Genomic DNA, 57,671 nt, shown 5'->3' with positions numbered 1-57,671 from the left:
CAATTCGGGATTTTACTTTGTAATAACAGAAAGGAGAAAATATGAAAATAAAGTTATTTACACATAATGATTTAGATGGAGTTGGTTGTGGAATTTTATGTGAAGTAGCATATAAAGATAATATCAATATTGAATATTGCAATTATAGTGGTGCTGAGAATATTAATGTAAAAGTAAAAAACTTTATATTGTCTAATGAATATGAAGAATATGATATGATTTTTATTACTGACATTTCAGTTAACGAAGAGGTTGCTGAACTAATTAATGACAATATTGAGGCCAAACACATTCAGTTATTAGATCATCATAATACTGCAAAATGGTTAAATGATAAATATGAGTGGTCTAAGGTATTAGAATGTGTGGAGGATGGTATTAAACACTGCGGTACTATGATGTTTTATTATGAATTATTATGAATTATTATGAATTATTAGATAGAGGGATTAATTTTATTGATAATGTTTTTAATTTTGCTGAAATGGTTAGGAGATATGATACTTGGGAATGGAAAACAATATTTAAGGATAATAATTCTAAACAATTAAACGATTTATTAAGGATATATGGCAGAGATAAATTTATAGAAAAAATGGTGGTTAAACTAAATAATAACAAATACATATTTGATGAAAATGATAAGTTAGTATTAGAGTTAGAACAAGAAAAAATAAATCGATATATTGAGGATAAAAATACTAAAATCATACCAAAAGTTATTAAAGGGTTTAATATAGGAATAGTATTTGCAGAACAATATATCTCAGAATTGGGTAATAGATTAGCTGAATTAAACCCTCATTTAGATTTTATAGCTATGATAGATATGTCTACTGTAAATTATAGAGGGATAAAAGAAAATATTGATTTAGGACAATTTGCTAAATTATATGGTGGAGGTGGACACCCTAAAGCAAGCGGAAGTCAAATAAGTGATGAAATCAGGAATAAAATTATTGATTTAATATTTAATTAATAATAAAAAATGCAAATCTAAATCATACCATATAAGTATAGAATAAACCTTATATTTAAGGGAAATCTATTATGAGAAAGGAGTGCATATATTATTATGAATAAAGGAAATAAACGAGCAGTATATTTTGAGGGTAAAGAAATATCAAGAGAAGAGATTCAAGAGATAAAAAACAACCAAATTGAAAATATAGAAGAAAAAGAAGAAACTATAATGTCACCTACTATGATGAGAACAAATTCTAATGGAGATATCGAAGAAGTGAAAATAGAACCAGCTATGTATGAAATAGAAAATAAAAAATGAATATATGAAAGAGAAATGAAAAGTGATCTTTTTTATGAAAAATATAAGAATAATAAAGTGAATAAAATTCCTTCTCCTAAAATATATTAAATTATTAGGAGGAGGATAATATGAAAATAAGCTTCTTTTATAAACGTAAAGATGGATATATTATTAGTAATGAAACTAATTGTACTGAAGAAGCAGATAAAAATACAAAAACTATAAAAAAAATTGCAGAACATATAGAGAAACAATGTGAAGAATATAGAGATGAAATAGATTTTAGTGAAGATAATGAAGAATTGAAAAAACTTTTAAAGGCGTTTAAAGAAGAACTTAAAAATAGAGAGAAAATATGATTAACTAAAATTAAATTTGATATCAAAAAAGAGCCCAAAGAGTAGGCTCTTTTTTAGTTAGGTAATTCATTTAAACTCTTAATTTCATATCCTTGGTTCTTCCATTCTGTAATTACGCTATCTAATATTTCAGCATTAGTTTTTGAAACAGCATGCAGCAGGATAACAGCGCCATTATGAGTTCTGTCCATTATACGTTTTTTAGCAAATGTTGGGGAAGGTTGCTTATTACGCTGCCAGTCATTATAGGCAAAACTCCAAAATATAGTTTTATAACCATAGTTTTTTGTATAATGTAATGATAATTCGCTATATTTGCCCATAGGAGGTCTGAAATATTTAGGCATTTTTTTTTCGGTAACTTCTTCAAAAGCTTCTTCTACATCGATTAGCTCTTTATTAAATTTCTCTTGGTCTTTTATAGAAGCCATAGAGGGATGTCTTGCACTATGGTTACATACTAGATGACCTTCATCTACCATTCTTTTAATCAAATCAGGGTTTGATGTAATATATGGTTTGACAACGAAAAAGGCTGCATTAACATTATGTTTTTTTAGCACATCTAAAATATGTGCTGTATGCCCATTTTCATATCCTTCATCAAAAGTTAAATATAAAATTTTTTTAGAAGTATCTCCTAAATAATAGCAGTCATATTTGGAAACGAGATCTACAGTTTCTTTAGGAGACTCAGGTGGCATTCCATTACTACGATGTTTAAAATACCAATTATATTCCTTTGTATCAAAACCATTGTAGGCTTCATTAGTAAAAACATTTCTCAAATATTCTTTTAAAGGATTTCTTGAGTATTCTTTAAAAGTAGTATTGGATTGGGGCGTTTTGCTTGAAGCTATATTACACTTAGTTAAGTAATTATTATTTGCATTTTTACTTAGGCTATTACTTGATAGACAATTAACTGTAAGTAATGATAATAAAACAGTACTTATAAGCTTGATATTCACATAATCACCTCTATTTTTAATTTTTGTATTAATTTATTTAAAAATATTAAATAGATTAATACAGTAGAAACTTATTAAATACTATAAATAGTATGCTCAATGTATGGGTGATAAATGTAAATATAAATTAAGAACGTATAAAACATTGTACTTTGGGAAAATTTATTATGTTTTTTATTTATATGCAACATATAAGCCTTGAAATTTTGCTGCTAAGGTTTGCTCGTCATAACAAGATATATTAAGTTTTAATTTTGATTTTTTATGTTTACTATATGTTCTTGAAAAGTTTTTTATATTTTCTTGATCTTTATCTGACAAAACACATTCTGCAACAAAATCATTACTAATTGGAGCTAAATAATTTATACTACTTTTCTGAAGTACTATATGAGTATTTACATCAATTTCTTTAATGTGTATATATGTCATAGCCCAGCCACAAATAGTCAATAAACAATTTATACTTCCACCAAATGCTGTAGACATATGGTTTATATTTGGTTCTAACTTTGCTGATATTCTTACCTTAGATGGTGTAAATTCTAAAACATTAAAATCCATTGCTTTTGTAAGCGGTATTTGATTATGTAAAAACTGTTGAAATTCATATTCAGTCATTTTTTAACCTCCATTTATTTATGGATGTGTTTAGTATCCTAATAAATTTATTTTTCTTCGTTTTTAAATAGCCTTATTATATTATCTTTGTGTCTAATTATCATTAAGATAGCTGCTATTGTAGAAGCAACAATAATAGGTAAAGAAAATTTCATAACTACGCAGGCTATAGGTATAACTACACCCAAAGCAATAGATCTAATAGATACTATGTCTGTAAATAAACGTAAAACAAAATGAATTATTACTGCTAACAAGGTCGGAACTGGAGCAAGTATTAGAAATGTTCCTACTGTTGTGTTAACTCCTTTTCCACCTTTAAATCCAAGAAAAATAGTATAGTTATGTCCTAGTATTGCAGACATTGCAATAAGAGAAAGATAAACATCAGTTGAAACAGGTAAATTAACGGTACTTGCTATATTTATACCTATTGTTATAGGAATAATACCTTTTAAAATATCTATTATTTGTGTAATAGTTGATATTTTATTTCCTGCTATTCTCCTAACATTTGTAGACCCAATGTTACCACTGCCTTTAGTTCTAATGTCAATTCCACATAATCTCTTAACAATAAAATACCCGCTTGGAATTGAGCCACATAAATAAGAAAATAAAATAGTTAGTGCTAGAATTAAATAGTCCATAGTTAAACCTCCAATTTATCAATATGTAATAGAGTATATTATCTATATGAATTTTTTGCAACATTTTCACTAAACCATGTTAATTTACTTTAGATAATATTAAAGAAATTTAAAATAATAGATGTATTAAAGGGTGAAGTTTCCAATTTTATAACTATAGCATACTATGTACAAGATGTATTCTTGTATAAAATGGAGGGATAGTTTTGAAAAAGCTAAAACCAGAAAAATTATCTGTTGAATATCGCCAAGTGGTTACTCCAACACAACCTGTTATACCTAGACGTTATACCTTAACCCATTCCGATATTACAGGAGAACTTTTCCTAACTATAGGATCACAATATGCTTTTGACAAAATTGGTCCAACACGAGATGAAGTATTAGCAGAATGGAAATTAATCAATAATGAGTATATTCTTTATGTGTATGTATATGTGAATGGACAATTTGGAATGATTAATGCCTGTATACGTAATAAATTTTTTATTAAGGAATTACCATTAGCATTAGAAGCTATTTTTTATGGTGATAGGGCTTTTTTAAAAGTACATCCAGAATTATATAATTCACCAATCTGGATATATTTTGATTCAGTATATCCCCAATTTAATCGTATTGAATATTGGGGAGTTCCGTTTGATTATAAGTAACTATTAAAAAAGTGCTAAAATAGCACTTTTTTAATAGTTATGATTATTTTATTGGATATTGTCTTATTTAACATTAAACAATCTCAATCTATAAGCATTAATAGCTGTTTCTCCGAGTTTATCTATTAATTGATAGTTAGCATAAGCTCCAACTACTGCTCCAATACCTGGGATAAACTGCAACATTTTTGCTAAGTCAATATAATCCCTATACTCTTGTTGGAAAGTTCTCCAGTCAAAAGAATCCACATTTAGAGGTAACTGTTTAATATAGTTATCCCAATCTAAAACTTGCTTGTAAACTTCTACTCTGTTTTCTTGGCTTGAAAAAGCTAATTGAAAAACATACAAGATATATAGTCTTTCTTTATAGTTTCTTACATCAAAACCATATAAACTAGCTGTATCAAAGAGAAATTTTATTTTTAGGCTTAAAAGAATAGGAAAATCTGCTAACCCAACTAAAAGACCTCCAGCTCCAGTGCCAGCACCGCTAACAGCTGCAGCTTTCTTATAAAAATCTATCTTTTCTTTTACTAACCTTTCACGTTCCTCTAGGCATGTATTAGCTAGTGGTTTTCTTGTAATAAACTTAGAACCACTCAATACCCCCTTAACCATATTTTTAATTGCTTCCGTAATTACCTTTTGAGCTTTTTCAGGAATTAAGGTATTTACTTTATTTTGTAAGCCTTTGCTTATACGACTTGCAAAAGAAGGTTTCTTGCTCATTTTTCGTTGCCATACTCGCAGCTCTTGTACGGCTTTTTTTTCATAGTTATTCATTTTTACTCCTCACAAAATATTAAATTTATTATTCAAAATTAAATTTTAGTTAGCAATATAAAAGTATTACTTATAATATTTTATTATAAGTAATACTTGCACAATTATACCATAAAATGCCTAAAAAATATAAATAGTAATCATAAATACCTTGAACTATTATCATAAAATTAAATAAGATAATAGTATAGGAATTGCAAGGAGAGATAATTTTTAAATTAATTGGTCTAATTATTAAGATAGTAGGTACATTTGTTGGGGGAGTGATTGGTTTAGCTTTAATGATTTTAGGAGTAATTATAACTTTAACTATACTAGGATCACCAATAGGTATTCCAATAGCTATATTTGGATTTTTAATTATGATAAAAGCAATATTTTAAAGATAATCTATAAATAAATCAACCCTGGTATTATACCAGGGTTTTATAATAAATTTAAATATTAAATAGGTTTACATATAATTTCATTAATTTTTGTATCTAGTATATTATTAGCATGATTAGGTGTAATTATAACTGCAGTATCTGCACCTTGTGATGAGCCACCTATTGCTATAATTGGTTCACCATAAGGAATTAAACCTGCGTCCAAAGCCATAACTGAAATTTCTACGCAAACTTTAGTTCCTTGACCAAACATTTTTAAAGTATAAGCCATTATTTCTATAGGAGATATTCCACCAAATTTTTTACTAAACCCTCTTTCTGCACCACTTAAAACATGAGTGGTAGTTAAAACTTTCATACCTGAATCTGTAAGTTCTTTATGTACTGCTTTAGACATTTTATTTTTCCCAGGTTCCTTAGAGCCTGTTGCAAGAGTTACACATATAACATTCTTATCTCTAATATCTTTTAAAAACTTTGCAGTGGAACCACTACCAGAAGCTACCACAATATTTCTTATATTTCTTTCTTCAGCAACTTTAACTGCTAGTTCTAGAGTTCTTTCGGTATTAATTTTTCCTGATTCTTTAAAGTACATTAATTCACACTCCCCCATAATTTCACTATTATCAAATCAATTATAACACAAACAATTGAAAAAAGAGGTAGGAGGTAGAAGAAATGAATCAAAGCTATATTATATTGCTTATTATTTTATTTTTGAGTTTGTTCATAAAAAACGATTCACTGACAATTGCAAGTTCAATACTTATGGTGTACCAGTTGGTCCTTTAGTCTCATCTGGTATAACATTAGTTATATATAATTTATTTAAATTTCTAAAAGAATTATTTTTATGATATTAATTAAAGAACTTAAGAATAAATTTTAAAGAGGATATGTCCTAACATATCCTCAAGTAACATGAATTATAGATTTTTTTCGTATGATTCTACCATTCTTTTAACCATTTCGCCACCGACAGAACCATTTTGTTTAGAAGTAAGTTCACCGTTGTATTCACTTAAAGGTACGTTTAATTCTTTAGCTACTTCTGCTTTGAATTTATTTAAACCAGGTTTTGCGTTAGGTACTAATTTTTGATAACTCATATATATTACCTCCTTAATTAGGTTACATTCTTAGGATATACAATTTTAATAGGAATATGTTGGTGAAAGGATGGGAAAAGAGGAATCGTTTATTATATAAAAGTAAAAAATAAAAGTACAGTAGGAGTTTGGTATTAGAATAACAAGAATAGTAAAAAAGGTAGATTACGTAAGAAAAGTAGTACTAGTAAAATAAATTTAAGAAAAAATATCAACAAAGAATTTATAGAAATAGATCTATACAGCATTTAGGGGAGAGTGGCTATTGATTATTTTAAAGATAATGCAGAAAATAATTTACATATTAAATATTATGTAAATTAAAACCAAAATGTAAACTAAATTACACACTTTAAATATTATAAATACATATGAATTTTATTTAAAATATTACTAATTCTTTATTTTAAACAAATTTTTATAAATTAGCAACTCTTTTTATATAAATTTATATGTATTAATTGTAATGTTTTAACTAAAAATAAGCACAAATAAGTAATTAAATAAAACTTTTTTTATAAGGAAAAAATTAATTTTAGAAAGGAGCATTGTAAGTGGATAAAGAAACAAAAGAATTATTATTAGAAATTGAATCTGAAATAAAAAATATTGATAATAGATTAAAGCAAATAGAAATGAAAGCATCTAATGGTAATTATGTTTATTCAGAGCAAAATGAAAAATATAAAGGTAATGAATAATAAAATATTAGAGCCTAAGGGCTCTTTTTTCATGAAAACCAAATTAGAATTACAGAGAATATGAAAAAAATGAAAAAAATATGAATGAAACTTGCGAAATTCAATCCATATTTTGTAAAGTATATAAAAATTCCCGAGGGGTTATAAAATCGTGTGCAGGATTTAAATGATGTATATTTCAATTTGGTATCTTTTTTAATATCTTTGTGGTGTAACTGGATAGTATGGTTCTTAAATAAGAGATGAAAAATATGAATCATATTAATAAAATATAGAAAAATAAGTAGAAAATAATATAAAAAATGATAAAATTATAATAGAGGAAAATACATTAAGAAGGTGATAAATTGAAAAACAAATGCTTAATAAGCTTACTTTCTCTAACTTTAGCTTTTTCATTAATGGGTTGTAGTAGTGAAGTGCAGCAACCAGAAAACTCCAAAAAAAACACGATAACTCAATCTAAACCCGAAAATGAATCTACAATGAGTAAAAGTAAAGCCGTTATTAATGAGAAAGTTGTACAAGCTTCGAAAAATCCTGAAACAAAACAAATAATTACTGATGAAAAATCTGAACCCAAAAAGGAAGTAAAAAAAGAATCAGAAATTATTGAAGATGAAAAGAAAGAAATTGATGATATGAATAAATTTAATTTAAAAGATAGAGAATGGTTTTTTATGCCTAATAAAAAAGGGCTACAACCAGAAGAGCCACAGGAAGTATTAGATATAATAAAGGATAGGGATGCTTATTATGTTGGCAAAGCAGATGAAAAAGTATTATACCTAACTTTTGATGAAGGATATGAAAATGGATATAGTTCTAAAATATTAGATGTTTTAAAAAAGAATAATGTAAAGGCTGCTTTCTTTGTAACTGAACCATATATTAAAGAAAATAAAGATTTAGTCAAGAGAATGGTTGAGGAAGGACATATTGTTTGCAATCATTCAAAAAACCATACTTCTATGGCTAAATTAGCTAAATCTAATAAGTCAAAATTTGATAATGAAATATTATCTACTGAAAAAACTTTTGAAGAAGTCACAGGAAGCAAAATGGCTAAATTCTTTAGACCTCCTATGGGGGCATATAATGAACTTTCTTTGCACTATACACAGCAGCTGGGATATAAAACGATTTTCTGGAGTTCTGCTTATAGAGATTATGAACCAGAAGATCAACCTTCTCAAGAGTATGCTAAAAATTTAATACTACAAAGAACACATAATGGTTCTATTATACTGCTGCATGCAATATCAAAAACAAATACTGAAATTCTAGATTATTTAATACATGAGTGGAAGGATAGAGGATATAATTTTAGAATGCTAACAGAATTAGATTAATTTAGATAAAAATCTGCATTATGCAGATTTTTATTTTTAAAATAATAAAAGAGTTATAATTTATGTAAAAGTTAAATAATGTATAATTGTAATTGAACAATACAAATAGGGGGAGATTATATGAGAGGTAAATGGAAGTTATTAAGCGTATTTATTCTATTTTTTATAATAACTTTTAGTAAGGTGGTATATGCTGTAGGTGATGGAGAAGATCAAATAAAATCAATTCCTAAAAAAGTTAATGTGAATCCATACAAGGAATGGACAGTAACATGTAACGAGAAGCTTGACCGTAAAAGTGTCTATAATAACGTTAATGTATATGATGAATATTATGATAAAGTGGATACTTCAATAACAATTAGTAAAGATGGTACATCTTTTACAGTTCATCCACCTAAAGAAGGATATGAATACGATAGAGGTTACTATTTAGAAATAACAGCTTGTGTTGGAGGAATTAAATCAGCTTCGGGCAAATATTTAGATCAGGACACAGTTATGTATTTTAAAATTAAGGATAATCCAATTAAAAAATATAATCATGAATTGAATGAGAGAGGTAATACTTGTGGAAACATAAATAATGGAGGAGAATTTGTACAAAAAGGAGATTGGATTTATTATTGTGATTATGTAAATGGTTTATATAAAATGAAATCTAATGGAACAGAAAAATTTATGATAACTAACGATGTAGTAGATAATATAAATGTAATGGGGAATTGGATCTATTACAGAGATAATGGGCTATATAAAATAAAAACTGATGGAACAAATAAAACAGAATTAGATGATAATAATGTAGCAATCATAAATGTAGTAGGAGAGTGGATTTATTATATTAATATGAGTGATAGAGGTAAAATCTATAAAATGAAGATAGATGGAACTTCTAAAACTTCTCTAAGTCAATATGAATATGAGGCTTATAATCTTATTGTAGATGAAGGCTGGATGTATTTTAGTAATACTTTAAATGGATATAGTATATATAAGATGAAAACTGATGGAACTCAATTAGTTAAATTAAATAGTGATGAATCATATGACGTAAATGTAATAGATGATTGGATTTACTATTGCAATTTTTCGGATAATAAAAAGCTTTATAAAATGAGAGTAGATGGAACTGGAAAGATTGAACTAAGTGATAGTCAAGTGTGTAATGTTAATGTTTTGGGAAACAATGTTTATTTTATCAATGCTACAGGTATCAGAAAGGGAGGGGACTTATATAGAATTAGTATTGATGGAGAACAAGAAACTCAGTTAGATGATGCTATGATATATTCAGTTAATGTATTGAATGGCTGGATTTATTGCAGAGCTTATGACGGTAAGGACTTTAAAATAAAAATTGATGGAACACAAAGGCAAGTAATAAAATAACATCATATATTTATATATACTAAGTAAAGCTACTAAAAAAACTAAAGATAAAATCTTAAAAAGATTTTTATCTTTAGTTTTTTTATATATCATTAATTATATTAATTAGTTCTTTTTTGGTCTTACGAGTGTATATTCTAGTTGTATTTATATTGTGATGTCCTGCGATATCTGCTATGGTACTAATATCAATCCCTTTATCTGCTAAGTTTTTGCAATACAAATGTCTAAAATTGTGAGCATGTGCTTTGCTCTTTTTTATCTTTGCTTGACCTGCATAATATTTTATTGTATTATGTACGGTTTGTCTATTTATAGGACCTCGTATACCTGTAAATAATGTAGTACCTTTTTTAATTCTTACTTGTATATAACTATTCCAAATTTCTCTTAGCCTGTCTGGTATAAATACTTCTCTATGTTTTGAACCTTTTCCAATTATACCAATAGAATCTTTATTTATATCATGAATTGTAAGTTGCAACATTTCTGATACTCTCATTCCTGTATAATATAAGGTGTATATTATAGCGCTTGCTCTTATATCATCTTTTTTATATGCAGCTTTTATCATTCTTTCAACATCATGATTGCTTAACATATCGTCCAGGAAATTTTGAGCTTGGACTTTTTCTTGTTTTACATCAACGGCTATATTATTAAATTTAAAGAATTGATTAAGGGATACTAATTTTCTGTTTACAGTTTTAATATTTAAATTTTTATCATAAATCAAATGATTCTTGAAATTTTCTACATCTGTATTATGTAATCTATTTAATTCTTTTTTGTTTTGCTTTAAGTATTGAATGAATTGCTTAATATCTCTTAAATAACTATCAATGGTCTTATCGCTTTTATTATTTCTAGCAAGAAAAATGCTGAATTTAACTAAATATTCCCCCAAGTTTTGCAAACCTCCAGTGATTTTATATTATTTGTATTAAAATAGCTTCTAACCCTTGATATTACTATATCATACCGCTATATATTTTACAATACATAATATACATTATGTATTGTAAAAGCGTTGTAAAGTTTAAAGTGTATTTTATATAATGATACACATTATATAAAATACATAATTGATTATATAAAAATGTGAATTTTAAAATATTCATAATCACACAAAACTACATTTGTTACATTTTAAAAATTATTTTTTTATATAAATTTAAATGTGATATTAATTAACTTTAACAATACATTTATATATTTTAGCTTACTATTGTTTATTTTAAACTAAGAAAATAGGGGTGAAATATATATGTATGAAACAAATAGATGAAGACAATAAAAACACATGGTAGAATATGAAAACACATAATATTAAACTTGCAATATTCATTCCATATTATGTAAAACATATAAAAATTCCCGAGGGGTTATAATTTTACATGAAAGTTTAAGGTAGATTAAATTCAAATAAATAAGTAAATACAGTATTATGTTTTTCATATTTAACGAGAAGAATAAATTGAATATATTATATTAATACTACATATGTAGGGAGGTATTATTATGATTAAAGAAAGAGCAGAAGAAATAATTGATTCATTAGGCGTAATAAATGTAACATATAAAAACAATCCTATATGGATTAAATATATCGAAAGGGAGAATGAAACCGCTCATATAAAGAATTTGAAAACAAACGAGAGTATGGAAGTAGCTATTTCTGATTTAAACGAGGATTGATTTTTCATTTTGTAGTAGCATATAATAAATTCACATAATATTAGTTTAAGTCTCAAGCACAATGCCTGAGACTTAAACTAAGGTGACAAATATGGGACTGGATATTTAAATTATTGACATGTATTAGAATTTTATACATATAGATATCTAATTATTTTTTATTTATCATATTACTTTCAACAGAAGCAATCATTCTTTTTACCATCTCTCCTCCAACATTTCCACCTCTAGCCATTTTACTAGCTATTTTTGTTGGTACGTCTCCCATATACTCATGTTCTTCCGTTTGTTCTTCTAATCCCATATCTTTAGCAACTTCTATTTTGAATTTATTTAATTCTTCTTTTGATTTTGGTACAGCAGGTCTCTTTGACAAATGAATTCTCTCCTTTATTCATATTAATATACTCTGTAAACAATTTAAGAATGTAAAATAACTATATTAATGTATTATGCAAATAGGCATGTAGTTTAAAAACTACATGCCTATTTTGTTATTTATACTATATTTAAGTTAAGATTATAAATTTCTTTCGTATGCTTCTACCATTCTTTTAACCATTTCTCCACCAACACTGCCACATTGTTTTGAAGTAAGATCTCCATTGTAATCTGTAAAAGGAACACCAAGTTCATTAGCTACTTCCATTTTGAATTTATTCAAACCACTTCTAGCTTCTGGAACTAAATGTTTCATATATAATTCCTCCTTTATACTTCATATTTTACAGTGTGTTATGGCTTTAATTATTTTGTCACTATTATATTGTGAAAAATCAGCATTAAGTATGCTGATATATTAATGGATACCATGGTATTAAGTTTTAAAATATCCATCAAGGAAATAAAGATGCATAATTTTATTTGTAGTATAAAAGGTTTTGCAATGGAAAACCTAATAAAGAAAGAAGAAAAAATAATTGTGGTAGTTTTATTAGAAAGGGGTATGTAAATGACTGATCATCAACATGCAGGAAATACTAGGACTAGTAGCATAAGTTATAAAAATAGCCCTCATAAGCCTAAAGAACATAAATCTCATAAAAAAGTTTTATCAAAACTTGATAAAACGACAGAATAAGAGTTGAGATACTATTTTTGTAACTAAATAAATTTTTGATACAAAATAAAAGCAGTAGTAAAATAAGAGTTATTAATAATAAAATAATAAAGCATAACACTAATTCGAATGGTAATATGAAAGGAATGTAAAAAAAATATGCCTATTAATAAAAAACTTACTAATAAACAGGTAGCTGCTCAAGGAGTTAAGAGAACTGATAATGGAAGTAATGGTAATTTAAATGAATCTGATAGTAGATTAAAGCATAAAGTAAAAAAATAACTTTATTTAACTTAAGTTTTTTTAATAAAATGTATATAATGGATATGGTAAATAAAATAACTTTCAGCTATTTTAAAAGTAAAATAGTCGAAAGTTATTTTATTTATAGATATTTAATCATATGAGAATAAAATTCCCTTGACTGAATATAAATTTACCGAGGGAGGGAATAATATGAAATTAAGTTTTTTCTATAAGTGTAAAAACGGTAAAGTTATTGGTAAAGATGCTAAATACAACGAGGAATTAGAGGAAAATTTAAAGAATTTACAAAATTTATCTGAGCTTTTAGAGGAAAAAGAGATTGATGATAATGATAAAAATAAACTACTGAATAAAGATTTAGAAGAAATTATTAAGGAATTAAGAAAAAATAAATAGAATAATACTTGTAAAAAAAGAGTAGGAATGTTTAATTTCCCCACTCTTTTTTTACTTTAAAAACTATGAAATTTTATCTTCTAATATTTAAAGTTTCATACCCTTTAATTGTATAATTTTTATCATAAATAGAAAGTAGAACTTCTTTATCAGTTTCATTATTGATATCTATGTTATTGCTAGTAACATCAACTTTTAGTAAACTTCCTCTATACATAACTTTAAATGAATAACCTTCCCATTGATCAGGAATAAGTGGATTTAAAATCAACTTATCATTTTTAACTCTTAGTCCACCAAAACCTTGTACAAATGCCATCCAAGTTCCAGCCATGCTTGTTGTGTGACAGCCATCACAAGTATCATTGTTGTAGTTATCAAGGTCAAGTCTAGCTGTTCTAAGATACATTTCATATGCCTTTTCAACGTTTCCTATTTTGCTCGCTAAGATAGTATGGATACATGGTGATAAAGAAGATTCATGCACTGTTCTTGGTTCATAAAACTCAAAATTTCTTTTTACTGTATCTATATTATATCTGTCTTCTAAGAAGTATAGTCCTTGAAGTACGTCTGCTTGCTTAATAAAGCAAGAACGTAGAATTCTATCCCATGACCATTTTTGATTTAGAGGTAAGTGTTTTGAGTCTAAATCTTTAACTAAAACTTGTTCTTTATCCATATACCCATCTTGTTGTAAGAATACACCTAGATTTTTATCTTCTGGGTAATACATATTTTCAATAATATGTTGCCAATTCTCTAATTCTTCAGGTGATATATTTAATTTGTTTTCTAATTCATTAAATCTTTTAATATCATTTTCTTTAAGATAATTAATAACATCTATAGTATATTCTAAAGTCCATGTAGCTATTGTGTTCGTATACCAGTTATTATTAACGTTATTTTCATATTCATTTGGGCCTGTAACGCCTAACATAACATATTTATTTTTTCCTGTAGAGAAATTAACTCTTTGAGCCCAAAATCTTGAAATTCCTACAAGAACATCAAGGCCGTATTCACCAAGATAGCTTTTATCTCCGGTATAATTAACATAATTATATATTCCATAAGCTATAGCTCCATTTCTGTGAATTTCTTCAAAAGTAATTTCCCATTCATTATGACATTCTTCACCATTCATAGTAACCATAGGATATAGAGCGCTACCATTTGTAAAACCTAATTTCTCAGCGTTTTCTATTGCTTTATCTAATTGTTTATATCTATATAAAAGAAGGTTTTTGGAAACCTTTTCTTCAGCAGTACTTAAATAGAATGGAAGACAATATGCTTCGGTATCCCAGTAAGTACTTCCTCCATATTTTTCACCAGTAAATCCTTTTGGACCTATGTTAAGTCTTTCATCTTGACCAGTATAAGTTTGGTTTAATTGGAATATATTAAATCTAATTGCTTGTTGAGCTTCTACATCTCCTTTAATAATAATATCACTGTGTGTCCATTTTTCATCCCAAGCTTTAACTTGCTCCTCAAATAAAGTTTGGAAACCTGCATTTTGTGCTTGAAGAGATAAATCTTCTGTTACTTCTCTAAGTGTATCTATATCGTAATATCTCGAAGAAGTATTTGCTACATATTTATAGACTACTATTTCATCGTTTTTGCAGCAATCGATTTTTGCTGTATTTGAGATATACTTGTCTTTTTGGAAAGTGTCTATTGATGTATTTAATTTTTCACCATTTTTTGTTATGTCAAATCGCATATAAGAGCAAATATTAAAATCTAGTTTTTTGGTTTTCAACATAACATAACCTTCGTATGGTTTTACGCCTTTTAATACTTCTAGCCAAAATTTTTCATCGTAATTTGAGTCTTTATTAATTATATCACCATCTAAATAAGGTGTGATTTCTATGCAACCATCAAAATTGATAGGGGAGATTGAATATTTAATGGTTCCTATTTCATTACGCGCCATACTTATAAAACGTTTTGAATTTACTCTTATTTCTTTTCCGTTTTTTAATATAGCGTTAAAAGCTCTTTCTAAATATCCTTCTTTCATGTGCAAAATTCTAGTGAAATTTTTTACTTCACACTCACCAAGGTTAAGAGATTCACCATCAATTACTATGTTAATTCCAATCCAATTTGTTGAATTTAAAACTTTTGCAAAATATTCAGGATAGCCATTTTTCCACCAGCCTACTCTTGTTTTATCAGGGAAATATACTCCTGCAATATAACTTCCTTGTAATGAGTTTCCGCTATATTCTTCTTCAAAGTTGGCTCTTTGTCCCATAAATCCGTTTCCTAAACTAAATATACTTTCGGATATTTCATTATTTTCAGGATTAAAACCTTCTTCAATAATATTCCATTCATCTAATTTCAAGTATTGTTTCATTTTTAATTAGTACCTCCTTTTATATATTGTATATTAATTTAATGATAGCTATATGATTTGCACAAACGTTTGCATAAATTCTAAAAAATTAAAGTTAGAACTTATCTAACTACAATATTATCTATGTTCGTGCAAAAATTAATTTTATTATATTATAAGTATATCATAAATTATATAAAACGTTAACACTTGAATTTAAATAATATTAATTTTTATAAGTAGTGACTAATATAAAAACAATAAGGCTTAAAATAATTAAGCCTTATTGTTTTTAGTTTTATTGTTTGCTGGATTAATTTCAGTTACTAATCCTTCAGAAGCCATTTCATAACTAGTGGAATTGGGATTTAAAATATTTGCTCGATTATCATTATTTTTTTTTGTTGCTTTTTTAGGTTGAGTTTTTTTTCCCATATTTATCTCCCTTATATAATGATTATATTTATTCAAATATAATATTCCACTATATATAACTTCTTATTCGCTGAAATATAACAAAAATTTTTAGGAGATATAATACTAACTATTTGATTTAGTATTCCTCTTAGGTGGTTTAGGACCTAAATATTGATAGTAATAGCATTGAATTCTTCCATTATAGAGTTTTCTATTTTTATCAGATTTTTTATTAAAACATTTTTCAAACTCATCATATGAAGTGATTATAAAGTAAGACCAAGTATCTAATTTAGTAAATACTCTTCCCATATCTTTGTAAAGAACTTCCACTTCTTTAATTTCATTTAATCTTTCACCATATGGAGGATTACATACTATAGTTCCATAATGTTTATGTGAATTTAAAGAAGTAACAGGTTGAGTTTGAAAATGAATACAGTCATCAACTCCAGCTTTAATTGCATTTTGTCGTGCAATCGGAACTATTCTACTATCAATATCATATCCAAATATATTAAACTCTTTATCATATATTATTGCTTCATAAGCTTCTTTTCTTACTTTTTTCCATGTAAGGCTAGAAATAATAAACTCCCATTCTTCACAGGCAAATTTTCTATTGAGACCTGGAGCAATATTTCTAGCTATCAAAGCAGCTTCGATAGGAATAGTACCTGAACCGCAAAATGGATCAATAAAATTTCTATCATATCTCCATCCACTTAAAATTACCATAGCTGCTGCTAAAGTTTCTTTTAATGGAGCAGCACTACCCTTTTCTCTGTAACCACGCCTATGTAATGCATCACCACTAGTATCTAAAGAAATAGTGACCGTATCATTTAATATTGATACAAGGATAGGATATACGCTTCCACTTTCACTAAACCATTCAGTGTCATAGGTCTCCTTCAGCTTTTCTACAATGGATTTTTTTACAATAGATTGTATATCAGAAAGACTAAAAAGTTGAGATTTAACTGATTTAGCATTAACTATAAAATTAGCATCCTCTGGTAAATAATCAGCCCATTCAATTTTTTTTGCACCTTGAAATAAATCTTCAAAGCTAGTAGCTTTAAATTCTGCTAATTTAATAAAAACTCTATCAGCACATCTAAGCCAAAGATTGGACTTACATATGCACTCTTCATCTCCCCAATATGAAACTTTACCATTTTCAACTTTCAAATCTTTATATCCTAAGCGCTTTAATTCTTTTGCGACAATTGATTCTAAACCGAATGCCGCTGTGGCAATCAACTCGTATTTAGCCATTTGATTGTTCCGCCTTCCTTTATAGTTTTTTTTACCTATTTAATATATCATTAGATACCATAAAAAACAATAAAAGTACATTTTAAAGTAAATATGTTTTTAATGATTCATAAAATTTTAAATAAATAGTACAATAAATATATAGGGGGGATAATTATGAAAATAAAGGTATTGAAATGGTTCCTATTTGTAATTGGATTTAGTGGAATTGGATTTGCAATGGGGTATTTTTGGTTTAGTAAATTATTAGCAAGTAATTAATATATACTAAATAAAAATGTTAATAAACTAGTATAACTTTATTTTCTATATAAAATAGGAGAAGAATACTATGAAAAATTGTGTTTTATGTGGAAAACTAGGCGAAAAACATCATATAGTATATAAAAGTCAAGGAGGATTGGATATTCCTTTAAATTATATATATTTATGTTTTGAGCATCATAGAGGGATAAATGGTCCTCATAAAAACAGATATGTAGATAAAGAATACAAATTAAATCTTCAAGAAGAATTAATAAGATTACTAAAAAAAGATTATTATGATATAGAAGAATTAAAAAAAATACTAAATATCAATCCATACCAAGCTAAAATAGTACAAATAAATTTAAATAAATATAAATTAGGATATAAAAAAATAGAAGTTATTAAAAGAATTATGGGTGGAAAAATATATGTAAAAAAGTAATTAAATAATATTTATTGTGTAATTTAACTAAAAATATATGTTGAGTTTAAATTTATATAATTGATAAAAATTACAAATGTATATATAATTATTCCATAAATAAAATTATGTAGGTGATATAAATGAAAGAACGACTTCAAAAATATATGGCTTCTTGTGGTGTAGCTTCCAGAAGAAAATGTGAAAGTATTATATTAGAAGGAAAAGTTAAGGTTAATGATACTATAGTTCGTGAGCTTGGAGTAAAGGTTGATCTATTAAAAGATAAGGTATATGTAGATTCTAAATTAATTACTAAGGAAGAAAATAAAGTATATATAGCTTTAAATAAGCCAGAAGGATATGTTTCTACAGTTAAAGATGAAAAAGGTAGAAAAACTATTTTAGATTTAATAAATGTAAAAGAGAGGATATATCCAATAGGCAGGTTAGATTATGATACTTCTGGTATTATAATTCTTACTAATGACGGAGATATATATAATAAAATTATACATCCAAGACATGAAATCGATAAAGTATATATAGCTATTATTAAAGGAATTCCATCTAATGAAAAGATTAAAGAGTTTTGTAATGGTGTAGATATAGGAGGATATATCACAGCTAATGCTGATTTTAAAATAATAAAAAAATTTAAAAATAGCTGTGAAGTAAAGATAATAATTCATGAAGGTAAAAATAGACAAATCAGAAGAATGTGTGATAAAATTGGTCATCCTGTTATAGCATTAAAGCGACATTCTATAGGTAAATTAACTTTGGATAATTTACCTATAGGTCAATGGAGATATTTGAAAGAAGCTGAGGAGAATTATTTAAAAAATTTATAAATGATATTTGTATTTATTTAAGAAATAACTAATTTAAATAGATAGAGTTATAAGTGGAGTATTTTAAAATGAAACTTAACTTGCTAAAAATTTTAATTGGTGTTAAAATGAAATAAAAATTTCATTTTATTGCAAGACAAGAAAGGATTGAATAAACGATGGATGACAATAATCAGGATTTAATGAGAACAATACAAATGAAATTCCCTAGATTAAGTAAAGGTCAAAAATTGATAGCTGAATACATATTAAAGCACTATGATAAAGCTGCTTTTATGACTGCCGCAAAGCTCGGTACAAGCGTAGGCGTTAGTGAATCTACTGTAGTTAGATTTGCAAATGAATTAGGATTTAGTGGATATCCTAAGTTGCAAAAAGCCCTTCATGATTTAATAAAAAATAAATTAACCACTGTACAAAGAATAGAATTATCAAACAATCTTATAAACCAGGAAAATGCTTTGAAAGGCGTACTTAAAGCAGATATGGAAAATATAAGAGCTACTTTGGAAAAAATTAATCATAAAGATTTTGAGGAAATAGTAAATTGTATTTTTGAAGCTAAAAGAATTTATATTATTGGTCTTAGAAGTTCTACTGTTTTAGCAGAATTTTTAGGCTATTATTTAAATGTTATGTTAGATAATGTAAAGATTGTAAAACATGGAATCAGTGATGCTATTGACCAAATGATAAATATAACAGATGAAGATTTAGTAATTGGAATTGGATTTCCTCGTTATTCTGCAAGAACTATAGAAGCATTGTCATATGTTCAAAACAAGGGTACAAAAGTAGTTGCAATAACAGATAGCTTACTATCACCATTAGCTACTAGAGCTGAATATACACTTATTGCTCAAAGCAACATGGCTTCTTTTGTTGATTCATTAGTTGCACCACTTAGTGTAATAAATGCATTAATTGTTGCTGTTGGTTTGCGAGAAAAAGAAAAAATATCTAGTACTTATAAGGAATTAGAAGGTATTTGGGAAGAATATCAAGTATATTCACATAAAAAAGAGGATTTGTAATAAGAAAAAGTAAGAAATTATTACAATAATAATTTCTTACTTTATTTTTTTATTATATATCATTATATGCTTGAATAAAGTAATGTCTTATATTAAATTATAATAGTAAATATACTAAATATTATATAAGATATATTGTTAAAGAAAATGAGGTGAATAGATGAAAAAAGTTGTAGTTATAGGTGGAGGTCCTGCAGGTATGATGGCAGCAATTTTTGCTGCTAAAAAATACGAGGTAACTTTGATAGAAAAAAATAATAAACTAGGGAAAAAATTATTTATTACAGGCAAAGGTAGATGTAATATCACTAATAACAAAGATATAAGCGATTTTTTTGAATACATACCTGTTAATCCTAGTTTTTTATATAGTAGCTTATATTCCTTTACTAATGAAAATGTAATGAGTTTTTTTAAAAAGCTTGGAGTAGAACTAAAAGTTGAACGTGGTGATAGAGTATTTCCAAAATCTGATAAATCCTCTGATATTATAAAAGCTTTTGAAAATGAACTGAATAAAAAAAACATTAATATAATGCTTAATTCTCATGTGAAAAAAATAATAAGCAAGGATAAAAATATTATAAAAGTAGTTTTACAAGATAATACTGAAATTACAGGTGATTACTTTATTGTTACAACCGGAGGTAAGTCTTATCCTCAAACTGGTTCCACTGGAGAAGGATTATTATTTTCTAAGGAATTAGGTCACCATATAGTTACACCTAAACCAGCATTAGTTCCTATTGAGGTAAAGGAAAACTGGATAAAAGACCTTCAAGGACTTTCTTTAAAAAATGTTTCTTTTTTAATAAAGGATGAAAGAGGAAAAATTCTTTATGAAGAATTTGGAGAAATGTTATTTACACACTTTGGTATATCAGGTCCTATAGTATTAAGTGGAAGTAGAATTGTTAATACTAAATCTAACCTTAAGGCGGTTATAAATTTAAAACCAGCATTAACTCATGAAGAACTTGATAAAAGGATACAAAAAGATTTTAATAAGTATTGTAATAAAGATTTTAAAAATTCTCTTAATGATTTATTACCGCAAAAGCTTATAGGTAAAATTGTGGAATTAAGTGGAATAGATGAAAACAAGAAAGTTAACTCTATTACAAAGGAAGAAAGAAAAAAACTTATATATTTATTACAGAACTTTGAATTGGATATTAAAGGATTAAGACCTATTGCTGAAGCTATAGTGACAACTGGAGGAATAAATGTAAAAGAAGTAGATCCTTCTAATATGAAATCTAAAATAATAGATAATTTATATTTTGCCGGTGAAATACTTGATGTAGATGCATATACAGGAGGGTTTAATCTTCAAATAGCATTATCTACTGGTTATTTAGCTGGTATATCTATAGGTGAGCAATAAATATTATATTACAAATAAGAGGAATTTAATATTTTCCCTAGAATATATAATATAAATATTGCTGTGTTAGAAAGGCGGAATTAATTTTGAGAATAACGGTTGCAATTGACGGTCCAGCAGGAGCAGGTAAAAGTACAATAGCTAAAATGGTTGGTGAAAAATTCAATCTTATGTACATAAATACTGGTTCAATGTACCGTGCTGTTACATTAAAAGCTATGGAAAAAGATATTTCTTATACAGATGTAAATAATTTATGTGATTTAATAGATACTATGGAAATGCACTTTGAAAACGATGAATTAATATTAAATGGAAAAAATGTTAATGAAAAATTAACAATGCCTAATATTAGTTCTAATGTTTCTAATTATGCTTCCATAGCAGAAGTTAGAGAAAAGTTAGTTTATCTACAAAGACAAATTTCAAAAAAATATAATGTAATAATGGATGGTAGAGATATTGGAACAGTAGTATTAAAAGATGCTGCTTTTAAATTCTTTTTAACTGCTTCTCCAGAAGAAAGAGCTAGGAGAAGATATAAAGAATTAATAGCCAAAAAAATAGATGTAAATTATGAACATATTTTAGATGAAATTAAAAGAAGAGATTATATTGATTCAAATCGGGAAATTGATCCACTAACTAAAGCTAAAGATGCTATAGAAATTGACTCTACATCTATGACCATTAAAGAAGTTGTAGAAAAAATATGCACACATATAACTTTAAATCTGTGATACATATATAAATATTAAACTATATAATAAATAATGAGTAACTAAAGGTTGTGAATCTATGAAAAATGTAGTATTAGCTGATAAAGCTGGCTTTTGTTTTGGTGTAAAAAGAGCTGTAGATAAAGCATTAAGTTTTAAAGAGAAATATAATAAAAGAATATATACTTTAGGACCTTTAATTCATAATAAGGATGTAGTAGAATATTTAAAATCTAAGGAGATATATCCTATAGAACTTGATAAAGTAAATCAATTAGAAGAAGGAGATGTAGTTATTATTAGATCTCATGGTACTTCTTCTAAAGTAATCCAAATGTTACAAAATAAAAATTTAATAATTGCAGATGCAACATGTCCACATGTATCAAAGATTCATGAAAAAGTCAAAAAATATTACGAACTTGGATATGATATAATCATCGTTGGAGATTTAAATCATCCTGAGGTAATAGGAATTAATGGATGGTGTAGTGATTCAGCTTTAATAACTAAAGATGGCTCAAATATTGAAAATATAAATAATAAAGTATGTGTTGTTTCTCAAACTACAGAAAAGCAAGAAAATTGGCAAAAAGTAATTAATATTATAACTTCTAAGACTAGAGAATTTATAGCTATAAATACTATATGCAATGCTACACAGATACGGCAAAAATCTGCATCTGAACTTTCTAAAAAAGTTGATAGCATGATAGTTTTAGGAGGATATCATAGCTCAAATACAACAAAATTATTTGAAATTTGCAAACAAAATTGTAATAATACTATTCATGTTGAGAATGCAGGACAAATACCTGCTAAAATAATTAAAAATAGTGAAAACATAGGTGTTACAGCTGGTGCTTCGACACCTGATTGGATTATAAAGGAGGCAATTGCAAAGATGAGTGAAAACAAAGAGTATGAATTCAATGAACAACTAGCTTATATGGATCAAAATGACGTACAAATTGCAGTGGGCGATAAAGTAAAAGGGGAAATAATTTCTTTAAATGAAAAAGAAGCTTTTGTTAACATTGGATATAAAAAAGATGGGATTTTACCTCTTAAAGAAGTTTCAAAAGATGAAAACATTGTTCTAACAGATATCTTTAATGTTGGAAATGAAGTAGAAACTAAAATAATTAGTTTAAGAAATGATGATGGATACGTTGTTCTATCCAAAATAGAAATTGAAAGAGAAGAGGCTTATGCTGAACTAAAAGATGCCTTCAACAATAAAACAACATTAAAAATTGTAATTAATGAAACAGTTAAAGGCGGAGTAATTGGAAGATATAAAGGGGTTAGAGTATTTATTCCAGCCTCACATATTGAATTGTTCCATATAAATGATTTAAGTTCCTACATAGGAAAAACTTTAGATATAACTATTATTGAGTACAAAGTTCAAAGAAAAGGTACTAAAATAGTAGCATCAAGAAGACAATTATTAACTAATGAAAAAAAAGAAAGAGAATGTAAGGCTTGGCAATCTCTTGAAAAAGGTCAGACAATTGATGGAGAAGTAAAAAGATTAACTAACTTCGGGGCATTTGTTGACATAAATGGTATTGATGGTTTGTTACATGTTTCAGAAATTTCTTGGGGAAGAATTGCTAAACCTGAAGATGTACTTACAGTAGGAAGTAAAGTTAAAGTTTATATATTAGATTTAGATAAAGAAAATAAAAAATTATCTTTAAGCATGAAGAAATTAATTGCTAACCCTTGGAATAATGCTGAAGAAAAATATCCTATAGGAAATATTGTTCTTGGAAAAGTTGTTCGCTTTGCAGACTTTGGTGCATTTATCGAAATAGAACCTGGAGTAGATGGTTTAGTGCATATTTCAGAGATAAGTCATAAGAGAATAAACAAACCAAGTGATGTATTAAATATAGGAGATGAAGTTAAAGCTAAGATCTTGAATGTAAGTAATGGTGAAAAGAAAATTAGCTTAAGTATAAAAGAAGTGGAATAAAAGAATAATGAGGAATCAAAGGGTAAGGATTTAGTGTAGAATATTTCCTTACCCTTTCAACTTATTAAATTACGTCTTTACCATATATACTGTATTTTTAGTAATATTATTTTATTTTGAATAATATATAATTTAATAGTAGTGATATGGGGGGAAAGTTATGGTAAAGGGGCGTAGAAAAGTTACTTATTCTGAAAATTTTTCAAAAAATGAAAATGCAGTAATTAAAAGAGTATTAGATAGATACAACTTCAATATTATCAGTTGTAAAAAGGCACGAAGTGCATATAAAGTGCAAACCACAGATGGTAATATTTTTTTAAAGAGATTTAAGCATGGGAGAAATAAAGCTGAAAACGGAAGTGTTTTAGTTGAAGAATTAGCTAAAAATGATTTTCATAATACTGCTCAATTTATTAAGACAAAAAATGATAATTTATTTGTAAAGTATAGAAAGTTTTTTTTCTATGCAACAGAATGGATTAATGGTGATGAATGTGAGTTATCTCAAATAGATGAAGCTCACAATTGTGCAAAACTTCTCGCTGAATTTCATTTAGCGGCGTCTAAAATTGATACAAAAAAAATAAGAATTCAAAATAATTTAAAAAACTGGCCGCAAATATATAGAAATAAGCTATATGATTTACCTAAATACGAAAAAATAATTTCAAAAAAGAAGATTAAGAATGATTTTGATTTAACATATATGAATAATATAGAGAATTTTTACAATACAGGATTGATTACTCTTAGGATACTAAACGATTCTGAGTATTACCGATTATCTAAAAAAGCTGAAAAAGAACATACAATTTGTCATAATAGCTTTTATTATCAAAATATAATAAAGAAAGAAAATGAATATTATATAATAGATTTAGATAGTATTATTATTGACTTGCAAGTAAATGATTTGGGTAAATTTATAAGAAGACTTATGAGTAAGCGAGAGTATAAGTGGGATTTTGAAAAAGCTAAAAAGATTATAGAAGGATACAATTCAGTCAATAAATTAACTAAAGGTGAACTTAAAATAATGTTGGCGCTCATAATTTTTCCACATAAATTCTGGAAATTAGGTCGTAAAAGATATATTAAATACAAAAATTGGAGTGAGCAAAAATATTCTCATAAACTTAATAAAGTAATTCATAATGGTGAACTTCAACAGAAATTTTTAGAAGATTATCTTAAATTTTTAGATAGTTATACTTACGAATAAATTTCAAATTAAGACATAGTTAAAAGAAGGTAAAAATATGTACGAACTTGTTACATTAACAAAAAATAATATAAATGACTTTAATAAACTTAATGGTTTAAAAAGCAACTTTAATAAACTTAATAGAGATTTTTTTAAAGTATACCATAATCAAAATGGTTTTCAACAATTTTTACAAAAAAGAAAAGTTAAATTATTAAAGAAGAATTCAGATTATATAGGTTACATTTGGAGTGAAAATATAAGGGATACTATTTATAAAATAGAAGCTATAAATGTTATAAATGATATTCAATCATTAGAAATATATAGACTTTTGATAAACTCTATAAAATTGTATTCTAAAATATATTATGAATGCGAAAAGAATGAATATAATTTCACACTATTAAAAGATTTGGGGTTTAATAAAACTAGTGGAATGATAGAAATGACGCTTAATTTAGATAATTTTATTCTACCTCCGTCACATCAAAATATTACTTTTCAAAAACTGATTAAAGGTAAGGATGAAAAACTTCGCTGCAGCATTCAAAATAGAATTTTCGAACGTGAAGATAGAATTCCACTTGATATAGATGATATATATTATGATGAACTTCAAAGTTACTATTATGACGATGGTGCGATATTTATAAAAAATGGTAACACATATATAGGATATGGACAAATAATTATAAAAGAAAGTGTTCCTTATATAGTTAATTTTGGATTAGTGAAAGAATGGCAAAACAAAGGATATGGTAAACTATTATTGTCTCATTTGTTAAATATCTTACACAATAATAGTTATAAAATAGTTAAGATTAAAGTTGATCCTAACAATTATACTGCAATCAAATTATATAAATATTTTGGTTTTACTAAAGAAAAAGAAATTTATACATGGATTTTATGCAAGTAAACACTAAAAATTAAGGAGTATTGATTAATGCTCCTTAATTTATTTTTTCAACACTTATTCTAAAACATTTTCTTTTGGGATATATCCTGATTTTAAGTTCATTAAATTTTCGTTCTGTACCTTATTAAAATAACATCTGTCAGCTATACAATTAAATTGAATGCTAGTATCTTTTTCTTCTTCTCTTTCCTTTATATCGTACATAGAATCCCTCCTTATGATGAATATTATGTGTAAATTTAAATTAATTATTTATCCATTATATATATTTTACTAAAATACTTATATTTTACTTTAAGCCTCGTAAATGTGAAAAAGAATATAAAAATACTTTTAAAAATGCTATAAATTATATATAATAATTAATAGTTGCATAACTAAAGCCAAATTTAAAAAAAGGAGAAATTATTCATGGAAGTTTTAAATGATAAATATTATATAGATACATGGGGTTGTCAAATGAATGAAGAAGACTCAGAGAAAATATCTGGTCTTTTAAAAGGAATAGGATATACTAAAACAACAGTAAGAGAGGAAGCAGATATAATAATATTTAATACTTGTTGTGTTAGGGAAAATGCCGAGCAAAAAGTATATGGTCATTTAGGATCTTTAAAACGTTTAAAGAAATCAAATCCTAATTTAATTATTATAGTATGTGGATGTATGACACAACAAAAAGGAATGCCTAAAAAAATTATAGATAAGTTTCCATATGTAGATATTATTGTAGGTAGCTTCAACTCCTATAAATTACCTGAATATATAGATAGAGTTAAAAAAGATGGTAAATCAATAATAGAAATTTGGGATAAAGAAGAGGGTATAGTGGAAGGATTACCGATTGACAGAAAAAGTGATATGAAAGCTTTTGTCACAATAATGTACGGCTGTAATAATTTTTGTTCTTATTGTATAGTTCCATATGTAAGAGGAAGAGAAAGAAGCAGAAAACCTGAAGATATAATTAATGAAATTAAGAGTTTAGTTTCTAAAGGTTATAAAGAAATTACTTTACTTGGACAAAATGTTAACTCTTACGGAGTTGGATTAGAAACTAAAGTTACTTTTGGTGATCTTTTAAGAAAAGTAAATACTATAGAAGGTCTTGAAAGAATAAGATTTATGACTTCTCATCCAAAGGATGTTTCAGATGATTTAATAAAAGCTATGGCAGAATGTGAAAAAGTATGTGAACACGGTCATTTTGCACTTCAATCAGGTTCTACTAGGATATTAGACAAAATGAATAGAAAATATACTAGAGAAGACTATATAACTTTAGCTAAAAAACTTAGAAAAGCTATTCCTGATGTAGCAATTTCTACTGATATAATCATAGGATTTCCTGGAGAAACTGAAGAAGACTTTTTAGAAACTTTAAGCATAGTTAAAGAAGTAGAATTTGATTCAGCATTTACTTTTATATATTCAAAAAGAGAAGGAACTCCAGCAGCTAAATTTGAAGAGCAAGTTCCTGATGAAGTTAAACATGATAGATTTAATAGATTAGTAGAAGCTGTTAATGAAATAGTATCTAGAAAAAACAAAGAATATGATGGAAAAGTTGTAGAAGTATTGGTTGAAGGAACTAGCAAAAATGATGAAACTAGACTTACAGGTAGAACAAAAAATAATAGGTTAGTAAATTTTACAGGTAATCCTGATAGTATAGGTAAAATTGTTAATGTTAAAATAACAAAAGCCCAATCATTTTCATTGAATGGGGAAATGATATAAAAAGCTCTTTAAAGAGCTTTTTATATTATATTTAAAATAAGGAGGTATTTTTGTGGGATTAACTCCAATGATGCAGCAGTATTTAGAAGTTAAAGATAGAAATAAGGATTGTATAATATTTTTTAGATTAGGTGACTTCTATGAAATGTTTTTTGAAGATGCAGAAGTTGCAGCTAGAGAATTAGAGCTAGTATTAACAGGTAGGGATTGCGGCCTTGAAAAAAGAGCACCTATGTGCGGAATACCATATCATGCTGCTAATGCATATATAACTAGACTAGTAAATAAAGGTTATAAAATTGCTATTTGTGAGCAGTTAGAAGATCCTTCAAAGTGCAAAGGGTTGGTTAAAAGAGATATTGTGAAAATAATTACTCCAGGTACATATGCCGATTCTAGTTTTTTAGAAGACACTAAAAATAACTATATAATGAGTCTATATATAGAAAACGGTATGGTAGCGATGAGTTTTGCAGATATATCTACTGGAGAATTTCAATGTACATATTGTAAATATAATGTTTCTAATATATTAGATGAAATATCAAAATATATTCCAAAAGAAATTATTATACAAGAAAATGTAGATAATAAACTTTTAGATTCTATAAAAGAAAGATTTGAACTTTCCTTTACTATACGTTTAAAAGAATATTTTAATGATAATGCTTTAGAAAATTTAAAAAAACAATTTAATAATTTTAATGAGAAAAGCTTTAATGATGTTTTAATCAATAGCTGTAATGGACTATTAAATTATATATTAGAAACACAAAAGACAGTTCTTACTCATATAGATACAATTGAAAATTATCATATAGTAGATTATTTAAGTATGGATATAAATTCACGTAAAAACTTGGAACTTACAGAAACTTTAAGAGAGAAAACTAAAAAAGGTTCTCTTCTTTGGGTGGTAGACAAAACAAATACTGCTATGGGAGGAAGACTTCTTAGAAAATGGGTAGAACAGCCTCTTATTCATAAAGAACTTATCGATAAGAGACTAACTGCAGTAGAAGAAATAATGGATAAGGGCTATTTATATGAGGAATTAAAAGAACAATTAAGAGAAGTTTATGATATAGAAAGATTAGTCGGAAAAGTATCATCTAAAAGTGTTAATGCAAAAGAACTTTTATCTTTAAAAAATTCTATCGAGAAGCTTCCAAGAATAAAGGAAATTTTAAAGGAATTTAATAGCGCTCTTTTAGAAGAAATATTTAATAAATTAGATTGTCTTGAAGATGTATATAACCTATTAGATAGTTCAATATCATATAATCCCGCTTTATCCGTTAAAGAAGGTGGAATAATAAAAGATGGATATAATAGGGAAGTAGACGAATTAAGAGAGGCAAAAGCTTATGGAAAAGAATGGATTGCTAATCTTGAAAATAGAGAAAAAGAAGTAACAGGAATAAAATCTTTAAAAGTAAAATATAACAAAGTATTTGGATATTATATAGAAGTAACTAAATCTAATTTGAACCTTGTACCAGAAGGGAGATATATTAGAAAACAAACTCTTGCTAATTGCGAAAGATATATAACTCCAGAACTTAAAGAAGTAGAGGATAAAATTTTAGGTGCACAAGATAAGCTTATAACATTAGAATATGATTTATTTGTACAAATTAGAGATTCTATTGAAAATCATTTAGATAGAATGAAATTTAGTGCAAAACTTATATCAGAAGTTGATTGTTTATGTTCATTGGCTATTGTTGCTCTTGAAAATAACTACTGTAAGCCAGAAATAAAAGAAAATGGTGAACTATATATTGAAGAAGGAAGACACCCTGTTGTTGAAAAAATGATACCTAGAGAAAGTTTTGTTGCTAATGATACTATTATAAATAATATAGATAAACAGTTGATTTTAATTACAGGACCTAATATGGCAGGTAAATCTACTTACATGAGACAGGTCGCTTTAATAAATATACTTGCCCAAATAGGAAGTTTTGTTCCAGCAAAGAACGCTTCTATAGTAATATGTGATAAGATTTTTACAAGAATAGGGGCTTCTGATGACTTAGCTGGTGGAAAGAGTACCTTCATGGTAGAGATGTGGGAAGTGTCCAATATACTCAATAATGCAACCAATAGGAGCCTTATATTATTAGATGAGGTGGGACGTGGTACTAGTACTTATGATGGACTTAGTATTGCTTGGGCAGTTATTGAATACATATGCAATAATGATAAACTTAGATGTAAGACTTTATTTGCTACTCATTATCATGAATTAACATCTTTAGAAGGTAAAATTTGTGGAGTTAAAAATTATTCAATAGCTGTTAAAAAGCTTGAAGAAGATATAGTATTTTTACGTAAAATTGTTGAAGGAGGAGCAGATGAGTCTTATGGTATAGAGGTAGCAAAGCTTGCTGGAATACCAGAAGGGGTAATAAGTAGAGCTAGAGAAATTCTTATAAGTCTTGAAAATGAAAATACAGTTCCTTCTAATATAGTAGAAAGTAATAGTATTATAGAAGATTCAAAAGATAATTGTGATAAAAATGAGGGTTCAATTGTAAAAGAAACAGCAGTATCACAGATTGAAAAAACAGAAGCCGTTGATGATAACATAGCTCCTAATACAGAAATTAAACAAATAGACTTTACTGATATGGAAAAAGAGGCTTTGGTTAAAGAAATAGCTTCTATAGATATTTTAAATATGACACCAATGGACGGCTTTAATAAATTATATGATATAATTAAAAAAGCTAAAGTGTTGTAATTTATAGAAGGTGATTAAGTGAAAAGAATTAATTTATTAAACATTGAAACCTCCAATAAAATTGCTGCTGGAGAAGTAGTAGAAAGACCTTCTTCTGTAGTGAAGGAATTAATTGAAAACAGTATAGATGCAGAATCAAAAAATATAACTATAGAAATTCACGAGGGCGGAAAGAAACAGATAAAAGTTATAGATGATGGTCATGGAATTCATTCTGATGACATAGAAAAGGCATTTTTGCCTCATGGAACTAGTAAAATATTTTCTATAGAGGACATATATAAAATAAGTACTTTTGGATTTAGAGGAGAAGCACTACCAAGTATAGCATCTGTTTCTTCTGTTATATTAAAAAGTAGATGTAAAGATAGAGAGTTTGGTAAAGAGATTTCTATAACTGGTAATGATATAAATTATATAAAAGAAGTTGGATGTAATGTTGGAACATATATAGAAGTAAATGATATATTCTTCAATGTTCCTGCAAGACAAAAATTTTTAAAATCTACCCAAAGAGAATCAGCTTTAATATCTAATATAATAAATAGGTTAGCTTTAGCTAATCATGAAATATCATTTAAATACTATAATAACGATAAAAAATCTTTAATTACCTTTGCCTCTAAGGACGTTAAAAATGTTATTAGAACTATATATGGAAAAACAGTATTTGAAAATATAATTCCTTTTGAGCAACATTCTGATATTGCTTCTGTATATGGATATATAGGAAATGCTGAAATAAGTAGAGGAAGTAGAAATAATCAAAGTATTTTTGTTAATAAAAGACATATTAAAAGTGGGCTTATTACAACAGCAGTAGAAAATGCCTTTAAATCTTTTCTAACTGTAAATAAGTATCCTTTTTTCGTTTTATTTTTGGATATTTATCCTGAATTTATAGATGTTAATGTACATCCAACTAAATCAGAGATTAAATTTCAAGATGAAAGAGTTATTTATAAATTAGTTTTTAATACTGTACATGAAGCTATCGCTAAAAGTGTTAGAAATAATTTTGATATACCTTTAAATGATTTAGAAAAAAAAATTATTAATGAAGAAGAAAAGGACGTAATAGGTAAAAATAACATTACTCCTATACAACTACCTATAGATTTAAAAACAGTGCCTTCTCAAAGTGCTATTATAGTAGAAAAAGAAAATATAGATAATATAAGCTATAACAGTACCGATAATAAACTCATATCCAACAATGAAATTAAAAATGAGCACAGTATTGAATATGATATTAATAAAAATAAAGATGTAGAATTAAAAGAAGAAAGCGCTATAACTACCCCAATAAAAGTTTCAAACAATATTAATCCTAAATTTCCTTCTTTAAAAATAATAGGTCAATTTAATAATACCTACATTTTGGCAGAAGGAACTGGAGAATTTTATATGATAGATCAGCATGCTGCTCATGAAAAAGTATTGTATGAAAAATTCAGAAAACAAATAGAGAGTAATGAAGTGGTTTCTCAAATTCTCATTATACCAATTGTTATAGAATTAAGTCATGAAGATTTCTTATACTATATAGAAAACAAAGGGTTATTTGAGCAAACAGGTTTTATTATAGATATTTTTGGAGATAATACAATAAATATAAAAGAAGCTCCTATGCTTCTTGGAAAAATAGATGTGAAAAATTTCTTCCTTGAGATGTTAGATAATCTAAAGAATATGGGATCAGGCAAGATAGGTGAAGTTAAATCAAAAGCTATAGCTTCCTTAGCTTGCAAAGCTGCCATAAAAGCTAATCATCATTTATCTGATGCAGAAATGATAACATTAATTGAAACTTTAAGATATCTAGAAGAACCTTTTAATTGTCCTCATGGAAGACCTACAATAATAAAAATGACATTAAAAGATATAGAGAAGAAATTCAAAAGAATTCAGTAATATTACAATATGATAAGGAGTACGTTAATGAAAAAGGATTTATTTATTCTAGCAGGGCCTACAGCTGTTGGTAAAACTGCTATATCAATAGATTTGGCTAAAAAATTAAATGGAGAGATAATTTCAGCAGATTCTATGCAGATATATAAATATATGGACATAGGTTCTGCAAAGATTAAAGAAGATGAGAAGGAAGGAATTCTTCATTATGCAATAGACTTTGTTCATCCCTCAGAAGAGTTTAGTGTAGTAGATTTTAAAACAGAAGCTACTAAAGGTATAGAAGAAATAAACAGTAAAAACAAATTGCCAATGGTAGTAGGAGGTACTGGTTTTTATATTAATTCATTAATATTTAACTATGATTTTGCAAATACTCATAAAGATGAACAATATAGAGAATACCTAAGAGAATTAGCTAATGAAAAGGGAAATGAATATGTTCATTCTCTACTTAAAGATATTGATGAAGAATCTTATAATAAATTATATCCAAACGATTTAAAAAGAGTTACTAGAGCACTTGAAGTATATAAACTTACGAGAAAAACAATTAGTCAGTATAATTCAGAACAAGATATATATAATATACCTTATAATGTATATTACTTTGTCCTTACTATGGATAGAGCTAAATTATATGATAGAATCAATATGCGTGTTGATATGATGATTGAAGAAGGATTAATTGATGAAGTTATAAAATTAAAGAATATGGGATTAACTGCAGATATGCAATCAATGAAGGGGATAGGGTATAAAGAAATACTTTATTATTTAGATGGTAAACTTACACTTGATGAAGCAGTTGAAATGATTAAGAAAGGTAGTAGAAACTATGCTAAGCGTCAGCTTACATGGTTTAGAAAAGATAAGAGAGTCATTTGGATTGATAAAGACAATTATAAAGATGATAAGGAAGTAGCTCAAGCTATTTTTGATAAATTTAAAGAGCTTAGGCAATAATTTGTTAGGTATAAAATCTATAAAATTTAAAGGAATTTGTTTCTTTTTATAGAATATATATATAATTGGAGGGAAATGTTATGGCTATGAATAAATCATTAAATAATTTGCAAGATTTATTTTTGAACAATGCTAGAAAAAAAAGTTTACCTGTTACAATATATTTAACAAATGGATTTCATCTTAAAGGTAATGTTAAAGGATTTGATAATTTTACAGTAATACTTGATAATGAAGGTAAGCAAATGATGATATACAAACATGCAATATCTACTATTGTTCCTGTAAAACCAATTTTATTTGTGCAAGATGATAATAATTAAAAAATAGGCAAATAATTGCCTATTTTTTTTATATGTGATAAGATAATTATTAGTTTTTAATTTGTAAAATTATCGGAGGTTTATACATATGATCAAACAAATGAAAGAGCAATTAACTAATAAATACGGTATTAATGATGCAGTATTAAAACTTTATGATAAAGCTTTAAATGATGTTGAAGGTAGATTTAAAGCTTTAGATGAAATAAGAGAATTTAATCAATTAAAAGTTTTAAATGCTATGCAAGAAGAAAGAATAAGTGAGTCTCATTTTACTAATTCAAGTGGATATGGTTATGGAGATATGGGGAGAGACTCTCTAGATAAGGTTTATGCTAGAATTTTTAATTGTGAAAGTGCGATTGTTAGACCACATTTTGTTAATGGTACTCATGCATTAGGATCAGCTTTATTTGGAAATTTAAGACCAAATGACACTATGGTATGTGTATGTGGGAAACCTTATGATACTCTACACAGCGTAATTGGTATAGATGGTGGAGAAAGAATAGGATCTTTAAGGGAATTTGGAGTACATTATAATCAAGTTGAACTTAAAGAAAATGGGAAACCAGATTTAGAAACAATTAAAAAGGTTTTGGAAGAAGATGAAACTATAAAACTTGTTCATATACAAAGATCTACAGGATATGGATGGAGAAACTCATTATCTATTTCTGATATAAAAGAAATAATAGATTGTACCAAATCTGTAAGAAAAAATATTATTTGTTTTGTAGATAACTGTTATGGTGAGTTCATTGATATTTTAGAACCAACAGACATAGGAGCTGATTTAGTTGCAGGTTCTCTTATAAAAAATATAGGAGGAGGAATAACCCCAACGGGTGGTTATATAGCTGGAACCAAGGAATGTGTTGAACAAGCATCATATAGATTAACAGTTCCAGGTATAGGTGGAGAATGTGGTTCTACATTTGGAGTTATGAGATCCATGTATCAAGGATTATTTTTGGCTCCGCACGTTGCTATGGAGGCTTTAAAAGGGGCTATTCTATGTTCTAGAATAATGGAACTTGCTGGATTTGAAGTACTGCCAAAATATGATGAAGATAGAAGTGATATAATCCAAGCGATAAAATTTAATGATAAAGAAAAATTGATTCAGTTCTGTAAGGGAATACAAATGGGTTCTCCTATAGATTCTTTTGCATCTTGTGAACCTTGGGATATGCCTGGATATGCTGATCAAGTTATAATGGCAGCTGGTGCTTTTATCCAAGGATCATCAATTGAATTATCTGCTGATGCCCCTATAAGAGAGCCATATATTGCATATCTGCAAGGTGGACTTACTTTTGATCATGCTAAAATAGGTACTTTGATCGCTTTGAGTAAAATTCTGAATTAAGTATGATTATATAGAAAAACTAGTAGATGAGAACCCATCTACTAGTTTTTAATATTTTCTAAATAACCCTATTAATTTGCCAATAATATTACATGTATCAACTATTATTGGCGACATTGTTTTATTTTCAGGCTGTAATCTAATATAGTCTTCTTCTTTAAAAAACCTTTTTATAGTAGCTTCATTATCAATCAAAGCAACAACTATATCTCCATTTTCTGCGTAATTAGTTTTTTCTAGTATAGCTAAATCTCCATCCATAATTCCAGCATCAATCATACTTTCTCCTGAAATATTTAACATAAATAATTCTTTGTTGCTTGGGATAAAACTCAACGGAATAGGGAAGGTGTCTTCAATATTTTCAACAGCTAAGATGGGTTCTCCAGCTGTTACTTTTCCTACGATAGGAATACTAACCATTTCTTTTTTTATCGGAGGATCTTTTAAAATTTCTATAGTTCTAGGTTTAGTAGAATCACGTCTTATCATACCTTTTTTTTCTAATCTTGCAAGATGACCATGCACCGTAGATGTGGAACTTAATCCCACTCCTTTACAGATTTCTCTAACTGAAGGAGGATATCCTTTTTCTCTTATATGTGTTTTTATAAATTCATATATTTCAGTTTGCTTATCACTCTTGTTTCCATTCATTATATACACCCCTTATCCTTTATTCTGAATTATATCATATATTTCCAAAAACATCAAACTTATGTTCTTACAAGTTTGATTAAAATAAAAACTTTTGGTATAATACTTTTGAAGTATTATCAAAGGAGAAGAGAAATATGTCTAAATTTTGTATTTTACAAGCTAATAAACTTTGTAATGACTGTGGTGATTGTAATAAATGCGATTTGAATTCTTCTAAAAAATGTAATAATTGCGGGAAGTGCTTGCAATTAGAAGGATATGATATGAAGGCTATAAACATAGAGGAAATAGTAGAAGATACTGATGAAATAGCTCATGATCATGATGATAATGTAACAAAAGGAGAGCTTATAGAGAAATTCGCTACATATAACGCAGAATTAAAAGAAGGGGATATAAAGGTAGAGTACATTGAGGATATAGATGGCCTTAATGAACTACTTCAAGATGAAGAGGGAACTAAAAAATTAATGGAAGAAGCTTTTCCAGGTTTCTTTATTTTTGATGCTAAAAACGAAGAATAAAAAAGCATTTTAAATGCTTTTTTATTCTTCACTTAAAGGATTTAAACTTACAGCTTGTCTTAAAGTTTCATCATCAACATGAGTGTAGATTTGAGTTGTTGATACATTTTCATGTCCTAAGATTTTTTGTAGACTTCTTATATCTACATTACCATATTTATACATTAAAGTCGCGGCGGTATGCCTTAATTTATGAGGTGTATATTTCTGCTTATTAAGTCCTGCTTTTTCAATGTATTTTTTTACTAATAATTCAACACTCCTTTTGTTTATTCTTCTATATTTTTTACTTATAAATAGAGCATCCTTATCAGTTGGATTTATCTTATCATATTTTTGATTTCTAATGGGTAAATATTTTTCAATAGCTTTTAAACATGCATTGTTTAAATAAACAGTTCTTTCTTTATTTCCTTTTCCTATTATAGTTAAAGTGTCATCTTTAATTTTTGAAATATCAATGCTGCATAATTCAGAAAGTCTTAAACCACAATTCAGGAATAAAGTTACAATACAATGATCTCTTTCTTTATTTTCTCCATCGATAGAAGATAAAAGAGATTTACTTTCTTCCAGGGTTAGGTATACGGGATTTCTTTTGTTGATTTTAGGTGCTTCTAATTCAGCAGCTGGATTTTCATCTAAAATTTTTGCTTTCCCACACAAATATTTGAAGAAAGATTTAAGAGAAGCAACTTTTCTAGCTCTAGCATAATTTCCATTATTTCTATAATTTTCGGTAAAAGATATAAATGCATATAAATCTGAAAGTCTGATTTTTTTTATAAAGCTTTTGTCTATATCATCAATAGGTATATCTTCAAATTCTATATTTTCTTTAATAAATCCTTTGTATAATTTCAAAAACCTAAAGAACATAGATAAATCCCATCTATAACCATTAATGGTGTTTTGAGATTTACCTTTAATTGTTCCTAGATAATTTAAAAATTCATTTAAATATTCAGGTAAAGTAGGATCATAGATATTGTTCAACGTATAATTCATAATGCCCTCCTATTTTTATTATCTAACTTCGCTAAATATAAATTTAGCGAAGTTAGATATGTGATTTCATTATATATTTTACCTTCTTTTGGTATTATTTTAACTTTATACAAAAGTGAAAGTTACAATTATATTATAATAAAGATTCAACTAAAAATATACAATCAATTCTGTTAAAAATTTCGTTTTTAAAAATATGTTTATTCATGTAAATATACTTTTATTATTTTTTGAAAATTATAATTAGATATAAATTTAAATGCAATAAACCGATATGTTTATCACATATCGGTTTATACTTACAATTGATTTTTATACATTAATTGTTACATTTACATCTAATCCATCTTTGAAAGTTTCCAGAATAGGCATAATACAATTATTGATAAAATCTTCTACTTGCCCTGGAGCTCTTCCTATAAATTTCTTAGCATCAATAATGGATAGTATTTCTTCTGCACTCATAAGAAAAGAATCATTCTTTATTATTCTTTCGATTAAATCATTATTAAGTCCTTCTTCTTTTACCCTCTTTGCAGATTCCATAGACAATGTTCTAATCTTTTCATGTAACTCTTGTCTATCTCCTCCCCTTTTCACAGCTTCCATTAAAATATTTTCGGTAGCCATAAAAGGAAGTTCACTTTGAACATGAGAAGCTATAACTTTTTCGTATACTACCATATTACTTGATACATTAATATATAAATTCAGTACACCATCCAAAGCTAAAAATGCTTCTGAAACCGATAACCTTTTGTTGGCAGAATCATCTAAAGTTCTTTCAAACCACTGAGTTCCTGCAGTTATAGCTGGATTAAGTGAATTTACTATTATAAATCGACTTAAAGCACCCATTCTCTCTGATCTCATAGGATTTCTTTTATACGCCATCGCAGAAGAGCCTACTTGTTTTTTCCCAAAAGGTTCTTCCATTTCTTTCATGTTTTGAAGTATCCTCAAATCGTTACTGAATTTATAAGCGCTTTGAGCAATTTCTGAAAGGGTATTTAAAACTATAGAATCAACTTTTCTTGAATAAGTTTGACCAGTGACAGGATAGGTATTTTGAAATCCCATTTTATTCGCTACTAACACATCTAATTTTTTAACAAGTTGTTCATTATTATTAAATAGCTTCATAAAACTCGCTTGAGTTCCAGTAGTTCCTTTTACACCTCTTAATTTAAAACTATCAATAACAAAATTTATATTTTCTAAATCCAAAAGCAATTCTTGAATCCACAAAGTTGCTCTTTTCCCTACTGTAGTTAATTGAGCCGGCTGTAAATGTGTGAATCCTAACGTAGGTAAATCTTTATATTTTAAAGCGAATTTCGATAAGTTACTTATTACATTCACTATTTTTTTTCTTACTAACAAAAGTGCATCTCTCATTATTATAAGATCTGTATTATCACCTACAAAACAACTCGTAGCACCCAGGTGTATAATTCCTTTTGCTTTTTCACATTGAGTTCCATATGCATATACATGACTCATAACATCATGTCTTATCTCTTTTTCTTTTTGTTCTGCTATTTCATAATTTATATTTTCTATATTTTCTTTTAGTTCTTTTATTTGTTCTTCAGAAATGTTTAGACCTAATTCTTTTTCACTTTCTGCCAAGGCTACCCAAAGTTTACGCCAAGTTTTATATTTCATTTCATCAGAAAATAAATAAGACATTTCAGGTGATGCATATCTACTAGTTAAAGGTGTATTATAAGTATTTCGTACCATATCAAAGCCTCCGCATACATATATTTTTACTTAAAAACATTCTATTGTTCATATTATATCATATATTTTAAAATATAGTAACTATTTTGTTCGTGAATTTATTATTTTAAAATTCAGTCTATTTTTTTATGTAAGATAATATAATTTATTAATAAGAAATATCTACAATAACTTTAGGAGGTATATATGTATAAGTTAAGTTTAATAGACAAAATTTCTTTTTTTCTTATTATTGTAGGCGCAATCAACTGGGGACTTATAGGTTTATTTAATTTAAATTTAGTAAACTTACTTTTAGGTTTTATACCATTAGTTGAAAGAATTGTTTATATTCTAGTAGGATTAGCAGGTATTAATACCATTTTATTTATTAAAAAAAGTAAATTTTCTAAGTAAAATAAATAAAAGGCTTTATAGCCTTTTATTTATTCTTCAATCGCTTCGATTAACTTTGCAATTTCTTCAGCAGCTAATGTTTCATCATCACCTGAAGCTATAACTGTAACAGATGAATCTTTAGTAACTCCCAAAGAAAGAACTCCAATTAAACTCTTAATATTAGCTTTTTTATCCTTATATTCAAGGTATATATCAGATTTAAATGAAGATGCTTTCTTTACTAATAAAGTAGCAGGTCTTGCATGTAATCCAGTAGAACATTTTACCACAGCTTCTTTTTTAATCATATTATGTCACCCCTTAAATTTAAATTTTTTGCGCTACATTATATATTATAACATTTTTTTTGTATTTCTCAACTTATAAATGAAAATTTCTACATTTTTTTAGTTTAGTTTCAATGAAAATTTCTCAATTTTTTCCAAACCTTTTCTGATATTTTCCATTGAAGTTGCATAAGATAATCTTACATAATCATCCAAACCAAAAGCAGATCCTGGAATAACGGCTACTTTTTCTTCTTGTAAAAGTATTTCAGCGAACTTTAAGGAATCGTTAATGATTGTTTCGTTTAATTTTTTCCCATACAATTTTGAAACATCTAGCATAATATAAAATGCTCCATTAGCATTTAAACATGAAAGGTTTCTTATCTCATTTATTCTAGAAATCATAAAATCTCTTCTTGAACCAAATTCTTTTATCATAGAATTCATTTCTGTTTGATCTCCAGTTAATGCTTCTAATGCTGCATATTGCGCTATTGAATTAGGATTAGAAGTTGTATGACTTTGTATACTAGACATTAATTTTATTATTTCCTTATCAGCTGCAGCATATCCAATTCTCCATCCAGTCATTGCATATGACTTAGAAACTCCATTAATCACTACAGTTCTTTCATATGCGTCTTGTGATAGATTAGCTATACTAACATGTTCTTCATTTCCATATATTAGTTTTTCGTATATTTCATCAGCGATTATTATTAAATTATGTTTTTTAGCAAAATCAGCAATTAACTTTAATTCATCCCTCGTATATATTGTTCCTGTAGGATTATTAGGACTATTTAAAATAATAGCTCTAGTATTTGATGTAACCGCATTTTCTAGAACATCTTCTGAGTATTTATAACTATTTTCTTTTTTATTTTGTACAAATATAGGTACTCCATCAGCCAACTTTACAAGTTCTGGATAGCTTACCCAATAAGGTGTGGGAATTAAAACTTCATCTCCTCTATTTAATATAGCTTGAAAAACATTTGATAAACATTGTTTAGCTCCAGTAGAAATAATAATTTGCTCTGTTGAATAGAGTAAATTATTATCTGCCTTAAATTTATTTACTATAGCTTCTTTTAATTCATTTATTCCAGAAGCTGCAGTATACTTTGTCAATCCATTTTCTATTGCTTTTATAGCAGCTTTCTGTATATTGATAGGTGTATTGAAATCAGGTTCTCCAACTCCGAAACTTATAACGTCAATACCTTGTTTGGACATTTCTTTTGCTTTTGCCGTAATAGCTAAAGTTAAAGATGGTGAAATTTGCTTTGCTTTATTTGACAGTTTCATATAATATTCCTCCATTTATATATTTATATATAAAAATATACCATTTAATAATTCTTATGTAAATAAATATTGAAATTTAGTGTATATAAATATATTTCATTAAATTATTATAAAACGAAATCCCCTTATACAAATATAAAGGGATTTCGTTTTATATATAAATCTATTTTGCATATTCAATAGCCCGAGTCTCACGGATAATATTCACCTTGATTTGACCAGGATATTCTAATTCTTTTTCAATAGTTTTCACTATATTTCTTGACATTTCAATACATTCAGCATCATTAATTTCTTCTGGTTTAACCATAATTCTAACTTCTCTTCCAGCTTGTATAGCATATGACTTATCTACACCATCATAGGAATTCGCTATTTCTTCAAGTTTTTCTAATCTCTTAATATAAGCTTCTAAAGTTTCTCTTCTTGCGCCAGGTCTAGCTGCTGATATAGCGTCCGCAGCCTGAACTAATATTGCTTCGATAGAACCATATTCTACATCACCGTGATGAGCAGCAATAGCATTTACTATTACAGGAGATTCGCGATGCTTTTTAGCAATTTCAGAACCTATAAGAGCATGTGGTCCTTCAATCTCATGATCTACTGCTTTACCAATGTCATGAAGTAATCCTGCTCTCTTAGCTAATGTTGGATCTATACCTAATTCAGAAGCCATAAGACCGGCTAAGTAAGCAACTTCTATAGAATGTTTTAAAACGTTTTGACCATAACTTGTACGGTACTTTAGTCTTCCCAAAAGTCTTATTAATTCTTGATGAAGACCATGTACGCCAGTTTCAAACGTCGCTTGCTCACCTTCTTCTTTTATGTCATTTTCAACTTCTTTTTTAGCTTTTTCCACCATTTCTTCAATTCTTGCAGGATGGATTCTACCATCAATGATTAATTTTTCAAGAGCTATTCTAGCAACCTGTCTTCTTATAGGATCAAATCCGGATAAAATTACTGCTTCTGGAGTATCATCAATAATTAAATCAACTCCAGTTAGAGTTTCTAAGGTTCTTATATTTCTTCCTTCTCTACCAATGATTCTACCTTTCATTTCATCATTTGGTAGTGCAACCACATGTACAGTACTTTCTGCTACATGATCAGCGGCACATCTTTGAACAGCACAAGCTATTATTTCTCTAGCTTTTTTGTCTGCTTCTTCTTTTGCTTTATTTTCTATGTCCTTAATCATCATAGCAGTTTCATGTTTAATTTCTTTTCTTGTTTCTTCTAGTAATATTTGACGAGCCTCTTCAGACGTCAAACCGGATAATCTTTCAAGTTCTTGTCGTTGCTTTTCATAAAGCTCTTCTATGCTGGATTCTTTTTCTTTTATTTCTTGTTGTTTCTTATTAAGAGATTCTTCTTTCTTTTCAATAATATCACTTTTTTTGTCTAATAACTCTTCACGTTGAATGTTTCTTCTTTCTAATCTTTGAAGTTCATTACGTCTTTCTCTCGACTCTTTTTCAAAGTCATTTCTAAGCTTATGAACTTCTTCTTTAGCTTCCAAAATCGCTTCTTTTTTTACAGATTCAGCATTTTTTTCAGCCTCATCGATTATACTTTTAGCTTTAAGTTCTGCTTCTGAAATTTTTGCTTGTGATATATTTTTTCTAACATATATTATGACAAAAATAAAAACCAAAATTGCAATAGCTAAAAGCAATAAGTATATATAAAGAGTATTTTTCAAAACAACACCTCCTTGCTATCCTATTTTGAATTATGCACAAGTAAGCGTTAGCGAAGTTTAGAAAGGTGTTATATTTGTTTATATATCAATATTTTACACATGTTAAACCAGTATTTGTATTCATTTTATATTATTTTTAAATTTATGTCAAGTTTATGAAAAAGTTGCTAAAAAATTTTATGTTAACTATATTTTATAATATAAACAATTAGACACTCTTTATACTGTAAGATTTAAATAAATCAATAAAATGAGTGCCTAACAAGTAGTTTTTATTTTTTTTGTACTTCTGCTTTTTTATTATCATTAGAAATTTCTTCTACATTTCTTTGTGGTAAATTATGTTTAGTTCTTATTTGATTTTCTATTTCATATAAAATCTCTGTATTTTGTTTTAAAAATTGTTTTGCATTTTCTCTTCCTTGTCCTAAACGAGTATCTTTATACGAAAACCATGAACCACTTTTTTGTACTATTTCCTCTTCAACTCCAACATCTAAAACATTTCCTTCAAAAGAAATACCTGTACCATACATTATATCAAACTCAGCTTTTTTAAATGGAGGAGCTACTTTGTTTTTCACAATCTTAACTCTAGTTCTATTACCTAAGAATTCATCACCTTGCTTTATAGTCTCAATTCTTCTAACATCTAGTCTTACAGAAGAATAAAATTTTAATGCTCTACCACCAGGTGTTGTTTCAGGATTACCAAACATAACGCCTACTTTTTCTCTTAACTGATTTATAAATATCACTGAACATTTTGATTTATTAATAGCACCAGTAAGTTTTCTAAGAGCTTGAGACATTAGTCTTGCTTGAAGACCTACATGAGAGTCACCCATTTCACCTTCTATTTCAGCTTTAGGAACTAAGGCTGCAACTGAATCTACTACTATAACATCAATAGCCCCAGATCTAACTAAAGCTTCACAAATTTCTAAAGCTTGTTCTCCTGTATCTGGTTGAGAGACTATTAAGTTATCAATGTCTACACCTAGTGCTTTTGCATAAATTGGATCTAAAGCATGTTCTGCATCAATAAAAGCTGCTGTTCCACCAGATTTTTGCGCTTCTGCTACAACATGTAAAGCAACTGTTGTTTTACCAGAAGATTCTGGACCATATACTTCAATAATTCTTCCTTTTGGTATTCCACCTATGCCCATTGCAATATCTAAAGATAAACTACCAGTTGAAATAGCGTCAATATTAAGTACAGTATTTTCTCCTAATTTCATTACTGAACCTTTTCCAAATTGTTTTTCAATGTGGTTCATAGCTGCTTGTAAAGCTTTTAATTTTTCATTATCCATATTTATCCCCAAAGGGTTCACCATCCTTTCAATTTCGAACACTTGTTCTTGTTAAATTATATAATATTTTAGTAGTATGGTCAATACTATAGTATAAAAGTTCCTATACATTACAAACATAGGAACTTATTTCAAATTATAACCTAATTTTTAATTATTAATCAATTTTCTGTACTAAGTGCTTTTTTATTTTTGACAAAATAATCAACTCCAGATATTACAGTTATTATTACTGCAGCACCTAAAATTATATAAGTTATGTAAGTTATATAAGCAGGACTATAAACTAGTTTAATTAGAGCAAATACAATTGCAACCATTTGAGTTGCTGTTTTAAGTTTGCCCCACCAACTAGCAGCTATTACTATACCTTCTGATGCTGCAACAGCTCTAAGACCTGTAACAGCAAATTCTCTTGCTATAATTATCATAGCCATCCATGTAGGTACAATTTGATATTCAACTAAAGAAACTAAAGCAGATGTAACAAGTAATTTGTCCGCCAAAGGATCCATGAATTTCCCAAATTTAGTTATTTGATTTCTACTCCTTGCAATATGTCCATCTAGTTTATCAGTTAGTGAAGCTAATATAAAAACTACAATAGCCGTAACTGTACCTAAAGGGGTATTTAATGCCACAAAGATTAGAAAAACTGGTACTAATAGTATCCTTAACATTGTAAGTTTATTTGCAAGATTCATAGCATACAACTCCTATTAAATCGTATTCTAAGGCATCTGTAATTAATACTTCAACAGAATCCCCTATATTTAATATTTTATCACATTTGAAGAAAATTGCACCATCTATTTCCGGAGCCATTTCATAATTTCTTCCAACCCAACATCCATCTTCACATTCTTCAACAAGTACTTTATATTTTTTACCTATTTTTTGCTTGTTGTTTTCTTTAGAAATACGCTGTTGAATAAGCATTAATTCTTTTTCTCTACGTTGTTTAATATCTTCATCAATTTGTTCATTCATTTTTGCTGCCGGAGTTCCTTCTTCCTGAGAATACTTAAAAACTCCTAATTTATCAAATTTTATTGAAGATACAAAATCTTTTAATTCATTAAACTCTTTGTCTGTTTCACCTGGGAAGCCTACTATTATAGATGTACGCAAACTTAAATCTTTAATTTTATTTCTCATTTTGGAAATATTTTCAGTAATTAATTCTTTAGTGGTTCTTCTATTCATTCTTTTAAGTACAGAATTACTTATATGTTGAATAGGAATATCTAAATAATTACATACCTTGTCATTAATTGCTATTTCATCTATTAACTCATCTGTAATCTCTTCAGGATAACAGTACAATATTCTAATCCATTCTATACTGTTTATCTCAGATAAGCTTCTAATTAACTTTGGCAGTTTATACTCGCCATATAAATCCACGCCGTATCTTGTAGTGTCTTGAGCAACCAATATTATTTCTTTAGCACCATTTTCTGCTAACTCTTTAGCTTCTTGTATTATATTTTCCATATTTCTGCTTCTGTATTTCCCTCTTATTTTAGGTATTATGCAGTAGGTGCAGAAATTATCACATCCTTCAGCTATTCTTATATAAGCAGTATGCTTCGGTGTTGTAAGCACTCTTTGCCCTTCATTAATTATAGTATCACTGTAATGACAAGAAGTATTTTTTTCATTACTAGAAAAAAATTCATTAATATAACTATTTAATTTATTATAATCATTTACTCCAAGCATAATATCTATTTCTGGCATAAGTTCTTGCAGTTCAGTAGAATATCTTTGAGTAAGACAACCAGTTGCAATTAAAAGCTTACAATTTTCATTTTTGTACTTTGCCATATCTAATATTGTATCTATAGATTCTTGTTTTGAACTTTCAATAAATCCACAAGTATTTACAATAATAATATCCGCGTTTTGGGGATCACTTACAATTTCATTTTCATTAGTCAAGTTTCCTAAAATTAATTCTGAGTCAATTCTGTTTTTATCACAGCCTAAACTTATAAGTCCTATTTTGTATTTAGTCACTAGTTTTCCTCCTTAAAATATATAAACTATTTATTATCATAAAAATTATTGTAAAGCTTATATAGTATTTTAACAAGTAATTTTTCAAAAAAATTACTTGTTATCATCTAATTCATTTATATCTATTAAAATTTGTCTAGGTTTGCTTCCATTTCTTCCTGAAATAATTCCTTTCTCTTCCATTTGGTCAATAATTCTAGCAGCTCTATTATACCCAATTCTAAGTTTTCTTTGTAAGAGCGATGTGGATGCTTGTCCTGCTTCAATTACAATTTTTATAGCTTCATCTATAAGTTCATCATAATTAGAGTCTTTTTTTTCTACATTTGTATTTATTTCTTCCATTATCTTTTCTTCATACTTTACATCAGTTTTATGAGCTTTTATAAAGTCAACTACTTTTTCAACCTCTTCCTCTGAAATAAAAGCCCCTTGTATTCTTATAGGTTTAGATTCTCCAACAGGATAAAATAACATATCCCCTTTACCAAGTAATTTTTCAGCACCAGATGAATCTAATATAGTTCTCGAATCAATTTGACTTGAAACTGCAAAAGATATTCTTGATGGAATATTAGCTTTTATTACTCCAGTTATTACATCAACTGATGGCCTTTGAGTAGCAATAACTAAGTGCATTCCAGCTGCTCTTGCCATTTGAGCTAGTCTTCCTATATATTCTTCTACTTCTCCTGGACAAACCATCATAAGATCTGCAAGTTCATCTATTATAATTACTATCCATGGCAGCTTTTCTTCAATTTTATTTTTATTACATAAATCATTATAACTTTCAATATTTCTTACATTATTATCTGCAAATAATTTATAACGTCTAGTCATCTCATTTACAGCCCAATTTAATGCTCCAGCAGCTTTTTTAGGATTAGTAACTACTGGTATTAATAAATGCGGTATATCGTTATATATACTTAATTCTACAACTTTGGGGTCTACTAATAACAATTTTACATTATCAGGAGAATATTTATAAAGCAAACTTATAATTAAAGTATTTATACAAACACTTTTTCCAGATCCTGTTGCTCCAGCAATTAGCAAATGAGGCATTTTAGATAAATCTGCAACTATGCAATTTCCACCTATATCTTTACCTAGCGCAAATGCTACATTCTTATCAAAGTTTTGAAATTCAGAATCATCTATGACTTCTCTTAAGTATACAGGAGACACTGATTTATTTGGAACTTCTATCCCAACAGCACTCTTACCGGGTATAGGAGCTTCTATTCTTATTGTAGATGCAGCTAAACTTAAAGCTATATCATCAGATAAATGAGTAATCTTACTAACCTTTACTCCAGAACTAGGCTGTAATTCAAATCTTGTTACTGAAGGTCCTTTAGTAACCTGAAGAACTTTAGCTTCTACTCCAAAGCTGTTTAAAGTTTCTTCTAATTTTGATGCAATACTAATTAATTCTTTTTTATTATTTTTGTGATTACTTTCTATTGGATTATAGTTTAACAAATCTAAAGTTGGATATTTATACTCAACTTTTTCTTTTTCATGACTCTCAATCAACTTGCTGTTTAGTTCATCATTAATTTTTTCTACTGAGACCTCTTCTATTATATCTTTTTTCTTAGTTTTATTATCAATTTTAGGAGAAGATACATTATCTATTATTTTAGGTTCTTCAACAAATTCTGTAGATTTCATAAAATCTACAACTTTAAGTTTATCATTTAAATTTTTTATGAAAGATTGTTGAGACATATTATTATCTTCAACTATAATATCATCTTTTTCTTTGAAATTCTCTTTAAATGTATCTTTTGTATCTACTTTTCTAGAATAGTCAATTTTAAATTTGTTTATTATATCATTTAAAGATATTTGTGATATTAAAATAAAAGAGATAATATAAATAGCAGTGAAAATAATATAACATCCTATATTACCAAACAACTTATAAAGAGGTATATCTATTAAATAACTTATAATACCGCCATGAAGTATTTTGCCTTCTAAATATATTTTTCTTATACCAAACAATATATTTCCTTCTTCATAATATTCAGATATATATACCATTTGTATGAAAAGAAGAGAATTTATAAGAATCAATAATATTCCATAAAATCTTTTATTAAAACTTATTTTACCATTTCTCATAATAAAACTTATTCCAACGAAAATCAACAGTATAGGGAAAAAATATGACCCAATACCCATAAGTGAAATAAGAAGTTGTTTTACTGTTTGTCCAACTAATCCGCAAGCATTTGTTACAAATATGCTTAAAATCATTAATATACCTGTAGTAATAAAAATTATTCCTTTAATATCATTATTAAACTTAGGTTTATTTTCTATAACTTGTTTTCTTGGACTATTCTTTTTGCGTCTAGTTTTTTTTGTCATTAGCATCACCTCTATTTTTTAATTTCTACACTTTATATTATAATCCTTTTAGTATTATAAGGAAAACTAGCCAAAGAATAAAATCTTTTGGCTAGTTTGTATTCTTTTTACTATCAATCATTTCATCAAGCTTATTTACAGCGTCACTAAGCCCTCCAACTTGATCAATGAGACCATATTCAACCGCTTGATTCCCAATTAATATAGTTCCCATATCATTTAATAATTCATCACTCTGAACCATTAACTTTCTAAGTGTATCTTTATTTATTTTTGAAGTTCTCGAAATAAACTCAATTATGCGTTCTTGCATCTTGTTAAAATATTCAAAAGTTTGAGGGACTCCTATTATTAATCCATTCATTCTTATTGGATGAATAATCATGGTAGCTGACGGTGATATAAAAGAATAATCTGCACAAGTAGCAAGAGGCACACCTATTGAATGTCCACCACCTATAACTAAAGATACTGTTGGTTTACTTAAACTTCTAATCATTTCTGATATAGCTAAACCAGCTTCTACATCTCCTCCTACTGTATTAAGAATAATAAGTACTCCTTCTACAGATTTATTTGTCTCAATTGCTACTAATTGCGGAATTACATGTTCATATTTAGTAGCTTTAGACTGAGGTGGTAAAACAGAATGACCTTCTATTTGACCTATAATAGGTAGTATTTGAAATCTTTGTGTACTTTCAGGAACTTTAGTTGTTCCTATTTCTTTTATTGAATCAATTTTTTTATCTTGATTTTCTTTAATAGTTTTTTCATTCATAGTCATGCCTCCCTATTTAAGTTTAGTCTTTGCTTAAAAGGTAATGACTATACATTTTATTTGTTATCTAAAGTAAATTCTTTATGAAGAGCATTTATAGCGGCTTCAGTATAATGAGATTGTACTAAACACCATATAGTAGTATGTGAATCTGCTGTTTGTAATACTTCTATATTTTCTTTTATTAGTGCCTTTAAAATTTTTGCCATTATTCCTGGAATCCCACGCATTCTTGAACCAATAATAGCAAGTTTACTACAATTATCTATATACGAATACTCTAATTTCAAATGTTCCATTATATTATTAAATTCACACATGCTACTACTATTAATAGTAAATATTTTTTGATTAGGAAATACATTTATAAGATCTATACTTATCAAGTTTTCAGCAAGTACAGGGAAAAGATTGTGATAATTATCATTATCAATATTGTTTCCTAGTTCAACCTTTATTTGTACTCTATTATCCATATGTGTGATACCAGTTATGACATTCTTACTGTCAACTGCACCTATATTATCTATAACCGTACCAGTACATTCACTCATTGTATTTTTAATAACTAGAGGTATATTACCTTTCATAGCAATTTCTACAGCTCTTGGATGTATTACTTTAGCACCTTGACCTGCAAATTGGAATACTTCGTTATAGCTAATTTCCTTTATTAAAGTAGCACTTTGCACTATTCGTGGATCTGCTGTCATAATCCCATCCACATCAGTATAAATATCAACTTCTTCGGCTTTTAAAGCAACACCTAAAAGAGAGGCAGTTACATCACTTCCACCTCTTCCTAGTGTAGTTATAAATCCATCTTCACTAATTCCTTGAAATCCTGTTACAACAGGAATTTTATTATCATTTATTAATTTTAGTAACTTATCAGTTTTAACCTCTTTAACTGCAGCATTATTAAAATCATTATCGGTAATAATTCCTGCTTGGCCACCCATTAATGGTACTGCAGCTATATTATGAGAATATAATTCATTACAAAGAACAACAGAACTTATAATTTCACCACAACTCATCAAAAGATCTACACCTAATTTATTATTATCCTTATAATCTTTTGTTAAAAGAGAAAGTAATGAATCAGTTGCATATGGTTGTCCTATTCTACCCATTGCAGATACTACTACAACTGGTGAAAATCCTTTTTGTTTAGCTTCTATTATTTTTTTTATTACAGATACTCTTTTTTCATGGGTTGAAACAGATGTTCCACCAAATTTTTGCACTAAAATTTTCATGTTACTCCTCCAAGATACTCTATTTATTCGTTCTTTTTAATTCTGATTCGTCTACATCTACAATTATAGTTCTTGCACCTATTTTATTTACATATTCCCAGGGTATTTCTAAGAATTCATTACCACCAAAAAAATTAAAACGAGATTTATTATTATCAATTATTAAAAGTTTTAACATTCCATTTTCATCAATTATTATATCATTATTTGAAAGATAATTATATTTTTCTCCATTATTAATATTTATTATCTCATAATTTTCCATTTCACTATAGAATTTTATTTTATCATCCAAATTAATCACTCCCTTAATAGATATCATAATATATTATGATATCTATTAAAGGGTTATTACTACAATTCTATCTTTTTTGAATTTTCAAAAGCAGTTTTATCTATTTCCAGTACTTCTGTTATTAATTCTTTATTAAAATTTTCTCCCACAAAAGCTGAATTTTGTATTCCTAATTTGAAAGTATTTTTCATCACTTCTACCATTTTATATTTATTAACAGAATCAATTTTAGTTATCATGTCACTAGGCTTAATAATTTTATTTAGAAATAATGCAATTCTACCATTTCTAAACATTCTGCTGCTAGTGCTTTCTAAGCCTAAAATAAAGTTACCTTTTAATTGTTCTTTTAGTTTCAATAATTTTTCATTATTAATTTCTTGTTTAGAAAAATTATAAATTTCTTTCTTAATATAATTTAATGCATCTACAGCATAATTAGGATTTAAACTAGTATAAATATTAATCATACCACAATTAATAAAAGAAGATATATATGAATATATTGAATAACACATTCCTAAATCTTCTCTTATCTTTTGAAATAAAATTGATGATGCTCCTCCGCCTATAATTGTATTAAGAAGCATTAATGTATAAACATCATCACCTCCTACTTCTATTCCTTTTATCCCTAAGCTTATATGCAGCTGTTCTATATTTTTATTTTGGAACAAATTATCATTTACAATCTCAGGGACAGAATAATTGGTTATTTTTTTGTTGCTACTGTACCAATTTCCAAAAAAATTTTCTACTATTTTTTCTATGTTTTTAACATCAAATTTACCACATATTGATATAACAGAGTTTTCAGGTATATAGTAAGAATCAACGTATTCAATAAGCATCTCTCGAGTAAAAGATTGTACCGTATCTACAGTTCCAACAATGGGCATAGCAATTGAATCTTCTCTAAAAGCTGCTATTGCATGCAAATCAATCAGTACATCTTCAGGGCTATCATTACTCATTTTTATTTCTTCAATTATTACTTTCTTTTCTTTTTCAATATCTTCATGGGTAAAAGTACTATTGAATAACATGTCTGACAATAATTCTAAATCTAGTTCTAAATGAGTATCTAGTGTTTTTATATAAAAACAAGTAGACTCTTTTCCTGTGAAAGCATTAATTTGTCCACCAACATTTTCTACGGTTTCTACTATTTCTTTTGCATTTCTATTTTCAGTCCCTTTAAAAAACATATGTTCTATAAAATGAGATATACCATTATTAGTAGAGCTTTCATTTCTTGAACCATTTTCAACCCAAAGCCCAACTGTGACTGAATTAACATAATCAATATTTTCTATAATTACTCTCAATCCATTATTTAATTTGAATAAATTATACATATGGCCTCCTAGAGAAATTAATAAAATTTAATAAAATAAAAAGGCATCACTGCCCTTCTACTTTTCTTCTTTATTTTCTTTTGAATTATCTTCTTCTGAATCTTTAATAGCATCTTTTCTTGAAAGATTAATTCTTCCCATTGAATCAATATCTGTAACTTTAACTAAAATTTCATCACCAACTGATACAATATCCTCTACTTTATTAACTCGTTTAACATCTAATTTAGATATATGAACTAATCCCTCTTTGCCAGGTAATATTTGTACAAAAGCACCAAAGTTTGAGATCTTTGTAACTTTTCCTAAATAAATTTCTCCTGCAACTACTTCTCTTGAATAACTCTCTATTAATTCTAAAGCTCTTTTACCTGATGCATAATCTTCTGCGGTAACAAATACTGCTCCATCATCTTTGATATCAATTTTAACACCAGTTTCATCAATAATTTTATTGATAGTTTTTCCACCTGCTCCAATTACATCTTTTATTTTGTCAGGATTAATGTTCAATGTAAATACTTTAGGGGCATAAACAGATACTTCTTTTCTTGGTTCTGCAATACATTCGTTCATTACTTTTAATATGGATAGTCTAGCTTCTCTAGCATCATGTATTGCTTTTTTAATACACTTATTTGATAATCCTGATATCTTTGTATCAACTTGTATAGCCGTAATACCTTTTTCAGTTCCTGCGACTTTAAAATCCATATCACCAAAGAAATCTTCAAGTCCTTGAATATCTGTAAGTATTTCTTCGTGTTGCAAATCATCACTTGTAACTAACCCCATAGCTATTCCTGCTGCTGGTCTTATAATTGGAACACCTGCATCTAATAATGCAAGAGTACTACCACAAACACTAGCTTGAGAAGTTGAACCGTTAGAGCTTAAAACTTCTGAAACTATTCTTATAGCATAAGGAAATTTATCTTCACTTGGTATTAGTGGTTCTAAAGCTTTTTCAGCTAATGCACCGTGTCCAATTTCTCTTCTATTTGGTCCTCTTAATGGTCTAACTTCACCAACACTATAAGATGGGAAATTATAATGATGCATATATCTCTTTGATGTCGCTTCTTCAATACCATCTAATATCTGAACTTCACTTATAGATCCTAATGTTGCTACACTCATAACTTGTGTTAATCCTCGTGTAAAAACTCCACTACCATGAGTTCTTGGTAATATACCAACTTCAGATGCCAAAGATCTCACTTCTTCAAAACCTCTACCATCAGGTCTTCTTTTTTCATTTAGAATCATATTTCTAACCAATGACTTTTCAAGTTTATATATAACTTCATTAATATCTGCAGCATTATCTGGATATTTTTGTCCAAATTCTTCATTTACTTTTTCTCTAACTTCATCTTTAGCTGCATTTCTAGCATCTTTATCAGTTAAATACATAGATTCCTTTATCATATCAAAAGCAAATTCTTTAACTTCTTTTGCGATAGTTTCATCTACTTCATATAACTCAGCTTCTACTTTAGTTTTGCCATATTTTTTCATGACCTTTTCTTGGAATTCTGCTATTTTTTTGCATTCATCAAAACCAAACACTATAGCGTCATACATAACATCTTCTGGTATTTCCTGACCACCAGCTTCTATCATCATGACTCTATCTTTAGTAGCACACACTGTTAAATCTAAAGAACTTTCTTCTCTTTGTTTTGATGTAGGATTTATAACAAATTCTCCATCAATTAATCCAACAGCTACAGTTGCTACTGGAGTTGTGAAAGGTATACTAGATAAACATAAAGCTAAAGAAGCACCATTCATTGCTAATATATTTGGTAAGTTGTCTTGTTCAACAGATAAAACTGTACACACTACTTGAACATCATTTCTGTATCCTTTTGGGAATAAAGGTCTAAGAGGTCTATCTATAGCTCTTGCATTAAGTATAGCTTTATCAGAAGGTCTACCTTCTCTTTTTATAAAACCTCCTGGTATCTTTCCTACTGCATATAACCTTTCTTGATATTCTATGCTTAAAGGGAAGAAATCAATTCCTTCTCTTGGACTATCTGAAGCATTAGCATTAATTAATATTACAGTATCTCCATAGCTTATTTTTAAAGCACAATTAGAAAGCATTCCAAGTTTTCCAAATTCACCTTTTAATTTTCTTCCAGCTATTGTTGTTTCAAAAACTTGATTTACTTGATTCATTTTTATACCCTCCTTTCAATATAGCTACCTACTCTTATTATTACCTATAAAACTTAATTTAATATGTAATGTTTTTCTAAAACAATAGAGCGGTACTAGCCCGCTCTAAATTATTTTCTTAATCCTAATTTTTTGATTAATTCACGATATCTTTGAATATCTTGGTCTTTTACGTAATTTAAAAGTCCTCTTCTTTTACCAACCATCATAAGAAGTCCTCTTCTTGAATGGTGATCTTTCTTGTGCATTTTTAAATGCTCATTTAAATGATTGATTCTTTCTGTTAATAAAGCAACTTGAACTTCTGGAGAACCAGTATCTCCTTCGTGTGTTGCATATTGATTAATTATTTCTTGTTTTCTAGCCTTTTCCATGGTTAAACACCTCCATAAATTTGATCCCCTATATTCCAGGAATACCGCCGGCCAGTCAGCATTCATAGCATAAGGTTCGCAAGACCAATTATAACAAATAACTTACAAAATGTAAATTATTTTTTTGTTCTTTTGCATAATATTTATCTTTTGCTAATTGATCTGAAAGTTCTTTAAGAGAATTAAACCTCTTTTCATCTCGTATTCTTTTTAAAAAGAATAACTTTATACTTTGACCATATATATCTTTATTAAAATCAAGTATATGTGTTTCTATACTTAATTTATTATCTTTTACGGTTGGATTGTATCCTATATTAGTTATGCCTTTATATTCATTACCATTGTATTCAACAATAGTATAGTATACTCCCCCTCTTGGCAAAACAAATTTTTTGTTATAATCCAAATTAACTGTAGGAAAATGTAGTTTTCTACCAAGCTGCTTTCCCTTTATTACTTCACCTTCTAGCATAAAAGGTCTAGTTAAAAAATCATTTGCTCTTTCTATGTCACCTTCTGATATAAGATGTCTTATTTTTGAACTACTAATTATTTCTCCATTTAGTTCTACTGGTTTAATAATATATACTTCAAATCCGAACTTAGTGCTTAATTTTTCAAGTAATTCAACATCTCCTAAATTCTTATATCCAAACCTATAATTAAATCCAACAATAATACCTTGTGCATTATAGCATTCAATCATATTTAAAATAAAATCTTCAGGTGGTATTCTCATAAAATTTCCGTTGAAATCTGCATAATTAACAATATCTATACCTATATTTTTTAAAAGTTTTGACTTAGTATCATTATTAACAACTAGTTTTGGTACCATTTCTTTATTTATTATGGTAAGAGGGTGATTTTTAAATGTAAACACCATACTTTTACATTTGTTTTTTTTTGCAAGTTCAATGGTTTTATTTATAAGACTCATATGTCCTAAGTGTAAACCGTCAAAACTTCCTAAAGCAATATATGTTTTTTCTTTTAGTTTAATATTAAAATTATCTTCATATATAATCATATCCCTAACCTCTAAATAAGTAGTTTTTCTATTTTTAACCCTTCATTTGTTCTTCGCCCTAACCCTATAAATTTTTCATCTTTAGTATAAATACGGTATAATACATTTTTTTGTACACCTTCTATTAAATATCTATCTTTTATTCTAACACCATTAATTAATAATTTTTTCGCCTTATCGTTAACACTTATTTTTTTATAGTTTTTCAAGGCATATTCTACTGAAATTAAATTATCTGCAATGTTTATTTCATTTAAGTCTTTTAACAATATAGAGTTGTTTTTATTAAAATTTCCACTACAACTTCTTTCTAAATCCCACATAGCACCGCCACATTTAAGCTTTTGACCTATGTCATAACATAAACTTCTTATATATGTTCCTTTGGAACACTTTACTTCAAATATGATATCTGGAATTTTAATTTCCAAAATATCTATATTATATATTGTAATATTTCTTGATTGTCTTTCTATTTCTATTCCTTTACGAGCAAGCTCGTATAGTTTTTTACCATTCACTTTAATCGCTGAATACATTGGTGGTATTTGGGCAATTTCTCCAATAAAAGAATTAATAGTATTAATTATATCTTTTTCTGAAATATTCACATCATTTGTTTCTAATATTTTTCCTTCTTTATCATAGGTATCAGTTGTTATTCCTAGTTTCAAATGAGCTTTATAAATCTTATAATCCTTCATAATATAATCGACAATCTTTGTAGCTTTACCTATACAAATAGGCAGTACACCACAAGCTAGAGGATCTAAAGTACCTGTATGACCTACTTTTTTAGTCTTAGATATTTTTCTTATTTCTCTTACAACATCAAAAGATGTTATCCCTATTGGTTTATAGACATTTATTACTCCATCCATTATATCAACTCTTTTTCTATTTCTTTAATTATAATTTTTTTAATTTCTTTTAAAGATTTATCGCTTGAAAATCCTGAAGCCTTGATGTGTCCCCCCCCACCAAAGTTTTCGGCAATTTTCCTAACATCAATTATATTTTTAGATCGCAAACTTACCTTTACTCTATCATTAGATTCTTTTAATAAAACAGTAACTTCAACCGAATCTATCTTGGTTCCTAAAGAGATAATATCTGAAGTATCTCCATTACTAATATGAAATTCATCAAGCATTTCTTGTGTAAGCTCCATAATACATACTTTTCCATCAAGCATTAAGTACATTTTTTCGATTACTTTACCCTGAAGCTTTATTCTTGAATATTTCATATTTTCAAAAATATTTCTATGTATTTGTGAAAAATCTATTCCTGCATTGATTAAATGTCCTGCTATTTTATGAGTTAAATTAGTCGTATTAGAATGTCTAAATGAACCTGTATCTGTAAGTATAGAAGTATACATACACTTAGCAATATCTTTATCTATACATATATCCATTAAATTAAATATTTCATAGATAATTT

61 protein-coding genes (1 of these 61 running past the window's edge) are annotated in these 57,671 nt (G+C 27.5%); 29 read left to right on the top strand and 32 right to left on the bottom strand.

Translation table 11 applies throughout. The annotated features are described in order from the left end of the window. Window positions 1–41 precede the first annotated feature (41 nt). The 4 genes from OXH55_RS18330 to OXH55_RS18315 all read left to right on the top strand — a co-directional run bounded on the left by OXH55_RS18330 (window position 42) and on the right by OXH55_RS18315 (window position 1,626). Window positions 42–422 carry a hypothetical protein gene (locus tag OXH55_RS18330; protein ID WP_268051588.1) on the top strand — a complete coding sequence of 127 codons (381 nt, stop codon included), beginning with the start codon at window positions 42–44 and terminating at the stop codon, window positions 420–422. After that, window positions 419–979: a hypothetical protein gene (locus OXH55_RS18325; RefSeq protein WP_268051587.1), complete on the top strand. Its 561-nt coding sequence runs from the start codon at window positions 419–421 to the stop codon at window positions 977–979. Before OXH55_RS18330 ends, OXH55_RS18325 begins: the two co-directional genes overlap by 4 nt. 96 nt (window positions 980–1,075) lie before the next feature. Further along, a complete protein-coding gene (locus OXH55_RS18320; protein ID WP_268051586.1) occupies window positions 1,076–1,285 on the top strand; it encodes a hypothetical protein in 210 nt (69 codons plus the stop codon). A gap of 110 nt (window positions 1,286–1,395) precedes the next feature. Further along, on the top strand, window positions 1,396–1,626 hold the full coding sequence (locus OXH55_RS18315) for a hypothetical protein (RefSeq protein ID WP_268051585.1): 231 nt from the start codon (window positions 1,396–1,398) through the stop codon (window positions 1,624–1,626). A 53-nt stretch (window positions 1,627–1,679) separates the two neighbouring features. Here the strand turns inward: OXH55_RS18315 and pdaA (OXH55_RS18310) are convergent, their stop codons facing one another. The 3 genes from pdaA (OXH55_RS18310) to plsY form a co-directional block, all read right to left on the bottom strand. Further along, entirely contained in the window at window positions 1,680–2,597 is a 918-nt protein-coding gene (gene pdaA, locus OXH55_RS18310; RefSeq protein WP_268051584.1) for a delta-lactam-biosynthetic de-N-acetylase, read from the bottom strand. 174 nt (window positions 2,598–2,771) lie between these two features. After that, a complete protein-coding gene (locus OXH55_RS18305) occupies window positions 2,772–3,218 on the bottom strand; it encodes a YiiD C-terminal domain-containing protein (protein WP_268051583.1) in 447 nt (148 codons plus the stop codon). 47 nt (window positions 3,219–3,265) lie between these two features. After that, the gene (gene plsY, locus OXH55_RS18300; RefSeq protein ID WP_268051582.1) at window positions 3,266–3,868 is read right to left on the bottom strand and encodes a glycerol-3-phosphate 1-O-acyltransferase PlsY; all 603 of its coding nucleotides are present in this window, start codon (window positions 3,866–3,868) and stop codon (window positions 3,266–3,268) included. Window positions 3,869–4,074: 206 nt separating this feature from the next. Here plsY and OXH55_RS18295 point away from each other — a divergent pair, with 206 nt between their 5' ends. Further along, the gene (locus tag OXH55_RS18295) at window positions 4,075–4,521 is read left to right on the top strand and encodes a staygreen family protein (RefSeq protein ID WP_268051580.1); all 447 of its coding nucleotides are present in this window, start codon (window positions 4,075–4,077) and stop codon (window positions 4,519–4,521) included. A gap of 63 nt (window positions 4,522–4,584) precedes the next feature. Here OXH55_RS18295 and OXH55_RS18290 read toward each other — a convergent pair whose 3' ends face one another. Beyond that, the gene (locus OXH55_RS18290; RefSeq protein WP_268051579.1) at window positions 4,585–5,307 is read right to left on the bottom strand and encodes an EcsC family protein; all 723 of its coding nucleotides are present in this window, start codon (window positions 5,305–5,307) and stop codon (window positions 4,585–4,587) included. A gap of 194 nt (window positions 5,308–5,501) precedes the next feature. Here OXH55_RS18290 and OXH55_RS18285 point away from each other — a divergent pair, with 194 nt between their 5' ends. Further along, window positions 5,502–5,690 carry a hypothetical protein gene (locus tag OXH55_RS18285; protein ID WP_268051578.1) on the top strand — a complete coding sequence of 63 codons (189 nt, stop codon included), beginning with the start codon at window positions 5,502–5,504 and terminating at the stop codon, window positions 5,688–5,690. Between the two features lie 61 nt (window positions 5,691–5,751). Here the strand turns inward: OXH55_RS18285 and OXH55_RS18280 are convergent, their stop codons facing one another. Both OXH55_RS18280 and OXH55_RS18275 read right to left on the bottom strand, forming a co-directional pair. Further along, the gene (locus OXH55_RS18280) at window positions 5,752–6,294 is read right to left on the bottom strand and encodes a pyruvate kinase alpha/beta domain-containing protein (RefSeq protein ID WP_268051577.1); all 543 of its coding nucleotides are present in this window, start codon (window positions 6,292–6,294) and stop codon (window positions 5,752–5,754) included. 331 nt (window positions 6,295–6,625) lie between these two features. Then, window positions 6,626–6,808 carry an alpha/beta-type small acid-soluble spore protein gene (locus OXH55_RS18275; RefSeq protein WP_268051576.1) on the bottom strand — a complete coding sequence of 61 codons (183 nt, stop codon included), beginning with the start codon at window positions 6,806–6,808 and terminating at the stop codon, window positions 6,626–6,628. A 554-nt stretch (window positions 6,809–7,362) separates the two neighbouring features. Between OXH55_RS18275 and OXH55_RS18270 the strand changes: the two genes are divergently transcribed. The 3 genes from OXH55_RS18270 (at window position 7,363) to OXH55_RS18260 (ending at window position 10,253) form a co-directional block, all read left to right on the top strand. After that, window positions 7,363–7,509 carry a hypothetical protein gene (locus tag OXH55_RS18270; RefSeq protein ID WP_268051575.1) on the top strand — a complete coding sequence of 49 codons (147 nt, stop codon included), beginning with the start codon at window positions 7,363–7,365 and terminating at the stop codon, window positions 7,507–7,509. Window positions 7,510–7,856: 347 nt separating this feature from the next. Further along, on the top strand, window positions 7,857–8,861 hold the full coding sequence (gene pdaA, locus OXH55_RS18265; RefSeq protein WP_268051574.1) for a delta-lactam-biosynthetic de-N-acetylase: 1,005 nt from the start codon (window positions 7,857–7,859) through the stop codon (window positions 8,859–8,861). A 120-nt stretch (window positions 8,862–8,981) separates the two neighbouring features. Beyond that, window positions 8,982–10,253 carry a DUF5050 domain-containing protein gene (locus OXH55_RS18260; RefSeq protein ID WP_268051573.1) on the top strand — a complete coding sequence of 424 codons (1,272 nt, stop codon included), beginning with the start codon at window positions 8,982–8,984 and terminating at the stop codon, window positions 10,251–10,253. A gap of 82 nt (window positions 10,254–10,335) precedes the next feature. Here the strand turns inward: OXH55_RS18260 and OXH55_RS18255 are convergent, their stop codons facing one another. Further along, complete coding sequence (locus tag OXH55_RS18255) at window positions 10,336–11,160, bottom strand: tyrosine-type recombinase/integrase (protein WP_268051572.1); 825 nt, start codon at window positions 11,158–11,160, stop codon at window positions 10,336–10,338. Window positions 11,161–11,774: 614 nt separating this feature from the next. Here OXH55_RS18255 and OXH55_RS18250 point away from each other — a divergent pair. Continuing rightward, window positions 11,775–11,951: an H-type small acid-soluble spore protein gene (locus OXH55_RS18250; protein WP_268051571.1), complete on the top strand. Its 177-nt coding sequence runs from the start codon at window positions 11,775–11,777 to the stop codon at window positions 11,949–11,951. Window positions 11,952–12,102: 151 nt separating this feature from the next. On the opposite strand, the gene OXH55_RS18245 is transcribed toward OXH55_RS18250, so the two are convergent. Both OXH55_RS18245 and OXH55_RS18240 read right to left on the bottom strand, forming a co-directional pair. After that, a complete protein-coding gene (locus OXH55_RS18245) occupies window positions 12,103–12,327 on the bottom strand; it encodes an alpha/beta-type small acid-soluble spore protein (protein WP_268051570.1) in 225 nt (74 codons plus the stop codon). 144 nt (window positions 12,328–12,471) lie between these two features. Continuing rightward, window positions 12,472–12,648 carry an alpha/beta-type small acid-soluble spore protein gene (locus tag OXH55_RS18240; protein ID WP_268051569.1) on the bottom strand — a complete coding sequence of 59 codons (177 nt, stop codon included), beginning with the start codon at window positions 12,646–12,648 and terminating at the stop codon, window positions 12,472–12,474. 255 nt (window positions 12,649–12,903) lie between these two features. Between OXH55_RS18240 and OXH55_RS18235 the strand changes: the two genes are divergently transcribed. From OXH55_RS18235 to OXH55_RS18225, 3 genes are all read left to right on the top strand, one after another. Beyond that, window positions 12,904–13,032, top strand: coding sequence for a hypothetical protein (locus OXH55_RS18235; RefSeq protein WP_268051568.1), 129 nt, complete (start codon window positions 12,904–12,906; stop codon window positions 13,030–13,032). Window positions 13,033–13,170: 138 nt separating this feature from the next. Then, on the top strand, window positions 13,171–13,296 hold the full coding sequence (locus OXH55_RS18230) for a hypothetical protein (RefSeq protein ID WP_268051567.1): 126 nt from the start codon (window positions 13,171–13,173) through the stop codon (window positions 13,294–13,296). A gap of 174 nt (window positions 13,297–13,470) precedes the next feature. Further along, a complete protein-coding gene (locus OXH55_RS18225; protein ID WP_268051566.1) occupies window positions 13,471–13,677 on the top strand; it encodes a hypothetical protein in 207 nt (68 codons plus the stop codon). A 73-nt stretch (window positions 13,678–13,750) separates the two neighbouring features. Here OXH55_RS18225 and OXH55_RS18220 read toward each other — a convergent pair whose 3' ends face one another. From OXH55_RS18220 to OXH55_RS18210, 3 genes are all read right to left on the bottom strand, one after another. After that, on the bottom strand, window positions 13,751–16,057 hold the full coding sequence (locus OXH55_RS18220) for a glycoside hydrolase family 65 protein (RefSeq protein ID WP_268051565.1): 2,307 nt from the start codon (window positions 16,055–16,057) through the stop codon (window positions 13,751–13,753). Window positions 16,058–16,312: 255 nt separating this feature from the next. After that, window positions 16,313–16,471 carry a hypothetical protein gene (locus OXH55_RS18215; RefSeq protein ID WP_268051564.1) on the bottom strand — a complete coding sequence of 53 codons (159 nt, stop codon included), beginning with the start codon at window positions 16,469–16,471 and terminating at the stop codon, window positions 16,313–16,315. A 105-nt stretch (window positions 16,472–16,576) separates the two neighbouring features. After that, entirely contained in the window at window positions 16,577–17,734 is a 1,158-nt protein-coding gene (locus OXH55_RS18210) for a THUMP domain-containing class I SAM-dependent RNA methyltransferase (RefSeq protein WP_268051563.1), read from the bottom strand. A gap of 331 nt (window positions 17,735–18,065) precedes the next feature. Between OXH55_RS18210 and OXH55_RS18205 the strand changes: the two genes are divergently transcribed. The 8 genes from OXH55_RS18205 to OXH55_RS18170 all read left to right on the top strand — a co-directional run bounded on the left by OXH55_RS18205 (window position 18,066) and on the right by OXH55_RS18170 (window position 26,511). After that, a complete protein-coding gene (locus OXH55_RS18205; protein WP_268051562.1) occupies window positions 18,066–18,425 on the top strand; it encodes an HNH endonuclease in 360 nt (119 codons plus the stop codon). Between the two features lie 122 nt (window positions 18,426–18,547). Then, window positions 18,548–19,258 carry a pseudouridine synthase gene (locus tag OXH55_RS18200; RefSeq protein ID WP_268051561.1) on the top strand — a complete coding sequence of 237 codons (711 nt, stop codon included), beginning with the start codon at window positions 18,548–18,550 and terminating at the stop codon, window positions 19,256–19,258. A gap of 158 nt (window positions 19,259–19,416) precedes the next feature. Next, the gene (locus tag OXH55_RS18195) at window positions 19,417–20,292 is read left to right on the top strand and encodes a MurR/RpiR family transcriptional regulator (protein ID WP_268051559.1); all 876 of its coding nucleotides are present in this window, start codon (window positions 19,417–19,419) and stop codon (window positions 20,290–20,292) included. Between the two features lie 160 nt (window positions 20,293–20,452). Continuing rightward, window positions 20,453–21,679, top strand: a complete 1,227-nt coding sequence (locus OXH55_RS18190) for a BaiN/RdsA family NAD(P)/FAD-dependent oxidoreductase (RefSeq protein WP_268051558.1) — start codon at window positions 20,453–20,455, stop codon at window positions 21,677–21,679. A gap of 86 nt (window positions 21,680–21,765) precedes the next feature. Then, window positions 21,766–22,419, top strand: a complete 654-nt coding sequence (cmk, locus tag OXH55_RS18185; RefSeq protein WP_268051557.1) for a (d)CMP kinase — start codon at window positions 21,766–21,768, stop codon at window positions 22,417–22,419. Between the two features lie 58 nt (window positions 22,420–22,477). Continuing rightward, complete coding sequence (locus OXH55_RS18180; RefSeq protein ID WP_268051555.1) at window positions 22,478–24,382, top strand: bifunctional 4-hydroxy-3-methylbut-2-enyl diphosphate reductase/30S ribosomal protein S1; 1,905 nt, start codon at window positions 22,478–22,480, stop codon at window positions 24,380–24,382. A gap of 160 nt (window positions 24,383–24,542) precedes the next feature. After that, window positions 24,543–25,607: a CotS family spore coat protein gene (locus OXH55_RS18175; protein ID WP_268051554.1), complete on the top strand. Its 1,065-nt coding sequence runs from the start codon at window positions 24,543–24,545 to the stop codon at window positions 25,605–25,607. Between the two features lie 37 nt (window positions 25,608–25,644). Then, a complete protein-coding gene (locus OXH55_RS18170) occupies window positions 25,645–26,511 on the top strand; it encodes a GNAT family N-acetyltransferase (protein WP_268051553.1) in 867 nt (288 codons plus the stop codon). Between the two features lie 54 nt (window positions 26,512–26,565). Here the strand turns inward: OXH55_RS18170 and OXH55_RS18165 are convergent, their stop codons facing one another. Continuing rightward, window positions 26,566–26,715: a hypothetical protein gene (locus OXH55_RS18165; protein WP_268051552.1), complete on the bottom strand. Its 150-nt coding sequence runs from the start codon at window positions 26,713–26,715 to the stop codon at window positions 26,566–26,568. A 207-nt stretch (window positions 26,716–26,922) separates the two neighbouring features. Here OXH55_RS18165 and miaB point away from each other — a divergent pair, with 207 nt between their 5' ends. The 6 genes from miaB (at window position 26,923) to OXH55_RS18135 (ending at window position 35,575) form a co-directional block, all read left to right on the top strand. Beyond that, window positions 26,923–28,251 (top strand): tRNA (N6-isopentenyl adenosine(37)-C2)-methylthiotransferase MiaB, encoded by a 1,329-nt coding sequence (miaB, locus tag OXH55_RS18160; RefSeq protein WP_268051551.1) that lies wholly within the window; start codon window positions 26,923–26,925, stop codon window positions 28,249–28,251. A gap of 52 nt (window positions 28,252–28,303) precedes the next feature. Continuing rightward, entirely contained in the window at window positions 28,304–31,000 is a 2,697-nt protein-coding gene (gene mutS / locus OXH55_RS18155; RefSeq protein WP_268051550.1) for a DNA mismatch repair protein MutS, read from the top strand. Window positions 31,001–31,018: 18 nt separating this feature from the next. After that, window positions 31,019–32,914 (top strand): DNA mismatch repair endonuclease MutL, encoded by a 1,896-nt coding sequence (mutL, locus tag OXH55_RS18150; protein WP_268051549.1) that lies wholly within the window; start codon window positions 31,019–31,021, stop codon window positions 32,912–32,914. A 27-nt stretch (window positions 32,915–32,941) separates the two neighbouring features. Then, window positions 32,942–33,880, top strand: a complete 939-nt coding sequence (gene miaA, locus OXH55_RS18145) for a tRNA (adenosine(37)-N6)-dimethylallyltransferase MiaA (RefSeq protein ID WP_268051548.1) — start codon at window positions 32,942–32,944, stop codon at window positions 33,878–33,880. 86 nt (window positions 33,881–33,966) lie between these two features. Next, window positions 33,967–34,203 (top strand): RNA chaperone Hfq, encoded by a 237-nt coding sequence (hfq, locus tag OXH55_RS18140; protein WP_268051636.1) that lies wholly within the window; start codon window positions 33,967–33,969, stop codon window positions 34,201–34,203. 88 nt (window positions 34,204–34,291) lie between these two features. Continuing rightward, complete coding sequence (locus OXH55_RS18135; RefSeq protein WP_268051547.1) at window positions 34,292–35,575, top strand: methionine gamma-lyase family protein; 1,284 nt, start codon at window positions 34,292–34,294, stop codon at window positions 35,573–35,575. A gap of 48 nt (window positions 35,576–35,623) precedes the next feature. On the opposite strand, the gene lexA is transcribed toward OXH55_RS18135, so the two are convergent. Then, the gene (gene lexA / locus OXH55_RS18130) at window positions 35,624–36,232 is read right to left on the bottom strand and encodes a transcriptional repressor LexA (RefSeq protein WP_268051545.1); all 609 of its coding nucleotides are present in this window, start codon (window positions 36,230–36,232) and stop codon (window positions 35,624–35,626) included. 137 nt (window positions 36,233–36,369) lie between these two features. Between lexA and OXH55_RS18125 the strand changes: the two genes are divergently transcribed. Further along, on the top strand, window positions 36,370–36,759 hold the full coding sequence (locus OXH55_RS18125; RefSeq protein WP_268051543.1) for a hypothetical protein: 390 nt from the start codon (window positions 36,370–36,372) through the stop codon (window positions 36,757–36,759). 21 nt (window positions 36,760–36,780) lie between these two features. Here OXH55_RS18125 and OXH55_RS18120 read toward each other — a convergent pair whose 3' ends face one another. Continuing rightward, a complete protein-coding gene (locus OXH55_RS18120) occupies window positions 36,781–37,767 on the bottom strand; it encodes a tyrosine recombinase XerC (RefSeq protein ID WP_268051542.1) in 987 nt (328 codons plus the stop codon). Window positions 37,768–38,079: 312 nt separating this feature from the next. After that, window positions 38,080–39,513: an adenylosuccinate lyase gene (gene purB / locus OXH55_RS18115; RefSeq protein ID WP_268051540.1), complete on the bottom strand. Its 1,434-nt coding sequence runs from the start codon at window positions 39,511–39,513 to the stop codon at window positions 38,080–38,082. 186 nt (window positions 39,514–39,699) lie between these two features. Between purB and OXH55_RS18110 the strand changes: the two genes are divergently transcribed. Continuing rightward, entirely contained in the window at window positions 39,700–39,909 is a 210-nt protein-coding gene (locus OXH55_RS18110; RefSeq protein ID WP_268051539.1) for a DUF378 domain-containing protein, read from the top strand. A gap of 29 nt (window positions 39,910–39,938) precedes the next feature. On the opposite strand, the gene OXH55_RS18105 is transcribed toward OXH55_RS18110, so the two are convergent. The 16 genes from OXH55_RS18105 to OXH55_RS18030 all read right to left on the bottom strand — a co-directional run. Continuing rightward, window positions 39,939–40,199 (bottom strand): HPr family phosphocarrier protein, encoded by a 261-nt coding sequence (locus OXH55_RS18105; protein ID WP_268051538.1) that lies wholly within the window; start codon window positions 40,197–40,199, stop codon window positions 39,939–39,941. A gap of 99 nt (window positions 40,200–40,298) precedes the next feature. Beyond that, window positions 40,299–41,492 carry a pyridoxal phosphate-dependent aminotransferase gene (locus OXH55_RS18100; RefSeq protein ID WP_268051537.1) on the bottom strand — a complete coding sequence of 398 codons (1,194 nt, stop codon included), beginning with the start codon at window positions 41,490–41,492 and terminating at the stop codon, window positions 40,299–40,301. A 163-nt stretch (window positions 41,493–41,655) separates the two neighbouring features. Then, complete coding sequence (rny, locus tag OXH55_RS18095) at window positions 41,656–43,176, bottom strand: ribonuclease Y (RefSeq protein ID WP_418921850.1); 1,521 nt, start codon at window positions 43,174–43,176, stop codon at window positions 41,656–41,658. Between the two features lie 299 nt (window positions 43,177–43,475). Then, window positions 43,476–44,522 carry a recombinase RecA gene (gene recA, locus OXH55_RS18090; RefSeq protein WP_268051535.1) on the bottom strand — a complete coding sequence of 349 codons (1,047 nt, stop codon included), beginning with the start codon at window positions 44,520–44,522 and terminating at the stop codon, window positions 43,476–43,478. Between the two features lie 161 nt (window positions 44,523–44,683). Continuing rightward, the gene (gene pgsA / locus OXH55_RS18085) at window positions 44,684–45,226 is read right to left on the bottom strand and encodes a CDP-diacylglycerol--glycerol-3-phosphate 3-phosphatidyltransferase (protein WP_268051534.1); all 543 of its coding nucleotides are present in this window, start codon (window positions 45,224–45,226) and stop codon (window positions 44,684–44,686) included. Beyond that, window positions 45,210–46,544 carry a 30S ribosomal protein S12 methylthiotransferase RimO gene (gene rimO, locus OXH55_RS18080; RefSeq protein ID WP_268051533.1) on the bottom strand — a complete coding sequence of 445 codons (1,335 nt, stop codon included), beginning with the start codon at window positions 46,542–46,544 and terminating at the stop codon, window positions 45,210–45,212. The genes pgsA and rimO overlap by 17 nt, the downstream gene beginning before the upstream one ends. Before the next feature lie 93 nt (window positions 46,545–46,637). Continuing rightward, entirely contained in the window at window positions 46,638–48,932 is a 2,295-nt protein-coding gene (locus OXH55_RS18075) for an FtsK/SpoIIIE family DNA translocase (RefSeq protein ID WP_268051532.1), read from the bottom strand. Window positions 48,933–49,023: 91 nt separating this feature from the next. Then, the gene (locus tag OXH55_RS18070) at window positions 49,024–49,713 is read right to left on the bottom strand and encodes a ClpP family protease (protein WP_268051531.1); all 690 of its coding nucleotides are present in this window, start codon (window positions 49,711–49,713) and stop codon (window positions 49,024–49,026) included. Between the two features lie 56 nt (window positions 49,714–49,769). Then, a complete protein-coding gene (gene dapG / locus OXH55_RS18065; protein WP_268051530.1) occupies window positions 49,770–50,975 on the bottom strand; it encodes an aspartate kinase in 1,206 nt (401 codons plus the stop codon). Window positions 50,976–50,994: 19 nt separating this feature from the next. After that, window positions 50,995–51,270: a YlmC/YmxH family sporulation protein gene (locus OXH55_RS18060; RefSeq protein WP_268051529.1), complete on the bottom strand. Its 276-nt coding sequence runs from the start codon at window positions 51,268–51,270 to the stop codon at window positions 50,995–50,997. A 59-nt stretch (window positions 51,271–51,329) separates the two neighbouring features. Continuing rightward, a complete protein-coding gene (locus tag OXH55_RS18055; RefSeq protein ID WP_268051528.1) occupies window positions 51,330–52,628 on the bottom strand; it encodes a M16 family metallopeptidase in 1,299 nt (432 codons plus the stop codon). Between the two features lie 57 nt (window positions 52,629–52,685). Continuing rightward, window positions 52,686–54,818, bottom strand: coding sequence for a polyribonucleotide nucleotidyltransferase (locus OXH55_RS18050; RefSeq protein ID WP_268051527.1), 2,133 nt, complete (start codon window positions 54,816–54,818; stop codon window positions 52,686–52,688). Window positions 54,819–54,928: 110 nt separating this feature from the next. Next, window positions 54,929–55,192, bottom strand: a complete 264-nt coding sequence (gene rpsO, locus OXH55_RS18045) for a 30S ribosomal protein S15 (RefSeq protein WP_268051526.1) — start codon at window positions 55,190–55,192, stop codon at window positions 54,929–54,931. Window positions 55,193–55,280: 88 nt separating this feature from the next. After that, window positions 55,281–56,225: a bifunctional riboflavin kinase/FAD synthetase gene (locus OXH55_RS18040; RefSeq protein ID WP_268051525.1), complete on the bottom strand. Its 945-nt coding sequence runs from the start codon at window positions 56,223–56,225 to the stop codon at window positions 55,281–55,283. Between the two features lie 11 nt (window positions 56,226–56,236). Then, window positions 56,237–57,106 carry a tRNA pseudouridine(55) synthase TruB gene (gene truB / locus OXH55_RS18035; protein WP_268051524.1) on the bottom strand — a complete coding sequence of 290 codons (870 nt, stop codon included), beginning with the start codon at window positions 57,104–57,106 and terminating at the stop codon, window positions 56,237–56,239. Then, window positions 57,106–57,671 carry the 3' portion of a DHH family phosphoesterase gene (locus OXH55_RS18030; protein WP_268051635.1) on the bottom strand. It continues 394 nt past the right edge of the window, so 566 of the gene's 960 nt are visible here — the last part of the coding sequence; its start codon lies beyond the right edge, outside the window; it ends in the stop codon at window positions 57,106–57,108. The genes truB and OXH55_RS18030 overlap by 1 nt, the downstream gene beginning before the upstream one ends.

The organism is Clostridium ganghwense, from assembly GCF_026735165.1.
Lineage (GTDB): Bacteria > Bacillota > Clostridia > Clostridiales > Clostridiaceae > Clostridium_H > Clostridium_H ganghwense.
Note: the sequence above shows the minus strand (reverse complement) of the source record. Positions and strands in the feature narration are given on the sequence as shown.

Bases quoted from the DNA above. Each gene is read 5' to 3' on its own strand.
- OXH55_RS18330 (WP_268051588.1), top strand. From the start codon at position 42: ATGAAAATAAAGTTATTTACACATAATGATTTAGATGGAGTTGGTTGT.
- OXH55_RS18325 (WP_268051587.1), top strand. From the start codon at position 419: ATGAATTATTATGAATTATTAGATAGAGGGATTAATTTTATTGATAAT.
- OXH55_RS18320 (WP_268051586.1), top strand. From the start codon at position 1,076: ATGAATAAAGGAAATAAACGAGCAGTATATTTTGAGGGTAAAGAAATA.
- OXH55_RS18315 (WP_268051585.1), top strand. From the start codon at position 1,396: ATGAAAATAAGCTTCTTTTATAAACGTAAAGATGGATATATTATTAGT.
- OXH55_RS18305 (WP_268051583.1), bottom strand. From the start codon at position 3,218: ATGACTGAATATGAATTTCAACAGTTTTTACATAATCAAATACCGCTT.
- plsY (WP_268051582.1), bottom strand. From the start codon at position 3,868: ATGGACTATTTAATTCTAGCACTAACTATTTTATTTTCTTATTTATGT.
- OXH55_RS18290 (WP_268051579.1), bottom strand. From the start codon at position 5,307: ATGAATAACTATGAAAAAAAAGCCGTACAAGAGCTGCGAGTATGGCAA.
- OXH55_RS18280 (WP_268051577.1), bottom strand. From the start codon at position 6,294: ATGTACTTTAAAGAATCAGGAAAAATTAATACCGAAAGAACTCTAGAA.
- OXH55_RS18275 (WP_268051576.1), bottom strand. From the start codon at position 6,808: ATGAGTTATCAAAAATTAGTACCTAACGCAAAACCTGGTTTAAATAAA.
- OXH55_RS18260 (WP_268051573.1), top strand. From the start codon at position 8,982: ATGAGAGGTAAATGGAAGTTATTAAGCGTATTTATTCTATTTTTTATA.
- OXH55_RS18250 (WP_268051571.1), top strand. From the start codon at position 11,775: ATGATTAAAGAAAGAGCAGAAGAAATAATTGATTCATTAGGCGTAATA.
- OXH55_RS18240 (WP_268051569.1), bottom strand. From the start codon at position 12,648: ATGAAACATTTAGTTCCAGAAGCTAGAAGTGGTTTGAATAAATTCAAA.
- OXH55_RS18235 (WP_268051568.1), top strand. From the start codon at position 12,904: ATGACTGATCATCAACATGCAGGAAATACTAGGACTAGTAGCATAAGT.
- OXH55_RS18230 (WP_268051567.1), top strand. From the start codon at position 13,171: ATGCCTATTAATAAAAAACTTACTAATAAACAGGTAGCTGCTCAAGGA.
- OXH55_RS18225 (WP_268051566.1), top strand. From the start codon at position 13,471: ATGAAATTAAGTTTTTTCTATAAGTGTAAAAACGGTAAAGTTATTGGT.
- OXH55_RS18220 (WP_268051565.1), bottom strand. From the start codon at position 16,057: ATGAAACAATACTTGAAATTAGATGAATGGAATATTATTGAAGAAGGT.
- OXH55_RS18215 (WP_268051564.1), bottom strand. From the start codon at position 16,471: ATGGGAAAAAAAACTCAACCTAAAAAAGCAACAAAAAAAAATAATGAT.
- OXH55_RS18210 (WP_268051563.1), bottom strand. From the start codon at position 17,734: ATGGCTAAATACGAGTTGATTGCCACAGCGGCATTCGGTTTAGAATCA.
- OXH55_RS18205 (WP_268051562.1), top strand. From the start codon at position 18,066: ATGAAAAATTGTGTTTTATGTGGAAAACTAGGCGAAAAACATCATATA.
- OXH55_RS18200 (WP_268051561.1), top strand. From the start codon at position 18,548: ATGAAAGAACGACTTCAAAAATATATGGCTTCTTGTGGTGTAGCTTCC.
- OXH55_RS18195 (WP_268051559.1), top strand. From the start codon at position 19,417: ATGGATGACAATAATCAGGATTTAATGAGAACAATACAAATGAAATTC.
- OXH55_RS18190 (WP_268051558.1), top strand. From the start codon at position 20,453: ATGAAAAAAGTTGTAGTTATAGGTGGAGGTCCTGCAGGTATGATGGCA.
- OXH55_RS18180 (WP_268051555.1), top strand. From the start codon at position 22,478: ATGAAAAATGTAGTATTAGCTGATAAAGCTGGCTTTTGTTTTGGTGTA.
- OXH55_RS18175 (WP_268051554.1), top strand. From the start codon at position 24,543: ATGGTAAAGGGGCGTAGAAAAGTTACTTATTCTGAAAATTTTTCAAAA.
- OXH55_RS18170 (WP_268051553.1), top strand. From the start codon at position 25,645: ATGTACGAACTTGTTACATTAACAAAAAATAATATAAATGACTTTAAT.
- OXH55_RS18165 (WP_268051552.1), bottom strand. From the start codon at position 26,715: ATGTACGATATAAAGGAAAGAGAAGAAGAAAAAGATACTAGCATTCAA.
- miaB (WP_268051551.1), top strand. From the start codon at position 26,923: ATGGAAGTTTTAAATGATAAATATTATATAGATACATGGGGTTGTCAA.
- miaA (WP_268051548.1), top strand. From the start codon at position 32,942: ATGAAAAAGGATTTATTTATTCTAGCAGGGCCTACAGCTGTTGGTAAA.
- hfq (WP_268051636.1), top strand. From the start codon at position 33,967: ATGAATAAATCATTAAATAATTTGCAAGATTTATTTTTGAACAATGCT.
- OXH55_RS18135 (WP_268051547.1), top strand. From the start codon at position 34,292: ATGATCAAACAAATGAAAGAGCAATTAACTAATAAATACGGTATTAAT.
- lexA (WP_268051545.1), bottom strand. From the start codon at position 36,232: ATGAATGGAAACAAGAGTGATAAGCAAACTGAAATATATGAATTTATA.
- OXH55_RS18125 (WP_268051543.1), top strand. From the start codon at position 36,370: ATGTCTAAATTTTGTATTTTACAAGCTAATAAACTTTGTAATGACTGT.
- OXH55_RS18120 (WP_268051542.1), bottom strand. From the start codon at position 37,767: ATGAATTATACGTTGAACAATATCTATGATCCTACTTTACCTGAATAT.
- purB (WP_268051540.1), bottom strand. From the start codon at position 39,513: ATGGTACGAAATACTTATAATACACCTTTAACTAGTAGATATGCATCA.
- OXH55_RS18110 (WP_268051539.1), top strand. From the start codon at position 39,700: ATGTATAAGTTAAGTTTAATAGACAAAATTTCTTTTTTTCTTATTATT.
- OXH55_RS18105 (WP_268051538.1), bottom strand. From the start codon at position 40,199: ATGATTAAAAAAGAAGCTGTGGTAAAATGTTCTACTGGATTACATGCA.
- OXH55_RS18100 (WP_268051537.1), bottom strand. From the start codon at position 41,492: ATGAAACTGTCAAATAAAGCAAAGCAAATTTCACCATCTTTAACTTTA.
- recA (WP_268051535.1), bottom strand. From the start codon at position 44,522: ATGGATAATGAAAAATTAAAAGCTTTACAAGCAGCTATGAACCACATT.
- pgsA (WP_268051534.1), bottom strand. From the start codon at position 45,226: ATGAATCTTGCAAATAAACTTACAATGTTAAGGATACTATTAGTACCA.
- OXH55_RS18075 (WP_268051532.1), bottom strand. From the start codon at position 48,932: ATGACAAAAAAAACTAGACGCAAAAAGAATAGTCCAAGAAAACAAGTT.
- OXH55_RS18070 (WP_268051531.1), bottom strand. From the start codon at position 49,713: ATGAATGAAAAAACTATTAAAGAAAATCAAGATAAAAAAATTGATTCA.
- dapG (WP_268051530.1), bottom strand. From the start codon at position 50,975: ATGAAAATTTTAGTGCAAAAATTTGGTGGAACATCTGTTTCAACCCAT.
- OXH55_RS18055 (WP_268051528.1), bottom strand. From the start codon at position 52,628: ATGTATAATTTATTCAAATTAAATAATGGATTGAGAGTAATTATAGAA.
- OXH55_RS18050 (WP_268051527.1), bottom strand. From the start codon at position 54,818: ATGAATCAAGTAAATCAAGTTTTTGAAACAACAATAGCTGGAAGAAAA.
- rpsO (WP_268051526.1), bottom strand. From the start codon at position 55,192: ATGGAAAAGGCTAGAAAACAAGAAATAATTAATCAATATGCAACACAC.
- OXH55_RS18040 (WP_268051525.1), bottom strand. From the start codon at position 56,225: ATGATTATATATGAAGATAATTTTAATATTAAACTAAAAGAAAAAACA.
- truB (WP_268051524.1), bottom strand. From the start codon at position 57,106: ATGGATGGAGTAATAAATGTCTATAAACCAATAGGGATAACATCTTTT.